Annotated in this window: 46 protein-coding genes and 2 tRNA genes; 8 read left to right on the top strand and 40 right to left on the bottom strand. The window is 47.4% G+C overall.

Annotation, left to right across the window (positions count from 1 at the left end; genetic code table 11):
* Positions 1 to 182: 182 nt before the first annotated feature.
* Positions 183 to 542, bottom strand: coding sequence for a winged helix-turn-helix transcriptional regulator (locus WMO46_RS14070; protein ID WP_349094544.1), 360 nt, complete (start codon positions 540 to 542; stop codon positions 183 to 185).
* Positions 543 to 717: 175 nt separating this feature from the next.
* On the opposite strand from WMO46_RS14070, the gene WMO46_RS14075 reads away from it, so the two are divergent.
* On the top strand, positions 718 to 1,149 hold the full coding sequence (locus tag WMO46_RS14075) for a GlcG/HbpS family heme-binding protein (RefSeq protein WP_288661049.1): 432 nt from the start codon (positions 718 to 720) through the stop codon (positions 1,147 to 1,149).
* 144 nt (positions 1,150 to 1,293) lie between these two features.
* Here WMO46_RS14075 and WMO46_RS14080 read toward each other — a convergent pair whose 3' ends face one another.
* From WMO46_RS14080 to WMO46_RS14215, 28 genes are all read right to left on the bottom strand, one after another.
* A complete protein-coding gene (locus WMO46_RS14080) occupies positions 1,294 to 2,238 on the bottom strand; it encodes a GDP-L-fucose synthase family protein (protein WP_288661050.1) in 945 nt (314 codons plus the stop codon).
* A gap of 7 nt (positions 2,239 to 2,245) precedes the next feature.
* Positions 2,246 to 3,334, bottom strand: coding sequence for a GDP-mannose 4,6-dehydratase (gene gmd / locus WMO46_RS14085; RefSeq protein ID WP_349094545.1), 1,089 nt, complete (start codon positions 3,332 to 3,334; stop codon positions 2,246 to 2,248).
* Positions 3,335 to 3,362: 28 nt separating this feature from the next.
* On the bottom strand, positions 3,363 to 4,145 hold the full coding sequence (locus tag WMO46_RS14090; protein ID WP_349094546.1) for a glycosyltransferase family 2 protein: 783 nt from the start codon (positions 4,143 to 4,145) through the stop codon (positions 3,363 to 3,365).
* 32 nt (positions 4,146 to 4,177) lie between these two features.
* A complete protein-coding gene (locus WMO46_RS14095; protein ID WP_129649920.1) occupies positions 4,178 to 4,735 on the bottom strand; it encodes a putative colanic acid biosynthesis acetyltransferase in 558 nt (185 codons plus the stop codon).
* On the bottom strand, positions 4,728 to 5,804 hold the full coding sequence (locus WMO46_RS14100; protein WP_129649918.1) for an acyltransferase family protein: 1,077 nt from the start codon (positions 5,802 to 5,804) through the stop codon (positions 4,728 to 4,730). The genes WMO46_RS14095 and WMO46_RS14100 overlap by 8 nt, the downstream gene beginning before the upstream one ends.
* Positions 5,805 to 5,842: 38 nt before the next feature.
* Positions 5,843 to 7,000 (bottom strand): glycosyltransferase, encoded by a 1,158-nt coding sequence (locus WMO46_RS14105; protein WP_129649916.1) that lies wholly within the window; start codon positions 6,998 to 7,000, stop codon positions 5,843 to 5,845.
* Between the two features lie 15 nt (positions 7,001 to 7,015).
* Entirely contained in the window at positions 7,016 to 8,191 is a 1,176-nt protein-coding gene (locus WMO46_RS14110; RefSeq protein WP_129649914.1) for a glycosyltransferase, read from the bottom strand.
* Positions 8,192 to 8,349: 158 nt separating this feature from the next.
* On the bottom strand, positions 8,350 to 9,375 hold the full coding sequence (locus WMO46_RS15615) for an acyltransferase family protein (RefSeq protein ID WP_129649912.1): 1,026 nt from the start codon (positions 9,373 to 9,375) through the stop codon (positions 8,350 to 8,352).
* Between the two features lie 14 nt (positions 9,376 to 9,389).
* Complete coding sequence (locus tag WMO46_RS14120; RefSeq protein WP_242493058.1) at positions 9,390 to 10,757, bottom strand: O-antigen polysaccharide polymerase Wzy; 1,368 nt, start codon at positions 10,755 to 10,757, stop codon at positions 9,390 to 9,392.
* 23 nt (positions 10,758 to 10,780) lie between these two features.
* Positions 10,781 to 11,773: a glycosyltransferase family 4 protein gene (locus WMO46_RS14125; RefSeq protein WP_129649908.1), complete on the bottom strand. Its 993-nt coding sequence runs from the start codon at positions 11,771 to 11,773 to the stop codon at positions 10,781 to 10,783.
* Positions 11,770 to 12,795, bottom strand: coding sequence for a glycosyltransferase family 2 protein (locus tag WMO46_RS14130; RefSeq protein ID WP_129649906.1), 1,026 nt, complete (start codon positions 12,793 to 12,795; stop codon positions 11,770 to 11,772). The genes WMO46_RS14125 and WMO46_RS14130 overlap by 4 nt, the downstream gene beginning before the upstream one ends.
* Positions 12,776 to 13,831, bottom strand: a complete 1,056-nt coding sequence (locus tag WMO46_RS14135; RefSeq protein ID WP_349094548.1) for a CgeB family protein — start codon at positions 13,829 to 13,831, stop codon at positions 12,776 to 12,778. Before WMO46_RS14135 ends, WMO46_RS14130 begins: the two co-directional genes overlap by 20 nt.
* A gap of 6 nt (positions 13,832 to 13,837) precedes the next feature.
* A complete protein-coding gene (locus WMO46_RS14140; protein WP_129649904.1) occupies positions 13,838 to 14,800 on the bottom strand; it encodes a glycosyltransferase family A protein in 963 nt (320 codons plus the stop codon).
* 13 nt (positions 14,801 to 14,813) lie between these two features.
* Positions 14,814 to 15,548 (bottom strand): acyltransferase, encoded by a 735-nt coding sequence (locus tag WMO46_RS14145; RefSeq protein WP_129649902.1) that lies wholly within the window; start codon positions 15,546 to 15,548, stop codon positions 14,814 to 14,816.
* Positions 15,549 to 15,618: 70 nt separating this feature from the next.
* The gene (locus tag WMO46_RS14150; protein WP_129649900.1) at positions 15,619 to 16,635 is read right to left on the bottom strand and encodes a glycosyltransferase; all 1,017 of its coding nucleotides are present in this window, start codon (positions 16,633 to 16,635) and stop codon (positions 15,619 to 15,621) included.
* Positions 16,629 to 16,871 (bottom strand): hypothetical protein, encoded by a 243-nt coding sequence (locus WMO46_RS14155; RefSeq protein WP_349094549.1) that lies wholly within the window; start codon positions 16,869 to 16,871, stop codon positions 16,629 to 16,631. The genes WMO46_RS14150 and WMO46_RS14155 overlap by 7 nt, the downstream gene beginning before the upstream one ends.
* Before the next feature lies 1 nt (position 16,872).
* On the bottom strand, positions 16,873 to 18,339 hold the full coding sequence (locus WMO46_RS14160) for a lipopolysaccharide biosynthesis protein (protein ID WP_129649898.1): 1,467 nt from the start codon (positions 18,337 to 18,339) through the stop codon (positions 16,873 to 16,875).
* Positions 18,340 to 19,341, bottom strand: coding sequence for a glycosyltransferase family 2 protein (locus WMO46_RS14165; protein ID WP_129649896.1), 1,002 nt, complete (start codon positions 19,339 to 19,341; stop codon positions 18,340 to 18,342).
* 14 nt (positions 19,342 to 19,355) lie between these two features.
* On the bottom strand, positions 19,356 to 20,603 hold the full coding sequence (locus WMO46_RS14170) for a nucleotide sugar dehydrogenase (protein ID WP_129649894.1): 1,248 nt from the start codon (positions 20,601 to 20,603) through the stop codon (positions 19,356 to 19,358).
* 23 nt (positions 20,604 to 20,626) lie between these two features.
* The gene (locus WMO46_RS14175) at positions 20,627 to 21,334 is read right to left on the bottom strand and encodes a tyrosine-protein phosphatase (protein WP_394345126.1); all 708 of its coding nucleotides are present in this window, start codon (positions 21,332 to 21,334) and stop codon (positions 20,627 to 20,629) included.
* Positions 21,335 to 23,755: a GumC family protein gene (locus WMO46_RS14180; RefSeq protein ID WP_349094550.1), complete on the bottom strand. Its 2,421-nt coding sequence runs from the start codon at positions 23,753 to 23,755 to the stop codon at positions 21,335 to 21,337.
* An 11-nt stretch (positions 23,756 to 23,766) separates the two neighbouring features.
* Entirely contained in the window at positions 23,767 to 24,564 is a 798-nt protein-coding gene (locus WMO46_RS14185) for a polysaccharide biosynthesis/export family protein (protein WP_026076417.1), read from the bottom strand.
* Between the two features lie 40 nt (positions 24,565 to 24,604).
* Complete coding sequence (locus tag WMO46_RS14190; RefSeq protein WP_019150229.1) at positions 24,605 to 25,771, bottom strand: MraY family glycosyltransferase; 1,167 nt, start codon at positions 25,769 to 25,771, stop codon at positions 24,605 to 24,607.
* A gap of 90 nt (positions 25,772 to 25,861) precedes the next feature.
* A complete protein-coding gene (locus WMO46_RS14195; protein WP_394345136.1) occupies positions 25,862 to 26,203 on the bottom strand; it encodes a hypothetical protein in 342 nt (113 codons plus the stop codon).
* Between the two features lie 102 nt (positions 26,204 to 26,305).
* Positions 26,306 to 27,337, bottom strand: a complete 1,032-nt coding sequence (gene nusG, locus WMO46_RS14200; protein WP_276759582.1) for a transcription termination/antitermination protein NusG — start codon at positions 27,335 to 27,337, stop codon at positions 26,306 to 26,308.
* 1,072 nt (positions 27,338 to 28,409) lie between these two features.
* Entirely contained in the window at positions 28,410 to 29,789 is a 1,380-nt protein-coding gene (locus WMO46_RS14205) for a TolC family protein (RefSeq protein WP_349094551.1), read from the bottom strand.
* Positions 29,789 to 32,974: an efflux RND transporter permease subunit gene (locus tag WMO46_RS14210; RefSeq protein WP_349094552.1), complete on the bottom strand. Its 3,186-nt coding sequence runs from the start codon at positions 32,972 to 32,974 to the stop codon at positions 29,789 to 29,791. Before WMO46_RS14210 ends, WMO46_RS14205 begins: the two co-directional genes overlap by 1 nt.
* A complete protein-coding gene (locus tag WMO46_RS14215; protein WP_349094553.1) occupies positions 32,971 to 34,086 on the bottom strand; it encodes an efflux RND transporter periplasmic adaptor subunit in 1,116 nt (371 codons plus the stop codon). The genes WMO46_RS14210 and WMO46_RS14215 overlap by 4 nt, the downstream gene beginning before the upstream one ends.
* 145 nt (positions 34,087 to 34,231) lie before the next feature.
* On the opposite strand from WMO46_RS14215, the gene WMO46_RS14220 reads away from it, so the two are divergent.
* Positions 34,232 to 35,050, top strand: a complete 819-nt coding sequence (locus WMO46_RS14220; RefSeq protein WP_288661976.1) for a helix-turn-helix domain-containing protein — start codon at positions 34,232 to 34,234, stop codon at positions 35,048 to 35,050.
* Between the two features lie 16 nt (positions 35,051 to 35,066).
* On the opposite strand, the gene WMO46_RS14225 is transcribed toward WMO46_RS14220, so the two are convergent.
* From WMO46_RS14225 to WMO46_RS14260, 8 genes are all read right to left on the bottom strand, one after another.
* Positions 35,067 to 36,428: an MATE family efflux transporter gene (locus tag WMO46_RS14225; protein WP_349094554.1), complete on the bottom strand. Its 1,362-nt coding sequence runs from the start codon at positions 36,426 to 36,428 to the stop codon at positions 35,067 to 35,069.
* 1,323 nt (positions 36,429 to 37,751) lie between these two features.
* Positions 37,752 to 38,522, bottom strand: a complete 771-nt coding sequence (locus WMO46_RS14230; protein WP_130065712.1) for a DUF4595 domain-containing protein — start codon at positions 38,520 to 38,522, stop codon at positions 37,752 to 37,754.
* Positions 38,523 to 38,644: 122 nt separating this feature from the next.
* Complete coding sequence (locus WMO46_RS14235) at positions 38,645 to 40,615, bottom strand: PL29 family lyase N-terminal domain-containing protein (RefSeq protein ID WP_130065713.1); 1,971 nt, start codon at positions 40,613 to 40,615, stop codon at positions 38,645 to 38,647.
* Between the two features lie 612 nt (positions 40,616 to 41,227).
* Positions 41,228 to 41,503 carry a hypothetical protein gene (locus tag WMO46_RS14240; RefSeq protein ID WP_141405123.1) on the bottom strand — a complete coding sequence of 92 codons (276 nt, stop codon included), beginning with the start codon at positions 41,501 to 41,503 and terminating at the stop codon, positions 41,228 to 41,230.
* Positions 41,500 to 41,886, bottom strand: coding sequence for a DUF6908 domain-containing protein (locus WMO46_RS14245; protein WP_141405121.1), 387 nt, complete (start codon positions 41,884 to 41,886; stop codon positions 41,500 to 41,502). The genes WMO46_RS14240 and WMO46_RS14245 overlap by 4 nt, the downstream gene beginning before the upstream one ends.
* A gap of 140 nt (positions 41,887 to 42,026) precedes the next feature.
* Positions 42,027 to 42,785: a toll/interleukin-1 receptor domain-containing protein gene (locus tag WMO46_RS14250; protein ID WP_141405119.1), complete on the bottom strand. Its 759-nt coding sequence runs from the start codon at positions 42,783 to 42,785 to the stop codon at positions 42,027 to 42,029.
* 148 nt (positions 42,786 to 42,933) lie between these two features.
* Positions 42,934 to 44,019 (bottom strand): hypothetical protein, encoded by a 1,086-nt coding sequence (locus WMO46_RS14255; RefSeq protein WP_230317626.1) that lies wholly within the window; start codon positions 44,017 to 44,019, stop codon positions 42,934 to 42,936.
* Positions 44,020 to 44,274: 255 nt separating this feature from the next.
* Entirely contained in the window at positions 44,275 to 44,613 is a 339-nt protein-coding gene (locus tag WMO46_RS14260) for a hypothetical protein (protein ID WP_230317625.1), read from the bottom strand.
* A gap of 363 nt (positions 44,614 to 44,976) precedes the next feature.
* On the opposite strand from WMO46_RS14260, the gene WMO46_RS14265 reads away from it, so the two are divergent.
* Positions 44,977 to 45,741, top strand: coding sequence for a hypothetical protein (locus WMO46_RS14265; RefSeq protein ID WP_141405114.1), 765 nt, complete (start codon positions 44,977 to 44,979; stop codon positions 45,739 to 45,741).
* 406 nt (positions 45,742 to 46,147) lie between these two features.
* Positions 46,148 to 46,987: a hypothetical protein gene (locus WMO46_RS14270; protein WP_141405694.1), complete on the top strand. Its 840-nt coding sequence runs from the start codon at positions 46,148 to 46,150 to the stop codon at positions 46,985 to 46,987.
* A gap of 57 nt (positions 46,988 to 47,044) precedes the next feature.
* On the opposite strand, the gene WMO46_RS14275 is transcribed toward WMO46_RS14270, so the two are convergent.
* From WMO46_RS14275 to WMO46_RS14285, 3 genes are all read right to left on the bottom strand, one after another.
* On the bottom strand, positions 47,045 to 48,247 hold the full coding sequence (locus WMO46_RS14275; RefSeq protein ID WP_141405112.1) for a site-specific integrase: 1,203 nt from the start codon (positions 48,245 to 48,247) through the stop codon (positions 47,045 to 47,047).
* Positions 48,248 to 48,428: 181 nt separating this feature from the next.
* Positions 48,429 to 48,501: transfer RNA gene (locus WMO46_RS14280), tRNA-Gly, on the bottom strand.
* A 109-nt stretch (positions 48,502 to 48,610) separates the two neighbouring features.
* Positions 48,611 to 49,213, bottom strand: a complete 603-nt coding sequence (locus tag WMO46_RS14285; RefSeq protein ID WP_129649876.1) for a nitroreductase family protein — start codon at positions 49,211 to 49,213, stop codon at positions 48,611 to 48,613.
* A gap of 98 nt (positions 49,214 to 49,311) precedes the next feature.
* Between WMO46_RS14285 and WMO46_RS14290 the strand changes: the two genes are divergently transcribed.
* From WMO46_RS14290 to WMO46_RS14305, 4 genes are all read left to right on the top strand, one after another.
* Positions 49,312 to 50,298: an acyl-CoA reductase gene (locus WMO46_RS14290; RefSeq protein ID WP_129649874.1), complete on the top strand. Its 987-nt coding sequence runs from the start codon at positions 49,312 to 49,314 to the stop codon at positions 50,296 to 50,298.
* A 46-nt stretch (positions 50,299 to 50,344) separates the two neighbouring features.
* Complete coding sequence (locus WMO46_RS14295) at positions 50,345 to 50,857, top strand: IS1096 element passenger TnpR family protein (protein WP_019150264.1); 513 nt, start codon at positions 50,345 to 50,347, stop codon at positions 50,855 to 50,857.
* Complete coding sequence (gene miaA / locus WMO46_RS14300; protein ID WP_129649872.1) at positions 50,847 to 51,746, top strand: tRNA (adenosine(37)-N6)-dimethylallyltransferase MiaA; 900 nt, start codon at positions 50,847 to 50,849, stop codon at positions 51,744 to 51,746. Before WMO46_RS14295 ends, miaA begins: the two co-directional genes overlap by 11 nt.
* Positions 51,747 to 51,849: 103 nt before the next feature.
* A tRNA-Leu gene (locus WMO46_RS14305) sits at positions 51,850 to 51,935 on the top strand.
* The last annotated feature ends 63 nt before the right edge of the window (positions 51,936 to 51,998 follow it).

The following is a 51,998-nucleotide window of genomic DNA, read 5'->3' on the forward strand; positions in this document are numbered from 1 at the left end:
GCCGACAGTTGGTTTGCGCACCTCGCATTTGATGTCCCCGGAGAAAAAACATCCAACGAATGGCTCGAACCCGTAACCGATGAAGAGTACGATAAGCTAAAATAATCTGCAAATCGGATACGGAGCCTCGGAACAAAGTAAGTTGAGCCTCGCAGCAAATATGTTGCGGGGCTTGCTTATTTCTATTTCGTATTCAGGTTTCCCATCTCATCGAACATCTCCCGGTGTTCGTTGCCCCATGCGTCCATCATGCGGATAATGGGGACGAGCGATTCGCCGAGCGGTGTCAGAAAGTATTCCGTTTTCATCGGAATCGTATCGTATACTACGCGGCGCACGATCCTGACGGATTCCAGTTCGCCGAGCTGCTGCACCAGCACGCGCCTCGTCGCACCCTTTATCGCGTGCTGAAACTCCACGGGGCGGTGGATGCCCTTGGTCATGCAATTAATCAGATAGGGCTTCCATTTCGCGCCCATGACATACTGCGTAATCGTCACGCCGCAGTCGAGATCTATCGGGGGTATCTTATATTCGTACATACGCTGCAAATGTACATAAATCTCGCGATACGGGAAAAGAATCACACTGTGATAAATTTATCACATATTGCAGTCGTATAGTGTCTTATCTAACTTTGTAGCCGATAAGAACTGCGAACGTATGAAACGATTATTAACCGCAGGATTGTTTGCAATCCTCACAACAACGATCTGTATGGCTCGAATCAATGAAAAAGAGATTCTGTCGGACGAACTGTGCGACAAACTGTGCGCCGCAGCGCGCGAGAAGAGTAAGGAATTGGGTATCGACATCAGTTTCGCCGTTGCCGACCGGCACGGTCTGCCGCGTGTCTACCGTCGTTACGGCGATGCGCTGGTATTGAGTATCACGCTCGTGCCGGGCAAAGCGTACACGGCGGCCGTAACGCAATGCAAGACGAAAGATGTGGCTGCCGCAGCCGCCGAGGGTGCTCCGCTGATGGGCATTCAAACCAACGATCCGCGCATTACGCTCGTTGCAGGCGGTTATCCGCTGTTTGTGGATGGAAAGATTGTCGGGGCCATCGGCGTTGGCGGCGGTACGGAAGCGCAGGACTGCGAGATCGCCGAACATGTGGTGAGCGTGTTCGAGAGTTTCGGCGACTGAAAGGTTCGGGACTTTCCGGATAAAATGAAGTAAGCCTCGCAACAAATACGTTGCGGGGCTTTGCTTCCTGCCTTGGGTTGCAAGAACAGGTTGTGTTTCGGCGTTGCGGTTCTCTTCCGAAATGCAGGGACCGTTGGGCGAAGTTTACCGTTCAGCCCGCATGGGGTTTTCCAGAAAATCCCGATATGAAAGCCGGATTCCCTCCTCCAATTCCGTCTTATAAGTCCATCCGAGTGCCGCGGCTTTCGACACATCGAGCAATTTGCGGGGTGTGCCGTTGGGTTTGGAGGGGTCCCAGCGGATTTCACCTTCATAGCCGACCGTTTTCGCCACGAGTTCCGTCAGTTCCCTGATCGAAAGTTCCTTGCCTGTACCGGCATTGACCGTCTCGTTGCCGCTGTAATTGTTCATCAGGAACACGCACAGGTCGGCGAGGTCATCCACATAGAGGAACTCGCGCAGCGGACTTCCGTCGCCCCAGCAGGTCACGAAAGGCAGATGCTGTTCTTTCGCTTCGTGGAAGCGGCGGATCAGCGCAGGAAGCACGTGGCTGTGGGTCGGATGGTAGTTGTCGTTCGGACCGTAGAGATTCGTGGGCATTACGCTGATATAATCCGTGCCGTACTGACGGTTTAGGTATTCGCAGTATTTCAGTCCGGAAATCTTCGCCAGAGCGTAGGCTTCATTGGTCTTTTCCAGCTCGGATGTCAACAAACACTCTTCTTTCATGGGTTGGGGTGCCATACGCGGGTAAATGCACGACGAACCCAGGAATTCCAGCTTCTTGCACCCGTTCTGCCATGCCGAATGGATCACGTTCATCTCCAGGATCATGTTCTCGTACATGAAGTCGGCCAGGGCGCTTTGGTTCGCTTCGATGCCCCCGACTTTCGCGGCGGCCAAAAAGACATATTCCGGCTGTTCTTCGGCGAAGAAACGTTCGACGGCCTCCTGGCGGGTCAGATCGAGTTCCTTGTGCGTGCGGGTGACGATATTGGCATATCCCTGACGCTGCAATTCGCGCACGATGGCCGAACCGACCATGCCCCGGTGTCCGGCCACATATATTTTTGCATTTTTGTCCATCATGACTCCCCTATTTTACGATGCCTTTTTCAAGATACTCGGCAAGGTTCGTTTTTACCTGTTCGCCGGCACGTTCCACGGCCACTTTCGCCACATCCGCTTCGACCATGATACGTACCAATTCCCCGAACGGAGTTTTTGCCGGGTTCCAGCCCAGTTTCGTCTTGGCCTTGGTGGGGTCTCCCCAGAGATTCACCACATCCGTCGGACGGTAGAAATCCGGAGAAACCTCGACCAACACCTTGCCCGTCGCCTTATCGACACCTTTCTCGTTCTCGCCCTCTCCGACAAATTCCAATTCGATACCTACGTATTTGAATGCAAGATAGCAAAATTCACGCACAGAGTGCTGCTCACCGGTGGCGATGACGAAATCTTCCGGTTTGTCGTTCTGGAGAATCAGCCACATACATTCTACATAGTCCTTGGCGTAGCCCCAGTCGCGGAGCGACGACAGATTGCCTAAATACAATTTATCCTGCTTGCCTTGGGCGATGCGTGCAGCGGCGAGGGTGATCTTGCGGGTCACGAATGTTTCTCCACGGCGCTCCGATTCATGGTTGAACAGGATGCCCGAGCAGCAAAACATGTCGTAGGCTTTGCGGTACTCCTTGACGATCCAGTAGCCGTAGAGTTTCGCCACGGCATAAGGCGAATAGGGATGGAACGGGGTGTTTTCATTCTGAGGAACCTCCTCCACCTTGCCGTAGAGTTCCGAGGTCGAAGCCTGATAGATACGGCAGGTTTCAGTGAGACCACATTGGCGCACAGCCTCAAGGATACGCAGCACGCCTGTTGCATCGACATCGGCAGTAAACTCCGGAGCATCAAACGAAACCTGCACATGGCTCTGTGCGGCAAGGTTGTAGATTTCGTTCGGTTTTATTTTCCTAACCACTTGCAGAATGCTCATCGAATCGCCGAGGTCAGCGTAATGGAGGTGGAAGTTCGGATGCCCTTCCAAGTGGGCGATACGCTCGCGGTAATCGGTTGACGAACGGCGGATCGTGCCGTGAACATCATACCCTTTTTGCAAAAGGAGTTCAGCCAAGAACGAGCCGTCCTGTCCGGTGATGCCGGTAATTAATGCTGTTTTCATCAAATGATATTTAAGTGAATATTGAGATTCAATGTTTTTCCTTTCTTGAGATCTTGGTTCCTATGAGCTCGCAAATCTTATAGACATATCTCAATGATTCGAATGCAATATTGCTGTATACTCCATTCTCTTTGAACGCCCGCTGATGATCCTGCAAAATCTGTTTATGGCTGGCGATCCCGCTTGTCGATGCTCCCCCTGTGCGCATGGTTACAAAATCCTTTTTGATATATTTTGTACGAATATGATTCACGAAAATCAGCCGAAGTAGATTCTCGAAATCCGCTCCGATTTTGTAATCGAGACTGAAAGTTCCGAATCGGTCATATACGCTTTTCCTACAATAGAATGACGGATGGGCAGGCATGAACCCGAGCTGCATTAATTTCCGGGAAAAAATCCTTGAAGAATAGTAACGTACGCATTTATTCAAATCATCGTCATTGACATAATGTATATCGCCGTAAACAGCATCTATTTCTGAGTCTGCCATCACTTTCGCCACTTGTTCCAGCACATCCGGAGAGGTATAGAAATCGTCCGAGTTTAAGATACCAATCACATCGCCTGTTGCCATTGCGATACCTTTGTTCATGGCATCGTAAATCCCCTTGTCCCGTTCGCTGATATGACGTAATCTACCTTGATATTCAGGTTCCAATTCATGTACGATTTCCATTGTGTTGTCTGTTGAGCCGCCATCCACGATGATATGCTCTATATTGGAATAGGATTGTGACAACACGCTTCGCATTGTGTGACGCAAAGTCGCACCGCTATTCCATGTAGCGGTGACAATTGATATTTTCATCAGATTAACTTGATTTTGGGCGAAGAGTTTGATTACGATTCAAACATTACCCGTTCTGCGACTTTAACAGCAGGATTCCCTCGATATATAGAGAACGGCATAAGATCTTTAGATGCGACAGAACCGACAGCAAGAACACTATGCGAATGCATTGTTACTCCGGGACAAACAGTGGATTGAGCACCAATCCATGCACCGTCTTCAATAACAATAGGTTTTACCATGAGGTCAAATGTTGGGCGTTTGTAATCATGATTGCCACATAATAACATGGCTCCTTGGCTGATGCATACGTTGCTGCCGATACTTACCATTGCAAGGTTGTCTATCCACACATTTTCACCAATCCATGTGTAATTGCCTATTTCTAGCAGCCACGGGTACTTTATATTGACGTGAGGCTTGATGTTCACACCTGTGCCGACCTTTGCTCCGAATATTCGTAACAAACAAATTTTGATACCTGAAAATGGATTGAGCGGATTGATAAAAAATAGTACGTTAGTAAAATACCAAGCAAGCCGTTTGAAAGTTCCTTTCCCTGGATTATACCATGAATTTTCGTAATGTGATAAGTCCGTTTTACCCATTTATTATGTTATTTGATTTGGATTTTACTCCAAATAGAAGAGATGACATAAATGTACTTGACCGGATTGTAGCACTCATAGCTAAGCAGGCAACAATAATCACTAATGCTAATAATATAGATACTGAAAATTCCAATAAAGGATTTGTATATGTTTTGAAAAAACAACCGACCATTTTCAAATCCCTTGGAATTAATATGTAGTGAAGTAGGTAAATGTCAAGAGTTCGCGTACCTATAAATTGCAAAACACGACCAATTCGTTTTTGTTTGGAAAAATATTCTTGATAATGTCGGAAAACCGCAAAAGTTATAATTATGGATAATATTGCTACGCCAATTCCCATAATAAAACAGATTCGACTATCCCAAACACTGGCACTATTCTGTTTCACGTGCGCCAATAATATGTATAGAATTATTTCCCCCCCCCATATTATTGCGAAAATTTGTTTGATATCAATCAGTTTTAGGAATAAATTGAAATGCTTCTTTGCAAGTACGCCAAGTGTAAAATATATGAAATATTTCCAATTCAATAAACCTATTGTTGCAGTTACCGGGTTATCAATTCCAAGTCCCAATTTTGAATTAATTGGTTGTAGTGATAAAAGAAAAATACTTAGTGAGAAAATGATAAGAGTAGTATCAAGTTTCAATTTTGTTAATTGAGAAAAAATTATTGGAACAAGTATCAACAAAAAAAATTCAAAAAGAGTTATAGTAAACCAATATCCATATTTCCCTTCAGTAGTTATACCATCCCAGAAGTTTCGCTGTAAAATCAACACAAATATTGTATATATGATTAATGTAGAAACCACTTGGACCTTAAACTTCTTCCAAATAAATTGCGAAACTATTTTGGAAGTCCATGTCGTTTCTCTATAGAAAATGAAACCGCTGATGAAAAAAAATAGAGGCATACGCATCAACATAAAGAATTGATTGAAAGATGGGTAGCTCGAGTCTATTCCAAAGCTAAAGAATACTACATGTGCATACACTACGAGTATCATGGTAAATCCCCGCATTGCATCAATGTATTCAATTCGGTTTTTGCTTGACATCTAAATGTTATTTTAATATTATGGAAACGAGTGCGATTTTAATCGTCTATAAAACCTGGTTTGCTTCCGACTCCCGATAACCATTCATACAGCCTTTGCATTTGCCTTGCTACTTGTGGGGCAGTATATTTTTTCTGCACGAGGCAGCGACCTTTTTCTCCCATAGAGAGCAACTCAGAAACAGGCATCTTGATGACTTGCTGCATTACTGTGATAATGTTTTCGGGTGAACGATCTATCCACCAGCCGCAACCAACTGTGTTTAGTTCTTCCCATGGAGTACCAAGGCTTGCCATCACAGGAGTGCCTACCGAGAGAGCTTCTGTGACAATCATGCCGAAGTTCTCGAAGTCGCTTGGCACGAATAGGCATGATAGTTGTGCCAATTGTTCATACTTTTCACGTCCCGAAACAAAGCCGCTAAATGTCACATTCTTCAATCCTAATCGCTCCGTTTCTTTATGTAGGAATTGTTCATAATTGTCATCTCCTTTCCCCATTATTATGAGTTCACAGTCTTGCGGATGAGATAGTTGAGCCATTCCATAAAGAAGGTTCTCAACTTTCTTTCTGGGGTGTAGTCGTCCGAGGAAGCCAAACTTCCTCAATCGACTACACCCCAGAAAGGACGGCTTTGCTGCCGCAATCTCTTTTAGATAACTAGGCAGATTGGCCGGATTTGGAATAACTGCTATAGCTCCGCGATATCCAAATTGTCGTACATGTTCCATTTCAGGTCTACAAGTAACATGTAAGCAATCGGCACAATTAATATCCTTGCGAAAATAAAGCTGTATCAGCGGCCATTTTTTCCAATACGATCGTTTTAATGCTCCAGGATAAAGCATTCCATGCGGCGTGATAATATAAGGTTTACGCTTATGCCTTGCCATAGAGCAAGTGATATGGTTACAATACATCCACAACCCATTGGTATGGTAAAGGTCATACTCATTGTTTTGAAGATAGTAAGAGATACTCTTTGAATATTCGTACGGAGTCATTGCATCGTTGGGCAATGCTTTAATCCAATTTTCACTTTTGCCCATCAATACATCCGATTTGTTTTTCACTTCTAAGGTCAACAAATCAACAGGAAAACCAATACTATACATCGCAGAAATCAAGTCATATGTGCAGGTGGCAATCCCACCATACAGCGCACCAAACCCAGCGATGGTTTGTAATACCTTCATATATCAAATCTGTGTTTATGCTTTTGAACAAGGTCCTTCGACAAAAGGAGCATCTTTCCCTTTTTCCAGACAGTCGATTAGGATCAACAGCCTTTCGGCTGCGATATGGGGATTCCATAGGCCCTGCATCAGGGCGGTAGAGCGATTTCGCATGTCTTGCCATTTACGAGGATTGGCAAGCAGGTACTCCACTTTGTCGCATAAGGAATCCAACGCTACAATATCTGGGCGGTTGAAACTACTTGATTGCTTGGGACTGGTAAATAACAACCCCGTCTGCCCATCATTGATCAAATATGGAGAACTTCCTATTCCATCGCTCGCCACCAACACACAACCATTGGACATGCTTTCATTGGCCACAGCCCCCCAGCCTTCGTTCCTGTCACTTGTGAAAAGGAATATGCTATGTCTTCGCATGTCATCCAATAATTCGTTATTGGGCTTGACTCCAATGAAACGAACGACATCTTCCACCTCTAATTCTTTGGCAAGTCGCCGTGTCTGGATTTCATACTCTCCGTTTCCATACATGTCAAGTATAAAACGATATCCCTTGTTTTTGAGTCGGCGGGCCATCAATATGGGTAGTTCCGGATGTTTCCACATTAAATATCTTGAACACCACATAAGTGGTGTGATATTTAATGTGGAAACATCCGGGAATGCTTCAACGTTAACTTTTTCCACCCGGGTGAAATAACCCCATTTGTAGCAACGTCCATGATAAGTACCTACTTTGTATTGGTCTGCTGCTGCAAATGCACTGCAACAAAGTTTATACAACGGTTTTCTACTCCAACCTCCGAAATGATAGGCGAGTGACATTTTCAAGATAGTTGGTGAGAATAAATTCAAAACACCCCGCTTCAGCCATCGCTCGCTCATGTCGAACGATAGCAGCCCTCGCTTCATTCGTGCCTTTTGAAAAGGCAAAGCACGCACTCCTGAGAACACACAACATTCAGCTGTTTGTGCCAACTTCATAGCTTTGCTGTAATTCTCTTTCGATTGCCAGGCCTGCAATAAATAAGGCCGATCGCTATAATCATGCGAATCTCCTTTTCGATGCTCGGCTTGTAAATTGGCAAGCTCTACAAAGCAATAGCTATGTCTCGTCAATTCCCACAATTCATCAGCTACATTCGCCTGATGGTTATTTAGTATCAGCGAATAAAATACTAATTTCATAGTAAAAGGCTGACATCCATTTATAAATAAATAGTCTGTGATCATAAAGAATGCCGGCATATGGAACCAAAACAAATCAACGTATGGAAGTTGTATTAGAAAGTGTGACGCTTGCCCCCCCCCTGGAATGTGGAATTCAAACTTGCGAATCATATTACTTATCTACCTCCTGATAAGACACGATACAGCAGGGGTGCTTTTGACTGTAATAGTTTCCCAACTATTAAACATGCTGAGATTGTGACTACGGGCGATAGCAGAAAACCTAATGTGCAACCAATGCCGGAATTTATAAGCCGTGGATATATTATTGTCTTTACAATATTCAAAAGAGGAATGTGTGAGCAATATATGAAAAACGTGTAATACATCATTGGATTAACTGAATTGAACGAACATAAATAGCCTCCTCCTTTCCATATCCCGGCAACTCCTGATAGGATGACCAATGCTGCATAAGGCCTATCGCTTGCAAGAGATATATCGAACAGAACAAAACAAGCAATAGCCGTGGAATATGCTATTAGACACAATATTGCCAATTTGGGATTTATGAAATAAAATATCTCTTTTTTATTTAAAGAAAACATTGATCCAATTGTGAACCAAAGCAATCCCCACGATATTATGGGAATAAATTGGAAAACTCCCAATGGCAACAAGCAACCAATTTGCACATATATGGGCAGATATTTAATAAATAGGAATATAAGAGGGCTACACAAGATGACTATAAACAAGTCCCTGACAAACCAAAGATGAAATGCAGCAGGTTCAAGATAAACATACGACAAAAATTTCCACCATTGTCCTTGCTTACAATAAACAAAATAGTCTGTCTTATAGTCAACGAAAAAGCCAATGATGAATATTATCGCAATGTACAACGTGCACCATATTGCGTATGGCAAGACTAGCATGCGTATCCTTTTCTTGATTTTAGAAATGAAGAAATTTGTTGTACCATCAACTATATTAAAATTGGCAAAGAACAAGAAGCCGGATATGATGAAGAATATTGGTACTGCAAAGTCGGCAAATAATGCCACAAACTTTTGTGCAAAATACAATGCAGGCCATCTTTCGCTTTCCAAATAATAGGCGTGCATCCACACAACGAATATAATCGAGCAGAATGACAGGATTTTAATCTTATTACTTAGTTCTGTGGATATATTCATCATATCTATAACAGTTATTAAGCTGTTCTGAGAATAAATCTTTTTATCAACCAACAAACTGCAATAACTTGCAGGATGGCTCCGTATGCCAAAGTGACATTTGCTTCTATCACGATAATTTTAGTGACCACAAAAATGAACAACATAAGATTAGTATCCCCTATTCCGTTATTGAATTTGCCCATCATCCATATAATAAAAATGCCATTGAAAAACGATAAGATTATCATTCCTAAATATCCAAAGTTGGCATAAAATTCGCAAAGCATCGGGAAATTGATACTGGCCCTCCATGAAACATCTTTCACCCCATAATATATGGCCCATTTATCGCCCATATTTTGATTTGGCCGGAATGGGATTAAGAAACGAGGGATAACCATTGTCGGTAACCATGCAATAGTTTCTCCATACACATGTTGGGATGTGCCATTGTTTATGCGATTAATGATAGTGGCTAAATAAGAGACACCTTCAGTACGGTTGTCAACATTATAATCCTGATTGTTTTTATCAATAAGTTCTTGCCAATGCGACATGTTGGCATTGGCATATTCTGTCTCTAAGATTTTCCAACCTATGAGCAGTCGTTCGGTTCCGCTGGAATATAGCCCCTTACTTCGATATGTATGCCGAGAAAGATAAATCGGTAGTAACAATATCGTTACTATAAAAATAGTCTTATATGGTACTTTCTTCCTCTCCACGATATATATTACAATGGGAGCAGCTACTAAGAAAATAGAGTATATGAACAATGTTCCACCTATGTAGTATACGAAATAATATGCTATATAAACAGAGGTCAGTATTAAGTATAAAATCTTTCTACCGCCTCTTAACCAGTAAAGCAGTGCAACCGCGCCGATTGTAGCTGGCAGCATAGTCTCAATAAGTCCTAAAAAACCAAAAGGGATGCTTAAATAGTGGATTATTTTTTGAACTATCTGCAAAGCGAATCCCCCGGCTATCATATATATGAGCAACTTCTCTATCTGATTAACATCAAGATTGTTTTGGGTAAATAAAGATTTGGGGTTAACTCTTTGTAACCCGTACATAATTCCTATATATAATGCCCATATAGATAACGCACTACATAATGCCATCATTGGGAAATCAGTTTCGCTGAAAATACGGTATATTGATTTAATTGGCAATTTCCATGTGTATGGTTGCATAAACATATTCCATGTTTGATACAAAACCAATGTAACCACTACAACGCGAATTTCTGACGTTTGCAGCATTAAAAGAGCCATGCTTGCAACTGGGATAAGACCAATGGCAACGATAAATCGTAAATTAAAATCATAATATCCCGATGGGTGCAAGATTATATATACAACTGATATTAGGATAGAATACATAATATTCTTTCCCATATCTATCTGTTTATCAGAGATTGTCATTGGTCGAGATTGAAGATACTTTTATAAAACTGTTCATACTGTCGTCCAATTATGGTGGGTTGGTATTTTGCGGCGTTTTTATATCCGTCTTCTATCATTTGTTCGCGCAAGCCATCATTATTAATGATTTGTAAAAATCCGCGATGAATGGATTGATGGTCTTCGGGGTTAAATAATAATGCTGCACCACCAGCTACCGTTCTTGTAGGTTCAGTCTGGCTTGTTAAAATTGCGCGTCCCACAGTCTGAGCCTCAATAATTGGCATTCCGAAGCCTTCTGAGCGTGAAACGAAATAGAGAATATCGCAATTCTCATATTTATGAACAACTTCTTCAGTAGAGATATGGTGCGAAATCGAATAGCTTATTCCATACTCTTTCATACGCGCAATGTCGGCATCATTGGGTTGGCCTATTATGTTGAGGTGGCACTTTATTCCTCGCGCACTTTCAACTAACCCTTGTAGATTTTTGTGCCAACCAGTTCCTATCTGAAGTATGACTGGGCAATCCTTATTGAATGATTTAGGGCTTTTATAAACAGGCAATGACAAGGGATTGGGAATTACTTGTATTTTATGAGGCTTGACATGGAGGATTTTTATTAAGTCGTTTTTTGTCAGTTCGCTAACTGCCGTTATTTTCTTGAGGAAAATAGTCGATAGAATGAAACTTGCGAGAACATATAACACGCAGACAATCGTTTTGGGATTGTTTTTGTACATACCTATGTCATGGCAAGTCATGGTGGTTTTTTTCCACGGAAAGAAAAGCCAGAGGTAATTCACATCGCCAGTAATGTGGTAAATATCATAACCTTCTTTGCGAAGTTTCCATATTTCCTGGAATGTTTGCCGCCACGACATCGGCTTGTACCATTTATGAATATCGTGTCCGAATTCCTTCAATGTTTCGGAGACAGTATCGAATACAGCTTCAATGCTGTGTTCATTTTTTTCTTTTTCCCGATAGATATATAGAATTTTCATTTCGCATAAGATTTGAAAGAAAGCATCATATCTAATAGCGGCAGAGGAAAATATAAAAGCATTGGTTTCAATAGTTTAGCGGCTGTGCCATATGGGTTGTATTTTTTGTGTAATTGCCGCATAGCAACACGAAGTTCTTTAAGTATAGATATACGTGTATATTTATTCGGATTTTCACGATATAGGTTTTGTAGTACGTTAGAAAAACCTGCGGTTACAGAATGATAGTTTATTGTATCTATGACAGGAGTGCCTTCCAGACCAAATTTCTGCACCACAGCATTTGCTGCCGGATACAAACATTTGAATATTGCCATCGCTTCACTATAAGGAAGGGGCCTGTGTGTAAGTGTTTCTTGTCCAGCATCGAGTTGATATAGATACAAACAACCTGCATGTGTGTGTATCTCTTCCACCCACAACAAATATTGTAGATAGAACAAATGATCCTCGCTCCATCTGATTTCTGTATTAAATCGGATGTTGTGTTTGTCGCATAACGATTTATTATATAATTTCCCCACAGACTGCCCATAGCTGTATAACCTATCTCTGCAGAATGCTCTTTCCATGAAATTCTCGCCCGCATAAACTGTGTTATCAAAGCGGTATTCCTCTCCGAGTGGATTTCCCTTAAGATCTACACGTTTCAATCCTTGACAGCTTAGCACCGCATTGTGCTTGCAAAGATCTACACGAAAATTTCCCAGATAGGAGGGCAGTAGTTTGTCATCTGCATCAATAAAAGTAAACCAAGGGGTTTTGCAGGCATCTATTCCAGCATTCCGAGCTTTACCTGGGCCACCATTATGTTGATTAATAAGGGTGATGCGGTCATCTCGCTGGGCATACATTTGACATATTTTACCTGATTGATCCGACGAGCCGTCGTTTACCAATATCATGTTCCAATATTCAACGGTTTGGCAAATGACTGATTCAATACACTCAGTAATTAACTTCTCAGCATTATATACCGGAATTATTACAGTAATAAGAGACTTATTGCTTATTGAGGGCATAATCTATGATAGTTCTGATTCTGTCATGATTGGAATAACTCGATTGCACACATCGTTCATGCCCTGCAATTGCAATTTGCCTCCGCTCATCATTGTGCTTCAGATAATATAGGCATTTTTGCAACAGTTCCTCATTAGAGGAGAAATAAACCGCTTCCTTTCCTTCCTCAAACATGTCTATGTGTTCGGTTGTCCGTTCTGCCAGCATAAAACTCCCACAAGCTGGTATTTCTACACTTCGGGTAGTTTGCAAGTCTAGGTTTATCTTTCTCAGGAAGCACAATGATATTTTGCACCCGCAAATCGCCTTGCAATAACTTTCGTCGTACAACTCTCGTCCGGCAAATTCCATGTTCTTATGTTTTTTACAAATATCTTTCCACTCGTTACTTCCCCATACTTTCACTTTTATACCGTGCTTAGCGAGGTACACGATGGAATTGCTGCGCTCTTTCTCCCATGCCCCAATGAAGCCTACATCGCAACTATATTTTTTTTGTTCGTCAGGAGTCAGTATATATGGTTTGTGAAATCCTTTCTGATAAGAGTTTCCGACAAAATACACATCTTTACAACCAAGAGCTTTTAACTCACCCACAGAATAAGACTTTGTAGTTACATATACATCATAATACTTCAATGATGCAAGAAAGTCTTTGGTTTGGTTATGGCGAGCGCACATATAGTCGGGTGAATAGCCTATCAGCTTGGCGTTAGGCGCATTCTGCTTTATGACATTGAAACTATCTTCATGAATGACAAGGCCTTTATCTATCCAAATTATATCGTATTCTTTATTGCGTATCAGTTCTTGTATTTGTTTATTCACCTTATTCAAATCTGGCAATGAAACCGGAAAGCCCCATTGAAATAACTTATTACATAAACGATACAATAAATTAATTGGAGTTGAGGTGGTATCCACATGATCTACCGGCCCAAATGTTTGTAGAATGCGGTCGCGTTGAAGACATGTGTTGCTCTTACCCAATCCCGAAAAACCGCCAACTGATAATATTCGTAATTTAGATTTCATTTATTATTAACGATTTAATATTAGCTGCCTCAGTTTCAAGAAATTTTCAGCCCCAATAAGCTTTGATATAATTTTCGTTCGTTTGGTGCCAGAAGGAAGCATGCGCATATTCATGTTCAGCAATTCTTGTTTAGCTTTTTGGCATAAATCGGGATATTGACCATAATGCAAATACATAAACAGACTGAAATTGTGTGCTAAAGCATTCTTCACTCGCTTGGAATCTTCATGCGCCAAAGCATTCTTTTTATAGAGTTTTAAGCTTTTGAGGTATGACTCTATTTTTGCTTTGGAATTACTCTTGCTCACACTGTCATACTCTCCAGTACGATAGTACAGTCTTGCTTCCGGACAAAAGAGAACCTTAGTGGCAAACATCAACACCCGCGAGAAATATTCCCCGTCTTGATTCTTGCGCAAACTTTCATCCCATTTCCCTGCTTTTAAGGCAAGCGTGCGGCTTAACAGATAGCATGCTGTTTCGAACATTTCGGAACAATTCCATAGGTCAAGCAACATATCGAAACCAAGGTCATAATCTCTATAAACCGTCTGTTTGGGGAAAGTAGCCTCATTTATGTCAATGTGGAATCTATCCCACAGGCACGTTGCTACAGCCGTTTCATCGGATGCTTCCATAAGACGGGCTAATTGTACTTCTATTTTGTTGGTGGAAATTATATTATCGGCATCAAGAAACATCACATATTCGCCTGATGAATGATCAAGCGCATTGTTTCTTGCCTTGCATGCACCGGTATTGGGCTGACTGATGACTCTCACTCGCCTGTCTTTACTTTCGTAATTTTCTCGGGCAATGGCAAGGGAACGGTCTGTCGAACCATCGTCCACAATGATTATTTCTATATTGCTGTATGTCTGTGCAAGGCAACTATCGAGCGTCTCAGCAATGAACCGCTCTGAATTGTAGCATGGGATAAGTATTGATACTTTTGGAGTCGTCGTCATTAATTCTATGGAATTAAATGATTTTCAGCTCTATTCTTTGCACAACAGTTTTGTTGGCGGGAATATGCTTGCCTGCAACTGTGGTGTTGTAGCCAATGATCACGTTTTCACCCAGTATTGTACCTTTCATTATCGATGCTCGCTCACCTATCCATGTGCCGTCGCCTATCACTACTGGGGCTGTGCGAGGTCGCTCGTATTCATAGCCGAAACGCGGGAAGTAGTTACGCGTCAGCCAACGGCGTTCTTCTAGGGTGTAGATGCAATGGGTATTGGTGTCCCAAATACGTAAATTGTAACTAAGTTGGCAGTAACTGCCGATGAGGACTTTTTCGTCGGCGCGGATTTCGCTGCCCGGGTTCACGTTGGTGTATTGTCCCACCTCTATGTTGCCGCCGTATCGTATCCACAACCGCTGGCCTGCCAGCTTAGTGTGGTCTGCCACTCGTAACACGCCGCTATTAACGATATATTCTGGTTTCGTAGCATTGCTGCTGCGTTCAAGGAAACTGTGTGCCCCAATCTCCACTCGGCCACCGTTAGTGACCCATAGTCCGATGCCCTCAATCCGAACCCCCTCGTGCAGTATAAGCACAGAATTCTTATCGACATAGATCATTGAGTTTCGGATGACTACCCCGTCGTTTGAAACGTTCATCTCGCCTTGCACCCTCACGACGGAGCCTTGGAGTCGGTAGCGCCAGTGCGTTTCACGCAACTTGCCAATAATGCGTCGCAGTATATTCATTGTCAGTTCATTGTCAGTTTAGAGTATTAACCGCAAGAAGTGTGACACACATAGTGTGCGTGTGGAGTGTCTATGAAATTTCTTCCACGAAATTATCCCTGAGGCGCCTGGCATCAAACAATTCTTGCCAGCGAGCCTCGGCATTTCTACGCAACTTCAAGTAGGCACTTCGGTCGGTTATAAATTCTGATATTTTAATAATGAAAGTTTCCATTTCGGTGGGCTCACTGAGCAGGATTCCTACATCCTCACTCACCACTTCATGCACACCGCCCACATCCGTGGCTACCACCGGCACGCCGTATGACAGAGCTTCGCATATTGATATTGGCAAACCTTCGCTTGAACTGAGCGATATAAACCAATCGACAGGTTCTTTGAGATATAATTTTTGTACCTCCTCATTTGACAATATCCCTAAGAGGCGTGCTGTAAAATTTGCAGATCTTCTATGATTTATTATTTCTACAACTTTGTCTCTTTCTTCTCCATCACCAGCATGAATCCATTCAAATTCAATTCTCGGAAAGCGGTATGCCAAATGCTGTAAAAATTGAGCCACTTGCGGTACACGTTTCACGGAATGAATGCGTGAGCATGAGAAGAATGTCAATTTCTGAATATTATCGTTTGCATAAGAAGTACCCTTATACAGTTTTGTCGATCCTAAAAAGGATACCTTTATTTTATCAGCGTATTGTGGGTAATGTTGTCTTATATATGTAGCTCCATCGCTACTGCAGGCATAAACTGCGTTAATCTTTGATAGTGTAAGTTCCCGCATATAATGCGAGCGGTAAATCACCCTTTCATCAAAAATGTCGTAGCCGTGTGCGCGGGTTACAATTCGGACATTCTCGCTGTTTGCCAGCATTGCCGCCCCGAGCGTATTGGCATGAAACCAAAATGTGTATATCACATATTCCGGATGTCCGGGCGTGAAGTACTTCTGTTTCAGCCATTGCTTGAATGTATAGGCATTGTGGTAGAACGATAACAACGAATATAGTTTTAACCTTGAAGATATTGCCTTTTTATCTTTGAGTATGGCCTTTATTACCTGAGGATGAAACAAGTATTTCAGCAAAGGAAGTATGCTAGAATACCCCCCCCCTTCGAATTTAACATATATTCATATTCAAGTTCAAGCAGATATTTCGCGTTTCCATCGAACCGATTGAGATGCTTTTCTTCCACATGGTCGGGGATTACGGTGACACACTCGAAAGCATCACACAAAGCATCCAATTCGGGCTTGATAAAACATCCTTCGGTGTATCCACTGTAAGGGAAACTATTTGTAACAATCAGTAAGTGTGCCATTTTATTGTCTTTTTTTGATTCTCTTGTCGATTATTTGGAGAATTAGAGCTTTGCATGTGCCATAACCCTCATTGTGCATGGCGATGTTGAGGCTCAAGTAAATTGCCGAATAATAGATGCCTTTGAGTAAAATATTGATTATATGGTAATCGGTTTGAAACCTGATAAAATGCCAGATAATCAGAGGGAGCAAAAATGGAAAAACGTATCTTATAATTGAGTCAATCTGAGATTTTATAGGCAACCCGATGCAACTCCTTGTGGTGAATAACGTTACGATTAGTTTCAAAATCCCTATTATAGAGATGGCCCATACATAGGCCGTCAGTCCGTAGTATAGCCCGAATGGAATGGCAAATATCAGCATGCTGCTTCGCAGGATGCTACTCCATAGGTACATATTCATGCGGTTAGCCACAGTCATTACAGTATCGAAAACTACAGGGAGACACATAGATATGGAGAATAATCCCAATATCTGGAAGATTTCAATAGCGCCTTCCCACTGACTTCCATAGAGCAGTATAATTAGGTCGTCAGCACACAAATACATCAATCCTGCAAAAAGGAATGTTAGAAATGAGATGACATTCAGCAGTTTCAGCACACTGTAACACAAGGCTTCGTTGTCGTTTTGCAATTTACTCAGTGCAGGCAGCATCACACTACGGATGGATGAAAAGGAATAATCTATAACCAAATAGTTAAGCGACTGTGCCCTGTTAAACAGTCCCAAAGAAGCCGCCGAATATATTTTCCCGATTATAAATGTGTCCATTTGCTTGAAAACGCGATTTATGAGAGTTGAAAGCGTTACTTTCCATCCGAATGATACCATATCACCCACATTTCGGGGTTTGAAGATAAATTTGGGACGCCAAGTGGAGATTAGCCAAATGGTCCCAGAGTAGAGCATCCACCCTGAAAGATTGGAAAACACTAATGCCCAAACGCCAAATCCACACAATGCCAGAACAATGCCCAGAATTCCCGATGCTATGCTGGATATTAGTTTTGCCTTGAATGGGGCACGGAAATTGAGTGACCGTTGGAATATAGCTGTTTGCAGTGTTCCGAGAGAACTTATAAAAAACGACCATGATGTGACACGAACTACGTTCTCCAATTTGGGCATCTCGTAAAACCATGCAAAAACAGGGGCGCATGAAAACACCAGTAGAGTGCAAATGCCTCCAATGGCGATATTGAGCCAAAACACGGTGGAAATTTCCACCTCTGTGATTTTATCTTTACGGATAATGGCACTGCTGAATCCGAAATCAACAAAAAAGTCCAATATGGCATTTAGTACCATCGCCATGCTCACTAAACCAAAATCAGCTGGAGTAAGAAGCCGAGCCAAGATGAGCGTAACTATAAAATTCCGTAATTGATTGGTTAACAAATTAAGGAAATTCCAAGCGCTGCTTTTCAGCCCTTTTTTTTTGAGTTCAGATATATTTTCCATTTATTGTCTATTGTTTCCCTTGACGTATTTAAGGAATACGATATAGGCAAGGAACATGAGTGTGCTGTTGCGGTGTTTATAAATTAATTGCTGCTTACGAGAGAGTGGTACTATGTCGTTGAGTGTTGCGTCAGTTTTATTCATAAACCGTATCACAAGTTTGTTGTATTTGATTTTTAGGGATAATCTGGTATCTATCATAGCAACGCGTTGCCAATATAGGATAAGGTTTTTTAATGCTTTTTGTCGGAATAGTGTCTTGATTGCCTTAGACTCGTTGGTGGGAAAAGTAATGAACAGATCGACAATCTTTAATCCTTCTTTCAGTTCTTTCGGGCTGAAAGTATTCATAATGGAATTAACACGTTTGCGATAGAAATAAAGTGGTAGAGTTGAATATACAGCCTTACTTATGCGGTTATGCACAGCGGCATAATAATAGTTCTCCTCATAGATTCTCCCCTCCGGGAATGAAAATTCATCAAACAACTCTCGTTTGAACAACTTAGACCATAGCGATGTCTGTAATTCATGAGTAGCAAAGCGTCGTAGGAAGTCAGTTGCATCACCCGTGGTAACCGGTTCTCCAAACCATATGGGAGGGGGTAAAATGTCCTTATTGAACTTGTAATCTGATACGCTTTGACATTCAACAAAATCCGCATCCTCTCTGGTGAGAACTTGATGTAGATATTCAATAAATTGAGGATGCAGAACATCATCACTATCACACCATGCTATATACTTGCCGGTTGCGTGTTTAAGACCTGTGTTCCTTGCTTTGCAAATGCCGCCATTTTTTTCATGTCTGAAATACTTGATGCGGTTGTCTATTTGTTGGAACTCTGCAATGATACGACTACTGCCATCGTTTGATGCGTCATCGACCACAACAATTTCGAGTTCTTTATAGGATTGACAGATTATACTATTCAAGCATTCAGTCAAATACTGTTCTGTATTGTGAACTGGAACAATAATAGAGATAATAGGAAATGCCATGAAAATAAATGGTACTAATCGCGGCGGAATATATCGCGGGTATATACTTTCTTTTGCACATCATCCAAGCAGGCATCATAGCGGTTGGCGATAATGGCTTGACATTGTTTTTTGAAGGCATTCAAATCATTCACGACCTTACTGCCGAAAAATGTACTTCCATCTTCCAATGTCGGCTCATAAATAACTACTTCTGCTCCCTTGGCTTTAATACGCTTCATCACCCCCTGAATGGATGACTGGCGGAAGTTGTCGCTGCTCGACTTCATTGTCAGCCGATAGACTCCTATTACACATCTCTTTTCAGCGGAGGCGTCGTAGTCGCCTTTGTTGAAATAGTCGTAGTAGCCGGCTTTATTTAATATCCTGTCGGCAATAAAGTCTTTGCGAGTACGGTTGCTTTCTACAATGGCCTGTATCAAGTTTTCTGGAACATCTGCATAGTTGGCAAGCAATTGTTTGGTGTCTTTGGGAAGACAATAACCACCATAACCGAACGACGGATTGTTGTAATGTGTGCCGATACGGGGGTCAAGACTCACGCCATTGATGATGGCCTGCGTGTCGAGTCCTTTCATTTCGGCGTAGGTGTCCAGCTCATTGAAGTAGCTCACACGCAAGGCCAAGTAGGTGTTGGCAAAAAGTTTCACAGCCTCGGCTTCGGTCAAACCCATAAAAAGTGTATCAATATTTTCTTTTATCGCCCCTTCCTGCAACAGGGCAGCAAAGGTCTGTGCCGCGTCGTTTAGACGGGCATCATCTTTCGGTCTGCCTACGATGATGCGGCTGGGATAGAGATTATCATACAGAGCTTTGCTCTCTCGCAGGAATTCCGGTGAGAAGATAACATTTTCCGTATCAAGTTTCTTTCGTATACTTTCAGTATATCCTACCGGAATGGTACTTTTGATAACCATGATGGCGTGAGGATTAACGCTCTTTACCAACTCGATGACTTCTTCTACATGTGAGGTGTCGAAATAGTTCTTTACCGGATCATAATTGGTCGGAGCGGCAATAACCACAAAGTCTGCATCCCGGTAAGCAGCCGCACCGTCGAGGGTAGCTGTCAGGTTCAGAGGCATTTCTGCCAGGTATTTCTCTATATATTCATCCTGTATAGGAGATTTTCGCTGGTTGATAAGTTCCACTTTTTCGGGAACGACATCCACGGCTGTTACCTGATGGTGCTGTGCTAAAAGAGTGGCAATGCTCATCCCGACATAGCCTGTCCCGGCTACAGCGATTTTATAGTTTTTCATTTAACGACGATATTGATTATATTTTACTGGAATGTCGGAATGATTATTTTTCGGCTGATTATCAGATTGTGAAATGTTTCCGCATGATGAATGTCACTTCCTCGATAGGCTATCATGTTATTTTTCAGTAACCACTCGGCTTTTCGCTGTACGCTTCTCCCGTATGTACCGATCAGCGAAAACAAATTCAGTTGAAATTCGATACCGAGTTTTTTCAGCGTTTGGTAATCTTCTTTCTCCATATAGCCATAGCGTTCGGGGTGTGCGAGAACCGGATGGTAGCCTTTGGCCTTGATCCGCTCCAATATGCCGTACAAGTCCATCGGCGGACTGAAACAACTGGTTTCCACCAGCAGATGGTCGCCGTTTTCACCCAATGGCAGCAGGTCGTTCTTTTCCAGCCTCTCCTCGAAAAGACCGTCGAGCATGTTTTCAGCTGCGAGGTGCAGTTCGACACTCCCCGAATAAGAGGCTTGCAGTTCCGCGAACCGCTCCCGCAGATGAGCGGTGGTATTGGGAATGTCCTCCATGATGTGCGGCGTGAGCCATACGGATCTTACTCCCAGCTTTTCGTACAGGCGCAGAATCTCCAAAGACTCCCCCATCGTCCGCACGCCGTCGTCCACACCCGGCAGAATGTGCGAGTGCCAGTCGGTGAATCCGCTGAAAATACCGCTGTCCTGCAATGAAACGCGCTTTCTGAACGGCCAGAGATTCATGGTTTCAATCATTTAACGACCAGCCATTTCCCCCCCCCTCGGCTTCTCGTCGGAGCCATAGTGGTATCCTGAGCCGTAACCGTAGTGATAACCATAGCGATAGCCGTATCCGTAGCGGCCGCCGCTTTCTTCGGTGCCGTTCAGGATCATGGACATATTCTTGTACTTTTTCTCGTCGTAGATCTTTTCCAGTTCAACGAGCATGCTCCGTTCGAGCAGCCCGGCGCGGATCACGAAGATAGTCCGGTCGGCCAGTTTCTCGATGATCTGCGTATCGGCGACCAGTTCGATCGGCGGACAGTCGATCAGCACGTAGTCGTATTGCTCCCTTGCGGCGTCGATCGCTTGTTTCAGCCGCTCGTCGAACAGCAGTTCGGTCGGATTGGGCGGTATGGTGCCCACGGGCAGGATGTCCAGATGCTTATGGCTCTTGTCGGTCACGATGATGTCGGCAAGACGCTCCACGCGCCCGCTCAGATAGTCGCTCAGTCCCGGTTTGGGCGAACCGACATAGGCCGAGCTGGAGCCGTGGCGCAGATCGCCGTCGATAACCAGCACTTTCTTGCCCTTGATGGCAAGGCTCACGGCGATGTTCATCGTCAGGAACGATTTGCCGCTGCCCGGATTGAACGAGGTCATGACGATGACATTCGACTTCCGGTCTTTGCCGGTCATGAATTCCAGATTGGTGCGCAGCACCCGAAAAGCCTCGTTGATGATGTCGCGGCATCCCTCCCGGACCACGACGGCTTTCACATCGGCCGTTTTGTCCCGGAACAAACCCTTTTTTCGGCGCGCGAAGAGCGGAATTTCGCCGATGAACGGCACGGCCACGCCTTCCAGGTCCTTGCGTCCCCGGATTTTCGTGTTCATATTCTCCCTCAGGAAGATGACGACCACAGGGATAAGCAGTCCCAATGCGATCGCCGCCAGCAGGATGTTTTTCCGTACCGGGGATGTCGGCAGCATACTGCCTCCCGGCGGGGTGACGATGCGGGTGTTGTAGGCCGTGAATGCCTGCGACAATTCGTTTTCCTCGCGTTTTTGAAGCAGGAACAGATACAGTGCTTCCTTTACCTTCTGCTGGCGTTCCACCGAAAGCAGGTATTTCGCCTGGGTGGGATTGGCCGCGATACGGGATGTCGTCTGCTGTTCGCTCTGCTGCAAACTTTCGATCTGTGCATTCAACGTCACGATCTGATTGTCGATGGACTGGACTATGGCATGCCGCATGGCGGTCAGCGCCTGATCCATATCCACGACCAGCGGGTTTTGCGTGCTGCTGTTGGCGACCAGACTGTTGCGCTGCAACAGCTGTTTGTTGTATTCTGCGATCTGCGATTCGATGTTGGCGCTCTCGATGCCCGAGTTGGCCGGCAGCAGCTGGTTCCTGTTGGCGTCGTTAGTCAGGTAGTTCCGGATGTACCGCGTCATGTAGAGCTGGTTGTTCAGCGTGAGTATCAGGGCGTTCGTCTGGTTGCTCTGCGCCATGTACATGCTGGAGGCCGCCTGCACGTCCGGCAGCAGATGTTCGCTCTTGTACGACGATATGTCCTCGTCCACGTTTCCGAGCTCCCGCTCGATCACCCTCAGACGCTCGTTGATGAACATCGAGGTGCTGACGGCGATCTGGTTTTTATCCTTCACCCAGTTTTCGTTGTAAACGGAGATCAGCGTGTTGAGAATGTCTTCGGCGCGCTGGATGGAATGATCCCGGAATGTGAGGTTGACGATCGATGTCTTTTCGCTGCTCAGAGCTACGGACAGGTTCGAGGAGTACTGCCCCACCGTTCCGTGCAGGCTGCTGCGAACGACATACAGCGTATACGGCTCTTGGCTTTTGTAGTGGGGCGTGGTCTCTATTTTCAGGATTCCCAGGGGTGTCGTTACCGTGTCGGACAACCTCCCGGAGATTTCGTCGTCGAACTCATTGCCGTTGCGGGTGAAATCGGACAGCCGGACGGTGCTGTCCGGCAGTATGCGTAAGGTGAAGCCGGCGGATTCGTTTTCGGACAGATCGTTTATCGAGACGCTGACCGGCAGGGTCGGACCATAGGCGACCCGCCGGTGGAACCGGCCGGGAACGGTGTAGTTCATATCCAGATGCAGGCGTTTCACGACCTCGGTCATCACGGCCGGAGACTGGAGCGCCACCAGTTCGTTGTTTACGTTGGTGCTCGACTGGAACAGCCCGAATTCCGAGAAGGATTCCAAGTCCGAAGAGACCGATTTGCCCTTCGAATCGTCTTTGATCAGGACCGATGCCGTCCGGGTATAAACCGCAGGGGTTCGCAGCAGGTAGAAGACGGCGATGCCTACCGTCACCGCCAATGACAGCACGAACCATTTCCATTTGGCCAGGCACAGATATAGCAAATCCTGTATTCGGATGAAATCATCGGCCTGCGTCGGTCTTTTTTGATTGATGGACATATTCTATTTTCTTATTTCACGATTAATACGGTGATGGTTGTCAGCAGCGAGGCCAGCGACATCCAGAAAGACGCGGAACGGACGTTGTTCCCGTTCACGGTGGCCTGCCGCGCCCGTACGGAATTGGGTTCGACGTATACGATGTCGTTCTGTTGCAGGTAGTAGACCGGAGATGCGTAGAGGTCGTGCCCCGAATTCAGGTTGACTTTGTAAAGCACCTTTTTCCCGTTCTCGTCGCGCTGGACCAGCACGTTGTCCCGTTTGCCGTAGACTGTGAGGTCCCCGGCCATGCTGATGGCATCCAGCAGCGTCAGCCGGTCCTTGTCGATGCTGAAACGTCCGGGGTGGACGACCTCGCCTAAAACCGAGACGGTCAGGTTCATGAACTCGACTGTTACGACAGGGTCTTTGACCAGGTCCTGCGAGATCAGCTCGTGCTTGATGTGGGCGGCGATCTCTTCGCGGGTCATGCCGGCCACATGGACCGGACCCAATACCGGAAAGTCGATGTCGCCCTCCTTGTTTACCGTATATCCGGATATGCCCTGGCTATTCGAAGACGAGGCGGACGAGACCGTGCCGATCTGCCGGGATACGATGGGGAGATTGAACAGATTGGCCAGCAGCGGATCTTTGCTGTTGACCAATATGGAGATCTTGTCTTCCGGCCGCACCCGGATCTCCGTGGCGCTCGACACTTCCTCCGCCGTCCCCGGCTGTATATCCTGGAAATAAGCGATTTTCGGTGTGGCACATGAACTGAGCAGCGCAGCTGCGACCGACACCCGTAGGATGTTTGTGATTCTCATATTTGCGATTGAATGATTTGTTTCCATTACGATGGCGGCGTCAAATCCGGTCGATCGTCTTTTGCAGCCAGATGAACCCTCGGGTGCGGCTGATATGGATTCCGTACCCTATCCGGCGGATTTTGCGCAGCAATTCCGTATTGCGGTCCAGATGCCATTGCATGAAATGATACAGTCCGAATGTGGCCAGCAGACTCATTCCTGCGACGGCATACAGCTGTACGTCGATCGGGGCGCCCGACACGGCCAGCAACCACCAGCACAGGACCACAGACACGTTCAGGGACAGAATCGCCAGAGTCGTCGCCATATGCGAGGCGCCCAATTCGATGAACATGTGATGCAGGTGCGTCTTATCGGGATGAAAGGGCGACGTGCCTTTCAAAATGCGGGTTGACATGACGCGCAGCGTATCGAACACGGGAATGCACAGGACGGCGAGCGCAAAAGGGATCAGCCCGATGCTCTCCCCTACGTAAGCGGCGCAGAGCGAGCCGCTTTGCAATATTTCGATGACGAAAATCGACATGATGATGCCCATCACCAGCGTGCCGCCGTCGCCGATGAACATCTTCGATGTTTTGCCGAAGACGTTGTGGAAAAAGAAAGGGATCAGCGCCCCGACCGACACCACGGCCAGAAGCGTCATTTTCATATCGCCCGACAGATAGAACAGCGTGCCGAACATCATGCAGGCCAGGATGCAGAATCCCGAAGAGAGTCCGTTCACGCCGTCGATCAGGTTGATGGCGTTGATGATCCCCACGGACGCGACGACGGTCAGCGGAACGGCTATCCATCGGGGAATTCGGCCGATGCCCCATAATCCGTGAAAATCGTCGATGCAGTAGCCTCCCGCATGGATCAGCAACAGTACGACGAGGATTTCGATCAGGAACCGCAGGGCTGGGGAGAGGTTCAGAATGTCGTCCATCGTCCCGGTGTAGAGCATCGCCATCATGGCCATGATGACGATCAGCAGTCCCGAGCTGTTCACGGCGCTTTCGACGCTTCCGATGCCGATCACGATGCCGAAGAAGACGGCGACGCCTCCCAGAACCGGAACCGGAGTGCGCTGCAATTTGCGCGCGTCCGGATTGTCCACGATGTTTTTCAGCAGGGCGATCTTGACCAGACGGGGATGAATCCAGCTGACGACCAGCAGCGAGAGGAAGAAGGAGACTAAAAGGCTGTAAAGCGGCGACATATGTTTGAAATGATCTTGTGGAATGGCGGTCTGTTCACCGGATTCGGACGGAACGGTCGAATCCGTATGTTCGTATGAAGGTGCGGATGCCTATGTCAGTTCTTCCACTTCTGTCCGGTGCCATTCCCGGTAATGTTCGAACGAGAGCTTTTCCGCCGTCAGCACCCGGCGGTCCGGTTCGGCGGCCTTCAGGATATGGCGGCGGGAGTAGGCGCATAGTTCGGTATCCGTGATTGAGGCCATCACGACGGGGAATGGATAGGTGACGAAGCGGATGATCGACGTATCGCTTCGGGGAAATAACCGGCACAACTGATAGGCCGAGTGTTCGAAAGCCACCCAATAGCTCTCGAAACCATAGAGATAGGCATATCGTTCATTGTCTTTTTCCCGGGCCATGATTTCGGCCTGATGGGCTGAAAGAAAAGCCATCAGGCGTAATCCCGGCGCTTCTGCGTCCCGAACAGGCTGCTGACTGTCCGGAATTCCGGCGATTTCGGTGCTTTTCATAGATCGGATTCTGTTGCGGGGGTGTCAGTGCCCCAGCCAGCGGTCATAGTCTTCCAGCCGCCGGATGAGTTGTTGTTTGCTCTTTTTGGGATTCTCCTCCTGCCGCCATTTGTCGATGATCTCGTGTGCCTGGGCGTGGTAAAGGCAACTGTTCGTGCATCCGTAGAGCGTGGTGAGAAGAAGTGCCCGGGATTGCTCCGCCTTGACGAGGGGCAGCATCGCTCGGAGAGTTCCGATCAGTTTTTCGGATTCCTGCCGGTTCCCCGTTATCGTGTAGGCCGGCAGCAGCATTGCGTAGAGTTTGCTGCGCATGATGTCGGAATCCATGCGCAGGCTGCCGTATTGTTGCACTGTTTCGGCGGCCAGCTTGCGGTCGGCTTCGGTTACTCCGTCTCCCGGGCGGTGGAAACGCCCTAATGCCTCGTGCAGTTTTAAGAGCTGCCGATCGTTTCCCAGACGGGTATAGACGTGTTTGCCGTCGTCGTTCAGGGCGATGACCTCATATTGGCCGGGTTGTACGCGCAGCAGCGGGACCCACATGTAGTTCTCCACGCAAACCATAATATCCCGCTTCCCGGCGCCGGGCTGGATGATGACGCTGGCTTCGGCTCCTTTGAACCGCCCTTCGGTGATGCGTATCCGGTCGCCTTTGATAAGTTGCTCCGGTTGCGGCGTGTAGACGGGGATCACGTTGGAATAGGAATCGGCTACCCATTGCAGGTTCGTCATCGCCTCCTCGGAGAGATAGGGATGGTATTCGCATTTCCCGTCCTTGATGCGAGGCAGGAAATTGTATAGGGGCAGCCATTGTTTCATCCGGTATATTTCGTGCTCCGAAGCGTGGATGAATACGTAGTTATACAACAACGGGCGACGGGTCTCGACAAACCTGCCGTCTCTCTTTTTCACCTCCACATACGAAGGTGCGAAATATTCGAATGATGGCTCTCCGTTTCTGCGGCGGCGTTCGAGCTCCTCTTGCAGCCCCTTGGCCGGACCTTTGTGGCATGAAGGGAGCACCAGCACGTACCATCTGACGACGTGCGTATCCCTCATGCGTTCCGGATATGCCAGAGCGGCGGAAACGGATTGGGATTTTCCGAAGGGGCGAGAATCGATTTGTATCGGCTGCACCGGTGAGCCACTCTTTCCCATAGGCAATTCAAAGCCATATCGGCGCTGTTGTCGAATGCACTGATATACAGTAGATTGTAATCAAAAAGCGAGAGAATTCCGAAAATATCATCTATTCTCTACTGTGTTTCTAAAATAAACAAGGTCAAATTCGTGTTCCCATCATTTGACCCTGCCTCGCAATTAAAAATCCCCTTGATTTTAAGGAGAAAAACGTAATTTCACTTTATGGTTTCTTCCTAAGAGACCATAAATCGTGATTATCTGTTGTATAGACCGGAATAATTATTATTCGTTGTCAACAATTCCGCTTTTTTTCTAAAACGGATCGCCTGATTCATTGAGGATGATTCTGTCCGATCCAATAATATATATTATGATGCAAGTGTTTAATTTACAAATCGTTTTTCGGAGGGGGGGGGATTTTGGCGCATAAAAAATACCGAATTTTATTTGGCCCTTTGGACAATAATCTGTACTTTTGTACAACAAATATGGTCTCTTAGGAAGAAACCATCCAGTCGGAAAAAAGTTGGCCATTGTTCTCGGCAGATTCTCTTGCAGATATTGTTTTCGGATATCCACGTAATCTTATCGAGAGGACAGGACTGAATTAAACGAACGGTATTGGTACAACGCATTTTTGTATAAGGATGCAGCCAGTTATGGCCATGAACAGGAATGGCGGTTTATGTGCACCTGTAAAAAGGCTCAAGATTCAAAGTTTATGGAAATCACTTCGGGAAACAGGATGAAAGCAATCTATTATGGCCCATATATCGCCGCAGATACAAAAGAACATTTGAGTATATGGGCTAAGCGACATAAAATTAAGGAATACAATGTCGCATTGGATGATAACAGCCGAAGTTTTGAATTAAGTATAAAACCGATATAAACAAGAGGCGCAAATGCGCCTCTTGTTTATGTTCGTTCACAGATTTGGCTGATAATAGTTCTTCTCCAGCACCTCGTTGATTTTGATAGAGGAAATTTATCTTAATTTATTAGATAATCTATTTTCTCCGCCTAACGCATGGTAGAGCGAGACGATGCCCTGCAATTCGGAGAGGCGGTCGGAGATGGCGGAGAGCCGGGCCGAAAGCAAGGTTTGTTGTGCCGTCAGCACTTCGAGATAGGTCGTCGAACCGTGCCGCATCAGCAGCTGCGTACTTTCGACCGCCCGTTCGAGCGAACGGAGCTGTTCGCGGCGGGTGTCCGTTTTGGCGCGTGCGGTCTGTACCTGCGTCAAGGCGTTGTTCACCTCCGTACCGGCGTTGAGCAGGGCTTGCTGGAACGCAAGGCGCGCCTCCTCCTGCTGCGCCTTGGCAATCTTCACGCGGGCGCGGTTCTGTCCTGCATTGAAAATCGGTTGCAGCAGCGAACCTGCCGCCGAGAGCAACAGTTTTCCCGGATTGGCGACGATAGCCCCCGCGCTGTTCGTCCAGCCTGCTGATCCGCTCAGCGTCAGCGACGGATAGAGCGCGGTCCGGGCCTCGGCCGTCGCATAGTATGCCTGCACGAGCGTCTGCTCGCTCTGGCGAATATCCGGACGGCGGGCCAAGAGTTGCAGCGGAACGCCGACGGCCAGTTTCGCCGGAACCGACTGCACCTCCAGCCTGCTGCGTTCGATCGTATGCGGCGTGTCGCCCAGCAAAAGCGTCAGCGAAATTTCCGTTTGCCGGATCGAGTTGCGCAGATCGTGCAGCGATGTTTCGGCGGCATAGAGCGTCGCTTCGGTCTGGGCGACGGCGGCTTCATTGGCATTGCCGGCCGCTTTCAACGCCCGCATGACGTGCACCTGTTCCCGGTAACGCTCCACGGCTTGCTCCGTGACGGCCACCTGCGCGTCGAGGCTCAGCAACCGATAGTAGTAGTCGGCCACATTGGCTATCAGTTGCGTCTGCACCGCATCGCGGTAGGCTTCGCTTTGCAGCAGAGCCGCACGCGAACGCCGTTTGGCGTTGGTCAGGCGGCTGAAAATATCGACCTCCCAGCTCGTCGTGACGGGAACGTTATACGTCCATGCGGCTTTCGCACCGTCGAAGCTGCTCGCACCGCCCGTCGGAGCGAAGTTGAACGACGGCAGATAGGCCAGCCGCGCCGCTTTCAATGTCGCTTCGGCCTCCGTGATGCGCAGCTGCGCCACCTGCAAATCGGTGTTGTGAACCAGCGCCGTGTCGATCAAACGTTGCAGCAGTCGGTCGGTGAACAGCTCGCGCCATCCGATGTCGGCAATGGATGCAGTGTCGGCTGTCGCATACTCTGCGCCGTAGAGGTCGTCGGTCCGCACTTCGGGGCGGGTGTAGGGTTTGTAGATGCCGCAGGCCGTGAACAGCGATGCGGCGATTCCGATGAATATGATCTTTTTCATTACTTCTCCTCTTTCCGGTTTTGCAAATCCTCCATTTCGGCCCGTATCGACCACTCGCCGGCCCGCTCGAACTGCATGGGGCGAATCTTCTCCTGCAACCACTGGAAAGCGACGAACAGCACGGGCACGATGAACAGCAGGGCGAGCGTTCCTACGAGCATACCTCCGACGGCTCCCGAACCGAGCGTGCGGTTGCCGTTGGCGCCGACGCCCGTCGATACCATCAGCGGCAGCAGACCGAAGATCATCGTCAGGGCGGTCATCAGAATCGGGCGCAGACGCACTTTCGCAGCCCCGACTGCGGCCTGGATGAGCGACATGCCTGCCTCGCGGCGTTTGACGGCGTATTCGGTGATAAGAATCGCCGTTTTAGCCAGCAGACCGATCAGCATGATGATACCCGTCTGCATGTAGATGTTGTTCTCCAGTCCCATCAGCTGCGCGAAAAGGAACGAGCCGAACAGCCCGAACGGCAGCGACAGCACGACGGCCAGCGGGATAAGGAAACTTTCGTACAGCGCGCTCAGAATCAGGTAGACCAGCACGAAGCAGATGGCGAAAATCACGACCGTGTTGCTCGTCGAGGTGCTTTCCTCGCGCGTGATGCCGCCGAACTCGTAGCTGTATCCTTTGGGCAGCGCTGCGGCCGCCGTCTCGCCGATGGCGCGGATGGCATCGCCCGAAGAATAGCCGTCGGCTGCCGCGCCGTTCACGGCGATCGAGCCGTAGAGGTTGAAACGGTTGAGCGACTGGGGGCCGTAGGTCTTGGTCAGCCGCGCGAACTGCCCGACCGGGGCCATTTCGCCGTTGGATGTGCGGACGTAGATGTGGTTCAGCGACTCGGGCGTCACGCGGTACGACGGGTCGGCCTGGATCATCACGCGGTAGAGTTTCGAGAAACGGTTGAAGTTCGAGACGTATTGTCCTCCGTAATAGCCCGATATGGTTGCCAGCACGTCCGATGGCGAGATGCCCGACCGCTCGCACCGCGCGGCATCGATGTCGAGCGTATATTGCGGGTAGCCCGACGAGAACGACGAGTAAGCCGCTCCGATCTCGGGACGTGCCGAGAGTGCCTCGATGAACCCGCGCGTGGCTTCGTCCAGCTCGGAGACCGGACGGCTCGCCTTGTCCTGCACGTGCAGCTCGAAGCCGTTCACCATGCCGTAGCCCGTAATCATGGGCGGTGCGGCGGCGAAAATCTGCGCATCGGGAATCTTGGCCGAGAGCGCGTTGATGCGGTCGATGACCGACTGCACGTCGTCGCCCTCGCCGGAGCGTTCCGACCAGTCGCGGAGCGAAAGGATGATCATGCCCGCGCTCGCACCCGAACCGCTGAACGAATAACCGCTCACGGTGGCGTAGTGCTCGACCTGCGGCATCTGCTGAATCTCCTTTTCGAGCTGCGACAGCACGCGGGTCGTGGCGTAGAGCGACGTGCCGGGCTTGGTGGTGACGCTGACCATGACCGATCCGGTGTCCTCGTCGGGAACCAGTCCCGTCTGCGTGTTCTTCATCAGGACGACGAGCAGCACGACGGCCGCTGCGAGCATTCCCCACGCCACGAAGCGGTGGCGCACGAACCAGATGACGCCGCGCACGTAGCGCTGCATCATGACCGAAAAGGCGGCGTTGAATGCCTTGCGGAACCGCGCGGCGAAGTTCTCGCGCACGTTGCCCTCCTCGTCCACATAGGGTTGCAGCATCAGGGCGCACAGCGCGGGCGAGAGTGTCAGGGCATTGACGGCCGAAAGACCGACGGCAACGGCCATCGTGATGCCGAACTGCGTGTAGAACACACCCGACGTGCCGCCCATCATCGAAACGGGAATGAAGACGGCCATGAAAACGAGCGTCGAGGTGATGATCGCGCCCGTGATGCCCTGCATGGCGTCGTTCGTGGCCATGTAGGCCGATTTGTAGCCCACGTCGAAACGCGCCTGCACGGCCTCGACCACCACGATGGCGTTATCGACCACCGTACCGATGGCCAGCACGAGGGCGAACAATGTTAAGAGGTTGATCGAGAATCCCAGCAGCGACATGACGGCGAACGTGCCGACCAGCGAGACGACGATGGCGATGGTCGGAATGAGCGTCGAACGGATGTCCTGCAAGAAGACATAGACCACCAGCACGACCAGCAGAATCGCTTCGACGAGCGTCCACAGGACGTTCTCCATCGAGGCGTAGAGGAAACGGTTGACGCTCAGCAGGTCGGCGAACGCCAGCCCGTCGGGCAGCTCTTCGGTCAGCTCGGCAATGAGGGCGTCGATGTTCTCCACCACCTCCGTGGCGTTCGATCCCGCGCTCTGGTACGCCTCGCCGATACAGCCGGCATGTCCGTCCGTGAGGGCCCGATAGGTGTATGCCTCGTCGCCCATCTCCACGCGGGCGATGTCCTTCAGACGCAGAATATCGCCGTTCGGCAGCGAGCGGATGACGATCTGCTCGAACTGCTCGGGTGTCGAAAGACGGCCGCTCCATTTGATCGTATATTCGTAGGCGTTCGCGTGGTTCTCGCCGAATGCGCCCGTCGCCGATTCGAGGTTCTGCTTTTCGAGGGCGGCAGTCACGTCGGAGGGTATCAGCTTGTACTGCGCCATGACATCGGGTTTGAGCCAGATGCGCATCGAGTAGTTCGACGCCAGCACGTTGAACTCCCCCACTCCCGCGATACGCTTCATGCGCGGCTCGACGTTGATCTTCATGTAGTTGTTGATGAACTGCATGTCGTACGTGTCATCGGGGCTGTACAAAGCCACCACCTTCAGCAGCGACTTCTGCTGTTTGAGCGTCTGCACGCCGATTTTCGTCACCTCGGCGGGCAGCAGACCCTGTGCCTTCGACACGCGGTTCTGCACGTTCACGGCGGCCATGTCGGCATCGACGCCCTGACGGAAATAGACGTTTACCGTCACCTCGCCCGTGTTGGAGGCTTCGGAGTGGATGTACGACATATTCTCGACCCCGTTGATCGCCTCTTCGAGCGGCACGATGACGGCCTTCTGCACCGTCTCGGCATTGGCTCCGGGATAGGAGGTCGTCACCTGCACCGTCGGCGGCGCGATGTCGGGATACTGTTCGACCGAAAGGGTCGTCAGGGCGATAATGCCCAACAGGACGATCGTCACGGAGATGACGATCGAGAAGACCGGACGGTCTATGAAAAATCGCAGATTCATACCTCACCTCCCGCGTTATCGGTTATCGTGATTTCGTCTCCGTCGTTGAGCAGGCCCACGCCCGTCGTGACGATCCGGTCGCCTGCCGAGAGACCTTTCGTCACGGTGTAGTTCACCCCGTCGTGTATCGGGCTGACCTCCACGCGCGTGGCGACGGCCCGGCCGTCGATGACGCGATAGACGAAGATTTTGTCCTGCAATTCATAGGTCGCCTCCTGCGGAATCGAAATGGCATTTTCCAACTGCTGCGGAATCACCACGTTGCCCGTGCCGCCGCTGAACAGCACGCGGTTCGGGTTGGGGAATACGGCGCGCAGCGATCCGCTGCCCGTTTCGGGGTTCAGCACGCCGCTGATGCTTTCGATGCGCCCCTCCTCGGCATAAATGCTCCCGTCGTTCAGCCGCAGCCGTACGGCGGGCATCTCTTCGAGCGTCCGGTCGAGCGAACCGTAGCGCATGACCAGCTCCTGCAACCGGTTTTCGGACATCGAGAAGTAGACGTACATCTCCGAATTGTCGGCCACGGTCGTGAGGGGCTGTGCCGCTGTCGGGCCGACCAGTGCGCCCACCCGGTAGGGAATTGTGCCGACCACGCCGTCGGCCGGACTCTTCACCTCCGTATAGGAGAGGCTGTTGCGGGCGTTGGTCTCCTCGGCCCGCGCCTGCTCGAGCGAGGCTTCGGCAACGGCCAGCGCGTTGCGGGCGGTCGAGAGGTCGAACTCCGAAACGACATTCCGCCGGAACAGTTCCTGCTTGCTTTCGTAAGTGATTCGCGCCGTTTCGACCTGCGCTTCGGCGGCGTGGACATTGGCCACGGCCGTGCGCAGGGCCGCTTCGTAGGGCACCCGGTCGATGATGAAGAGCGATTGCCCGCGTTGCACTTTCTCTCCCTCTTTGACGCAGACGCGCTGAATCGTTCCCGATACCTGCGGATAAATTTCAATGTCCTGCCGTCCGCGCACCGAGGCGGAGTAGGATTCGGTAAGCGTTACGTTCGTCGGTTCGACCGTCAGCACCGAATAGCCGACCTGCTGCTGCGGAGCGGCGGCCTCCCGGCACGATCCCATACACGCGGCCAATAAGAGTGCCGCACCCGATAGTTTCTGTTTCATGGTTGCTTTTTGTTTTTCCGGGGCAAAATTACGGTTTCCCCGACGTTCGGACGGCATACAAATCCAAACAACAAGGAGACTTTTGGAAACAACATCGGGTCGTTTCGACGAATTGTGCTATCTTTGTACGTGAAAAATAAAAACTATGGAGCGAAACCGGGAGGCGGAGTATAGAATCGGAGTGTCGGATTTGAGCGGGTCGCTCGGCTCCGCGATTCGGACAAAAGGGTGCTTGCTGCTCTTTTGCCTGCAAGGCCGGGCGATCGTTTCGGCCAATCTCGAACGACGGGTGTTCCGTCGCGGCGACATTGCGGTCATCTTTCCCGACACGCTGTTCGTCGTACACGGGACCGGCGGCGATTTTCGGGTGCGGCTGATCGAAATCTCCTCCGCGCTCACCGATGAAGTCATCCTGCCTCTCTCATCGGTATTTTTCGAACGCATCTACAACCAGCCGATATTGCCGACCACCGGGGAGGAACGGATATTGTCGGAGACGTGGAATGCCCATATCGACCATTGCGCGCAATGTTCGGCCGCGAAGTCGGCTCGTATGATGATACGGAATCAGCTGCAAAATCTGTTTCTCGCAATGGAGGTCAAGCTGGTTTTCGATGCCCCGCCCGGGAATATCGAATCCATCCCCTCTTCGCGCCGCCTTTTCAACTGCTTCTGCAAACTGGTGACGGAGAACTGCTATTCGCAGCACGAGGTGAAATTCTATGCCGACAAGCTCTGCATCACACCCTACTACCTTTCGAAGATAACCGCCCGAATCACGGAGGCGACGCCCAAGCAGCTCATCGACTGGCAGATCGTGATGGAAATCAAGCATCTGCTCACCACGACGGACATGACGATCAAGGAGATCGCCAACATGTTCCACTTCGATTCGACCTCCTATCTGGGGCGCTATTTCCGCCGCCATACGGGCATGACACCCAGCGAGTTTCGGAAACGGTAAGAGGTATATTAGTATATTATTTTTTCACTTTGCTTCGTCTTTTTGGGTAGAGGTAAAACACGGCGATACAGATCGTAGTTGTAGCCTCCGAAAGCGCCAAGGCCAACCAGATGCCTTCAATACCTAATACTTTGGGTAGTAGCACAAAACTCGGAACGAGGAAGAGCATACCGCGCAGCAAGGCAAAAGCGGTGGCCGGGCGAATGCGCTCTATGCTTTGATAGTATCCTACGGCGGTCAGATTCAGAGTGAAGAAGACAAACGCAGTTGAGAAAAGCGGGAACCCGTTGATGGCGATTCGTGCCGCAGGAACCGTAGGGTCTATAAACAGACCGACCAAATATTGCGGACAGTATGTAAAAAGCAGTGTAACCACCGTCCCGCATGCTATGGCAGTGAGCAAGGCGATGCGCTCTGTCACCGCTACACGATTATGCAGTCCGGCGCCGAAGTTATAACTGATAATAGGTTGTGCGGATTGGGCGATGGCATTACCTACCATGAAAACAAAGGGGGTATAGTAGCATGTGATGCCGAATGCGCCCACGCCATCATCGCCCAGATAGCGCATGAATACCTGATTGCCAATGAACATCAATATGGCCATAGTACTTTCTCCCAGTAGTGCCGATGAACCGATGCGGCACTGGTAACCGATGTTGCGCAGCGACAGACGCAAACTTTTTCGGCTCCATTTGGGCATGACAGGCCGCAAATGTCTGGCATGAAAAAGCAAGTATCCCATACTGATGCACCCGCCGATAAACAGACTTATTGTCGTAGCCGCCGCAGCACCCATCACCCCTAATCCCAATGGGAACACGAACAGCCAGTCCAATACGATATTGACAGCTGCCGGAATAATGTTGCACCACATCGCCAATCGAGGCGCACCGTCCAGCCGAATAACAAAAAGCGCAATGGAAACCCATATCTGGAACAGCAGCGAAGGCACGAACCACCGCAAATAGTCTTTTACAAATGGCAACAGATGCTCTGACGAACCGAGCAGACGGCCCGTAGCATCGGGAAACAACAGGATGATGATCGATGGCACCGACGTTACCAGCGTGGCAAACAGCAAGGCTTGCGTTACATTCATTCTCGCTATTTTTTCCTTGCCACGCGATATGTGTATGGACGCGACCACGGAGCATCCGGCACCGACCATCAGTCCCACACCCGTGAAGAACATCAATAGAGGAATACAGATGTTGATGGCGGCAATGCCGTCGCTTCCGACACCATGTCCTACGAAAATACCGTCGATAGCCGTTACTGCCGACATACAAAGCATTCCCAGCAATGTGGGAATGAAATATCGGTTAAATAACTTGAACACATTTGCATTTCCTAAATCAATGGCATCTCTTTTCATATTCCATAATTTTAATATTCCTGCACGACAAAAAATGCCGGATAAGTGATTGGTTTTACCCAGTCATCTTATCCGGCATTTTATAACTTTGCCCTCCGATGAGGATTACAAAACTCCTTTTTTGTTTTTACGTTGCAAAAGTAGGATGTTTCCCATAAATAATCAAATGTTGGATTCTCTTTTTATCTTGACTTATCCGCATGTTGTGTGCAAATTGTGTGTAAATAAAAAATCAACGAAGTGCGAACAATCGCACTTCGTTGATTTTCAGAGCGGAAAACGGGACTCGGACCCGCGACCTCAACCTTGGCAAGGTTGCGCTCTCAAGCCCCCAAAACGCTGCGCGTTTTGGGGTAACCAACTGAGCTATTTCACGTTACGCACTCTGCCGAGTGCTCCACTCGCATCCTAAAATCGGTCTGTAACACACTCTGTATCACATTTTGAGGCTTGCAAATTGTTTGTAATTTACAGATTTTTAGTTTGTTAAGAGAAAATCTTTCTGTCGTGATACATAAATCTTTTAACTTGTATTCCCCATAAGCATTTATTGAATTAAATATTAAGTAATTATATCGGTTAATTCGTTGAATTTACAAGGGAACCGACCCCAACCTCGGTGCAAAAAAAGAGAAAAATTTTCCCCTCACGCCGCTTTCCCGTTTTTATCAGTTTTCAGTAGCTTTGATTTCTATAAATAAAAAATCCCCGACCGTATGGCCGAGAATTATCTTTATATAAATTGCTCTAAATACTTTTCATTAAACCCAGCTAACGGGAATTTGAAATCTCTTTGCCCGCCCTCTGTCGTCATGTAGTTGAAAATAACCGTATCATTTTTTATATGTAATTCGAATAGGTTTACTTGGTCATTTCTTCATTCAAGGATATTAGGCATTAGGAGCAATATTTCTGCGTTGGAATCTGTCAATGCACATTTTATCTGTGCCGTTATATGTCCCCGTTTCTGAAAGGTTAGTGTCACGGGTGTATTTTTATCCGTATCGTCAGGCAGGATATACATAAAATCGCTGGGTGTAAATTCATCGGGATTGCGTGATACGGCCAAGCACATCCCGTAAAAGCTATCATAGGCAACGACTTTTCAAATCATCATGCGTTGTTCATCGCCGCCTTGTTTTCATTCTGTTTTTGGTGTTTTGTTCATTTTAGCTAAAATTTATGTTGTTAAATAAATCTTTGATTATGATATAAATATACGAAAAAATTGTGAGATATGCAAGTAAAAAAGAAAGGACAAACTTGTGCAGAGGGTCTAAATATTAACCCTATTGCACAAGTCTGTCCCTTTGGCCATTTTGTTTAGTAAATCAGTTCATAAGAAACCGACCCGCAATCTATTCTTGCAACAGTGCCATCGTCATTTAATGTGTAAACGCCAAAATCATCGCTTTCCGATTCTGACTCACCTGAATAGATGATATCGGCCTTATTAGGCAATTTAGCACTTTGCCTGCCATAGAATCCCAACAAATCAAGTGGTTCAAGTACGTCTATATATCCTCCATCAATATAGAATAAGTCAATATTAATGGGTGTGGCTGTTTGGGAATAAGAGTATTTTACCGTCGTTATGTCAGTGCCATCTTCATTGTAATCGGTGCATTTAGCTTCTACAAGGTTTCCGTCTCTCCATGTACATTCGCTCACTCTTACCCGAGATTCATTATAACTATAACGTTGCTCAACACGTTGCAAGTAGCCGTTTTTGTATTCCATTCTATAATAATATGTCTCGTCCTTGTCAAAATCATTTTCTGTAACTTCTGTTACATAACCATCTGAATTCAATTTACATGTATAAGTTCTGTCGCTACCTTTTACAGTTAACGAATTTCCATTGTAGGTAAATTCATAAGAATCATTTCTCAAACCGTCTATTTTTTTAACACGATTCTCGGAATCATAGGTTATAGTGGTTGTCCATGATTCGTCCCATTCAGCACGAAAGACTATCTGTTTAACCCATTTTTCGGGAGTAGGCGCTTTCCCGCCATTGTCATCATCATCGGAACAAGCCGAGAAAGAAACTGCCGCAAACATAGCGGCCACGATAAGAAACAACTTTTTCATAAATGCTTTAAGTGTTATAAATGATTGTTTTATGAAGAATAAATTGAGTATGGACTATAAATATTAACCCTTTTGCACAAGTCTGTCCCTTGGTAGATTATATGAGATTAATGTTGTGATTTTTATTTGAAATCATACCCAACAATATTATCTCCCAAATCTTTCCAGTATAGGGCTTTTTTATAATCATCAACTGCTGACATGGGAACATAATACTGGCATTTTCCTGAAAAATACCAATCGTTACCAAAAACATTAGGGCCTTCTAATGAAGGGGGTATAAGAGATTTGCAATAAACATTTTCTATGTTACGATTGCGAAATGCGTAGTTCCCAATGGATTTAATGCTTGCAGGCAATGTAACACATGCAGTCAGAATTTTCATAGTATTTGTTTGGGTTCCTCCATAAAATGCATATGAACCAATAGTCTCTACACAATCACCTAATGTAATAAAACGAAGTGAAGTGCACCCATAAAATGCGTTATCTTCAATTTCTGTAATATTGCGGCCAAAAGTAGCAAACTGCAAATTGGAACAATTGTAAAATGCATTTTGTTTAATACTCTTTACATTGTCGGGAATAATGATAGTATACAATTGGGAACACTCCTTAAATGCTTCTTTTACAATTGATTCAAGGCTCGTAAAATATCGCAATTCATTGAATGATGAAATCTCGCTATTTGTAAAGTGTCCATAAGGAATAGAGGTTGCGATTGCAGCTTCATGATATGATATTTCGCCATCATAATTTTTATCCCACAAATTGCGCCTACTTATATCACTGCTACTTAACCAACAAGATAAGCATAAGTACTTTGTTATAGGATCAGCAAATTGAATAAATTGGGTTGTTGCATTATTAGAAATCGGCATTGTAATTGTTGTCCCATCTGCCAATTCAAAGTAAACATTATTTTCGTCTTGCGTAATTTTGATGCTATCACCGTCTTTACCATCTGCTCCATCTTCACCCGTGGCTTTACCTAACTGCGTCCAATTCGTTCCATTGTCATAGGAAATCCACCAATAGCCCTCTCGAATTTCGAGTTTGGGAGTAACTCCGTCTGTTCCATCCGAACCGTCACTGCCATCTGTCCCCTGTGCCTTGATTTTCTGTCCGTCCACAATGATAAATTCACCGTCCAGCGTCCAATAATAGATGCCATCCCCGTCTTTCTTCACACCGATAACGGGCGTGTTTCCATCGACACCATCCGCACCGTCTTTGCCGTTGTAAATTACAATCGGATTACTCTTGGCAAACTTAATCGTATAGCCTACCACCTTGCCGTTCTCGGTCAGCGGGTCTACACTCGTGATATAATCGTTGTTTTGGAGTGCTGTTACAATCGTCTGCAATGCAGAGAGGTTGGTGTTCGTTTCGTTGCAAAGACGCTGTAAGGCTTCAAAAGCAGACCATGTAGGCAGTTTGATTTGCGTACCGTCAGCCAATGTAAAGATTACATAGTCGGTGCTGGTTTTATAATCCACGCCTGAAAACATGGAATCCCCACCAACACCATCTTCTCCATCTTTGCCGTCCTCGCCAGTCGCTTTACCTAACTGCGTCCAATTTGTTCCGTTATCGTAGGAAATAAACCAATAATCGTTTTCGATTTTGAATTGCGGGGTTGTGCCGTTTATTCCATTTGTACCGTTTTTGCCCTCGGCTTGGATTTTCTCACCATCGACCACGATATATTCCCCATTCAATGTCCAATAATAAACGCCATCCGCATCTTGTTTGACACCGATAGTTGGAGTTGTGCCATCTTCACCGTCCTGCCCGTCTTTACCGTGATAGATGGTAATAGGATTGCTTTTGCTGAACGTAATCGTATAACCGATTTCTTTGCCGTCTTTCATAAGAGGTGTAGCCCCCGTAACATAGTCGTTATTCTGTAATGCTGTTACGATGGTCTGCAACGATGAAATGTTGGTGTTCATCTGCTTGCAGAGTTCCTCTAATTTTGCGACACGGTTTTCCAATCCGTGAACGCTGTTCCAAATGTCATCATCATCGTATTTGCACGATGTGAGCGCAACCACCGCAAATAATGCGGCAAAGGTCAATAGTTTTTTCATAATGATAATATTTAAGTAAAACAAGTGACGCACGTTTTACCGTATCAACTCCTACTGCGGTGGGTTATATGCAAAAAGAAAGTGTGGAGTTGTTCGTTATCTGTACCGAGGTTCTGACAAAACCCAAAGACGAATAAGAAACAATACCCCACACCGAATAGAATATATCAGATGATATATGCCTATATGCGGTGATGAGCGTTGTCGTTATCCTCGTCTTTGTAGAAACTGTCAGATTTCGGTACAAGGATTAGCGAAACACTTTCACTAAACTAATATGTTACCGCCCGTATGGGTCGATGCCACAAAATTAGAAAATGTTTCTCAATACGCAACACTCGTGGGGTATTGTAGATTCAAATTTCGGATTAAAGTTTCAGAAAATCAAGATTGACATTCTAAAAAGTTCTTCATTGGTTGGGATATTCCATATATAAGAAATAAGCCGACATATTCCCTCTAATCGGGAATTGCAAATCATTCCAACCCTCAATTATCGACTTTATGCCAGCATGAAAACGAAAATTAGGGGTAGTAAAATCTTGTAGAGATTACAATACCCCTAATTTCTGTAATTTATACGTTCCAATAAATAGAACCACGGTTGTAGTTTTACTCTCCTGCAATTTTCCGTATCACGCTGTCCATACAGATAGACTGTCCGCTGGCTAATCGTCCCCACCAACAGCAACCGTATTCCTCGATAATAACCTCTCCCTCTCGTTTCAGTCGTTCGGCCAGCCACGAATCAATCAGCCACCATTCCATGACATCACCCACAAAGGGATAGATATATTCTTCGGGTAATAAGTGCCTGTTGAGCATTTCATCCACGACTGCGGTTTGGTTCGTCAGTACGCAGTTCTCCACCAATAGCTGTGCCGTCATTGGATTCCCTGTTGTGCGGCTATGTTACGAAGCCATTGATTAGCAAAGGTTGTGTGGCTGGCCTGTAAGCGCGGGTTCAACGCTATTCCATCTTCCGACCATCTGACGCTGTTTTCCTCGATACCGCAATAGTCGTTGCGATAGTAGTACGGAATGAATTGCCGAGTTTCATTGTGCAGGGCAAAGAGCATTTCGGGGTCGCGCATGGCATCGCCGTTCTGCTGTCCGTAATGAGCCAGCGAAAAAAAGTCGTACTTGTCGATGCGGCCGATTAGTTCGATATAGACGGGCATATAAGTACCGTCCGAATTGTCGATTTTGGTTGTTTGTAAAGCTAACATGCTACGGAAAATCTCCGCCGCTCTCCTGTCAAGTGTTTTCATATCTGAAAAGGTTTTACATTCGACAATAGGGAGGGGGCTTTAGTATAGAGTAACTGTATGTGCAGGGGATATAAAAAATACTCCAACCTGTTTAAGGCTGGAGTAATTGGATGATTGAGAATTAATAAATACTCTTAATATTATTTTTTATCTTCTTGATTATCTACTTCATTAGATTTAATACCTTCATTATTTGAATTAAAGAAATCTTTGAAAGTCTTATTATGGGTCATGTAGTTTCTAAATTTTATCACTTCGGAAGGAGACCAATATCTATTTATTATATCATCATAAGTTGATATATAATTATCTAAATAACCTACCTGAGACCTCTTATCAATAGCACGAACAGTAGTCAGAATCTCTGTTAATAGTTCTTCATTACTTCTCTTTTTAACATGTTCTTCTGGCTTAAATTGTTGAGATATTTCTTTATATTTTTCTGAAAATTGCTCCCAATATGTTTCAAAGACGCTTTTAAGAACCTTTTCTTGCAATTTGTTTTCTAAAAGAGCATTATTTATTGTTTGTACTAATTTCCACATACTCTCTTTATCACACGCAATAGTGTGATTGAATTGAGCAAGAGGATTGCCTATATCTGTATTTTTTAAATCAATTAAAAGAGTACAAACCCTGTTTTCTTCAATACCTTTTGCTAAGGCTCCTGCTTCAAATAGAATCCACGGTTCAGTTTTATTTTCAGGTGTGAGACAAAGTATACCGAACTGGGAGTCTGCCAAAGTTTTTGATATCTCAGTATACCATAATGCACCTCGGTCAACATCATGTGAAGATATCCACGGTTTAGCTGCTTGTATTACACATTGAATCCAGTCCTTAAAGAGTTCTGCGATTTTCTGACTTCTTTCTCCTGACCAACTAATAAATATTTTCATATGGGTTAATTTATATGTAACAATAATAACCCAAAAATAGTAAATATTTTATTATGATGTATTATTTCACAATCATCCTCTTTCTAATGATGGTAATGCAGGCTGTTGTCCTGCCGTTGATTTTGGGCGCTGTTTCCTTTATTTCGTATCATTTGGCAAGGTCTGCGGCCTTTGCCGTCTTTTGAATCCCCAAATCGTCGTATATCCGTTGCAGTTCCGTTTTGGCCTTGCTCTTGGGAATGAGTGTCTGTTTGGGAAACACCGTATCTATCATCTTCACGATTTTATACTCGCTCGGCAGTCGCATTTGTTTCGTCAACTCCCGACGGATATTTCCGACATGATATTTCAATGCCTGCACTTTGTCTGTTCCCAATTCGTCGTATGCCTGCTTCACCAACGGATATTTAACAGCAATTCGGGCGCATAGTTCCTCGTGATTGTCCAGCGAGAAAAACGGTCGTGTCGTTTTCAGACGGTGGTATTCATCGAACAGTTCTTTGAATGTAACCCGTGCATTGGCCTTGTTCTCCATCTTCTCTATAATCTCGCTGAACGTATGGCGGGTTATCGTGTAGCCATTCCTTTGCAGTTCATTCGTAAGGTTTACATAGGTTCTGTAAATATGGCGGCAGATTTTGAAATTGACTATATCCATATTAGCGAAATTCTTATCCACGATAAGGCGGTTATCTTCTATCCTTACATATTGTTCGTTGATGTATTTGATTTTCGACAAGGTCTTTTCCCGTGCCGTATCGCTCAATGAATTTATCTCGTCGGCATATTGAACGGCTTCCTGCAAGGTTTTCTTGGTGGCCGCAACAAATTCATCGAGGGTAACATCTCGGCTGTACTTGGTCGTGGAATAGACGTGTATAATCTCGCCCTTGTATTTGGAATCCCGCAAGCGTCCGCAAATCTGTGTGAACAAGGTTGAAATATCCAACAGCGTGTGGGACTTGTTGCCGTCGCTGACAATGAATGTAACGCCGTTCTCGTCATAAAGGTCGCAACCCTCAAAGCAGGTCGAGGTGTAAAAGTTTATCTTCCTTACGGGGTCGGACGGCTGGCCGATGGGATAATCTTTGCCTAACTTGCGTTGATTATTCTCTCCATTGTCCCCGCTAACCGAACAGACCACTTTAACCTGTTCGGGAGTGAGTTTCGCAAGGTCGATTACCTTTGCGATAAACTCCACGCTGTTGACGAAGATATGCAGGTTGTGTTCCAATCGGCTGTCTAACACCTTGCGGCACTCCTTAACGATATAGTGGGCAGGTTTGGAAGTCTGACGGGAGCGGATATTGACCTCGATCAGATGCGGTCAGTTGATTTCGCAGATGGGCAGGTGCTTCAACTCCTCTAAAACATACTCCCGTTCGATAGGGGTTGCGGTCATGTAAGTTGCCCTCTCGAATTTGGCGGCTTCTGCCAGCAGGTTTTTAATGGCAGTATGACGGAACGAATAGGAGTTGAACAGTACATGTCATTCGTCCACCAATAGGAACAGTTCTTTGTAAGGGTCAAGACCTGCGGATTGCAACGCCTTAATGGTTCGCGGCAGGGAATCATAGGTAACGGCAATCTTTAAGGGAGAATGGCTCTGTGCATAGTCGATGATGTCCTGCTCGCCGATACCCTCGTAAACGCCCAGCACGGAAACAGCGTCCTTGCGGTAAATGGTCTTGTTCTTTACCAATGCCACATAAGGCATGGCGATAAGGGTAGGAATGGAGTTACGGATAGCTAACTCGGTAGCACCGCATCCTGTCTGCTTCTTGTTAAATAAACAGTTTACGGGAATCTCCGTCAGAAAGTCTGACAAGTAAGTTGCCCCAGCGGGCGCGTCGATAATTCAATTTTGATTTGTATTCATATTTGTAAATGGGTTGTTATTCATAATATCTCTTTATCTGAAATCTTCCATATTTTTTAATCTTGAAACTATACTTATAAAGGGAATATCCATTTCGTACTCAAAAAATGTGGAAATAGAGTGCAAAGACAAGGACAGCAATTAATGCCGTCCTTATCTGCCCGTAAACTTATTTTTCTATGGAAGCAAAAAGAATTTCCCTATCTCGGATTTGCTTTTACAAATATAGTAAAAATCTTTAATAAATGCAAGTTTAAGTGCAGACGATTCAGCGGAAATTTTTTATCTTTGCTTTAACCGAATACAACCGCTATGAACCCGCTTTACGATTATGTTTTCGAGATTGCCAACCGAATGTATCCCACTTGGGATACTGATATAAACGACGAGCAGTATCAGACCGATTCTTTCCGCGGATGGGATTTCGTGCATCAGTTGGAGGACGAACGGCTGGAATTTTCTATTACCAAAGAGCGGTATTTAGAAAATGCTCCGATTATCCGTTCCCTGCGGGCTATGGGTCTCGACACCGAGAAATTTTGGATGGCGATGCTCTTTGTCTATGATGTGGTACGGGAACGGACGGAAAATGTACAGCAGGTTCCGACCTCGGTATTCGAGGAGTTTCGGGCTTTCGCCAGATACCTGCAAGAAAATCCCGATGCCAAAGTGCGTGCATGGCAAGGGCGCGAGCACGGCGTAACCCTTGAATCCTACCTTGCAAAACGGGCGTTGGGCAAGTTGCTCGCTGACAACGTGGCAGAACTCTATGCCAATCTGTCAAATGTCCGTTCGTTCGGGGTGGACGGATTTTCGGTGAATCTCAAGAGTTGTTACAAGATTACGCTTGCCATCAAATGTTTTTTGCCGCTCTTGGAACAATTCAAAGAGGAAGATAACCGCAGTACGAATCCCAGCAAGGTTTCCTATAACAGGATGCTGTTGATTTCGCGCATCGTCTATTTCTTCGGCTATACGGATAATCCGAAATTCCTTGATAGTGACGAAGGTATCAAGGGAATCTGGACATCCTACAAGGACAGGGAGTGGACGACGATCGGCAAGAATTTTAGATAAATCCATTTTACATATCCAATGATAAGGGACGGCACGAGCCGTCCTTTTTTATTCCGCCAATAAGGGATAGTAAAAATCATGCACTTTTTTACTATCCGACAACTATTTCTGCCATAGTGAGTTATGTATGGTTTTCGTAGGATTTACAGTAGAAACGCAAACACAGGTTCTTTGACATACACTCCGCTTCTCGGTAGGGAGAGGGAATCCGAACCGAAAGGCCGCAGGTCGAATCGCACGGCAGGACGATGACGGGAGTTTGCCCAAGCCATCACCCGACTGCCGCAAGAGCTGGCAAGAGCTCACCAGTCAGACCTAACGCCGAGAAAATGAAACACAGACATTTTTTAACAATATTACTAATTAAAACCTCGCGGGTGGTATGAGGTCAACCCGCACAATTAAAATGAAAAAAATGAGTGTAATTTCAGTCATTGTAAACCGTAGTTTCGCCTTTGTAAAAGGCAACCGCCCGACCAACTCCAAAGCGGTGACGGCAAAAATGAAGTCCATCGAGGAGTACGGGCTGTTGTCGCCGATTACGGTTGTGGACGGTGAACAGGTAATTACGTCTGGCGGACATTTGGTAGACCTGAACGGCAAGGATATTCCCGACAGCCAGTCGGTGAACTATTACGCCGTGCTGGACGGTCAACACCGATTGATTGCCTATATCAAATTAGGTCTGAATCTGAACGACCTCGTGATTACCGAGCCGCTGAATGTAGATATGTCGATTGCGGCATTGATTGCCGAAATGAATATCTGCACGACCACATGGAAAGGAACGGACTATATGGCCGCACCTGCCATGACGCTCTCCAAGACGAACGACGTTTTTGAGTTTGCCGTACAACTCCGCAGCAAGGGTTTCCCGCTGGCAACCATATCGCAATGGTGTACGGGGACAAATTCACTAAAACCCAAAGATTTGGTGAACTGCGTGAAAAGCGGGGAACTGCCTAAAATCCTGCAATCCGAAACATGGTATCAGCGGAGTATCAGATGGTATGAGGCCGCACAGGAAAAGTTTTCAGATTCGTTCCTGTCGAAAAAGTATCTGATTGCCTATATCGTCATGCAGTATAACAACGCCGCAGACCCCGTGGCCTACTGCCGTCAGATAGAGCAGGCATTGAAAAAACTCACGCCTGCACAGGCGGCGGAAATCATGGAAGCCCGCAAGATAGGGTTAAAATCCCGTGAACAGATGGTCGTTGAACTGCTGGAACAATACCTCGGATAGGACGGAGGTAAAGAAAAAGGAGGTCGGTTCGCTTATGGGGCGCCGACCTCCCGATTCCTACAATAAGTGTTGCATAGCCGCGTCGATTTGAGAGTTCTCAAAGCTATCCAAGTAGATTTGGGTCGTCGATAAATCAGAATGGCCGAGCGATTCGGAAATGAGGGCTACGCTAACGCCTGACCGTTTTAAGACTGTGGCGTAAGTATGACGGGCTACATAAGTCGTTAATGGCGTATGCAGTCCGATTTCCTCGCTCAATTCGTGCAGGCGTTTGTTGACGTGCTTCAACGTTTTCTTAACACGTTCCAAGATTTGCTTTTCGGTTGTGTGTACGTTGCGGTCAAGGATTGGGAAGATGTAATCTTCCTCCACTTGGTCGGTGTGGTACTTGTCGATGATCTCCTGTGCCTGTTCCGTCAGACAACAGTTCATCATCTTGCCTGTCTTGCGTCTTGCATAGTAGATTCTGCCATTATCAATATCTCCATAAGTCAGCAGGGCAATATCTTTGAAATTGATTCCAGCCATGAAATACGAGAACAGGAAAATATCTTTGGCAAGTTGGGTGTAAAAGTCCCTTTCCGATAAATCCAACTCAATCAGTTTGTGGATGTCCTCTTTCGTTATGGCCCGTTTACGGGTGTTCGTCCACAAGCTACCCACCTTGAATTGCTGAAAGGGATTCGATTTAGGAATGAACACACCCTCTGAAACCGCCTTATTATAGACCGCTTTCAGTACGCTGAACTTGGTAGCAAGGCTGTTGCTTACATTGCCGCGCTGACGCAGGAAGATTTCAAACTCCCTTAAATAAGTCAAATCCAACTCCTCAAAGCGCATATTGACAGAGCGGAATTGCGACATAAGGGCAAGCGTTACCTTGTGCTTGCTGGCTGAACCATACTTTTCGACCTTTTCCAATCGGTCGATGATTTGCTTGAAATAATCTCCAACGGTGCAGTTGATTCGTTTGCCGTTCTGTTCAAAGAGTGTATCGAACGTAACGGGGATTTCCAGCACCTCCAACTTCTTAATCTTCTTTTCGTATTCACGGATTTTGGAGGTGATTTGAAACCGTATCTCTGCTCCGTCGGGGCAGTCTGCCGTCGGTTGCTGTTTCTCAAAATCCCAATGCTCCAAAGCTACCGATATACCCAAGCCAACGAATTTACGACGGCGGTCATGGGTGAAAACAAGGGCAAGAGGGGCTAAACGGTTTCTGTTGATAGCGTCTTTGCGACATACGATGTTGATTGTCATAATCTTTACGGATTACGCAAGCAACAAAATACAAAGTATGTGTTACATGATTTTATGTATCACACTCTGTATCACAAACGGTGATTTTAGGGCGTTTTGTGTTACACATCGGACATCTGTAACACGCGGCAGAAAAAGAAAAATCGAGTGACAATCCATTGATTATCACTCGTTTGTCATGAGCGGAAAACGGGACTCGGACCCGCGACCTCAACCTTGGCAAGGTTGCGCTCTACCAACTGAGCTATTTCCGCATGGCATGTTTCGTAATTGCGAATGCAAAGGTAGCTAAAAAATCCGAATCTCCAAATTTTTCAATTCCATTTTGCAAATTCTTTACGATCTGCCCTTCTCTCCTATCCGTTATTTGAAGACGCGCAGGCGGTCATCCAACGGCTCGAAACTCTTCTCCTGAGGTTCGCCGGCCGGAATGCCGAACGGCATCTGGGCTATTAGCCGCCATTGTCCCGGCAATCCCCAATGTTCGCGGACCTCGTTGTCGATCAGCGGATTGTAATGCTGGAGCGAGGCTCCGAATCCGGCGTCTTCGAGCATCGTCCATACCGCCAGCTGGTGCATTGCCGAGGTATGCTCGGACCAGACGGGGAAGTTGTCGGCGTAAAGCGGGAATTGTTTCTGAAGTCCTTTCACGATTTCCGTATCTTCGAAATAGAGCACCGTACCGTAGCCCGATGCAAAACTGCCGTCGATTTTTTTCTCCGTGGCAGCGAACGCCTTTTCCGGGACGATGGCTTGCAGCGTTCGCTTCACCAACTCCCAGAATGCCTTGTGGTGTTCGTGCAGCAGCAGCACGAGGCGTGCCGACTGCGAGTTGAATGCCGAGGGAACGTGTTTCACGGCAAAACGCACGATTTCTTCGATCTGTGCGTCGTCGATCGGGGATCGGGGTGTCAGTTCGTAATAGCTGCGGCGGTGGCGCAGGGCCTCTTTCAGATTTCTTTCCATAGTCGTCGTTGTATTTGGTGTCGAATGCTTTCTTACAAAAATAGCACAACTTCGGGAAAAACGTGCGGAATCCGAAGCGAAATAGTATCTTTGTGTTCATGAAGAACGTAATTGATCTCTTTTCCGAACTGGGGGCGCGTCTGCGCGGATTCGGCGACGACAATGCGACGCAGGCCGTTATGGAGGCTGCCTGCCGCGCTAACGGATGGTTTACGCCGGCCGATGTCCGCCGTGCCGTCGGGGCGATCGCCCGGGATATGCTGAGCCGTGAAAAGCTCGAAGCCTGGTTGGGGAACTACCCTGACGTGCCGGTCGCCGTGCCGCGCCGCGTGTTGGTGGTCATGGCCGGGAACATTCCGCTCGTCGGTTTTTTCGACCTGTTGTGTACGGTCGTCAGCGGTCACCGCTGTCTGTTGAAACCCTCGGCCAAAGATACCGTGCTGATGGAGTATGTCGTTGGCCAGCTCCGGGACATCGACGCATCGGTGCCTGTGGAATTTTACGACGGAGTGTCGCCCGTCGATGCGGTGATCGCCACGGGCAGCGACAATGCCAACCGCTATTTCCGCACCCGCTATGCCGGGATTCCCTCGCTGCTGCGGGGAAGCCGTCAGTCGGCTGCCGTGCTTTCGGGCGATGAAACGCCGGAGCAGCTGGCCGGATTGGCCGACGATATTTGGGCCTACTCCGGGTTGGGATGCCGCAGCGTGTCGCTGTTGTTCCTGCCCGAAGGATGTGAACCGACGCTTCAGATGCCGGATGTAAGCGACAAATACAAAAATAATTACCGTCAGACACGGGCCTTGCTCACGATGCAGGGGCGGCCGTTCCGCGATCTGGGGGCTGCCGTGGCCGTCGAACAGCGGGATTTCCCGGCGGCTCTGAGTCAGATCTCCTACACGTATTACAAGACGCCGGACGAGGTCGCCGGATGGCTTGCGATGCACGACGACGAATTGCAGTGCGTCGTCACCGAATGTCTCCCCCACAGCCGCCGCGCCGCTTTCGGATGCGCCCAGTCGCCCGCCCTGACCGATTATCCCGACGACCGGGATGTAATAGCGTGGCTGGCGGCGCTGAATTGAGAAAAAGTATTATATTTGCTGTACGGATAAAAAATAGATTACTGCGATGTCGATGGTTTTCCGATTCCGGATGTTGAGCGATGAGAACGACAATTTCGTGCGCGATTACGAGGTGCTGTACGATACGACGCTGCTCGATTTCCACAATTTCATCCTCCGATCGCTCGAATACGAGGATTGCATGGCTTCGTTCTTTACGGCCGACGACCGCTGGGAGAAACAGCGCGAATTTACCTTTATGGATATGGACGACGGCAGCGAGAACGCTCCGGTGGCGATGGAAAAGGTGACTTTGGGGCAGATCATTCACGACCGCCGCGACCGTCTGATCTATCTGTTCGACCTGTTCGGCGACCGGGCTTATTACTTGGAGCTGACCGGAGCTTACGAAGCCGACAAGGAAGCCTCCTACCCGCGTGAGATTTACGCCCAGGCCGAAGCTCCCGACCAATACGACCCTTCGAAGAACCGTGTGGACGATGAGGGTTCGATCTTCGGCGAGATGATGAGCGATTTCAACGATTTCGAGGGCGACGACAACTACGACGATGCCTATTAAACGACTGCTGGTCGTGGTCGGTCCGACGGGTTCGGGCAAGACGGACCTGAGTATCCGTCTGGCGCTCCATTATGGCGCACCGATTCTTTCGACCGATTCGCGTCAGGTCTACCGGGGGATGCCGATCGGTACGGCGCAGCCTTCTGTCGATCATCTTCAAGCTGTTGAACATCATTTTATTGCCTCTCACGATCTGACGGACAACTTGAACTGCGGGGAGTATGAGGTGCAGGCCCTTGCGCGACTCGAAGAACTCTTTGCAGACCATGATTGGGTCGTTGCCGTCGGCGGATCGGGACTCTATGTGCGGGCTCTGTGCGAAGGCATGGACGACCTGCCGCAGGCCGACGAACCGCTGCGGAGGGAGCTGGAGCACCGGCTGGCGGAGGAGGGGCTCGGGGCGCTTGCCGAAGAACTCCGGGAACTGGACCCGGAGTATTGCCGGACCGCCGATCTCAATAATCCGGCGCGGGTGATGCGTGCGCTGGAGGTCTGTCTTCAGACCCATATGCCCTACTCCCGGCAGCGTACCGGGGAGCGCCGTCCGCGGCCGTTCGAAATCGTGAAGATCGGCATTGATCTGCCGCGCGACGTGCTTTACGACCGCATCAACCGCCGCGTGGATCGGATGTTGGCCGACGGGCTGGAAGCCGAGGCCCGGGCGTTGTATCCCTATCGGGAATTGAATGCGCTGAAAACGGTCGGTTACCGCGAATTTTTCGATTATTTCGACGGGCGCATCGGGTACGACGAGGCCGTGGAGCTGATCAAGCGCAATTCGCGGCGTTATGCCAAGCGACAGCTCACGTGGTTCCGCCGTGACTCGGAGATCCGTTGGTTCGCACCCGACGACGATGCGGCGATAATCGCCTATGTCGGTTCGAAATAGGGAAAACGAGGAATTTCGGCCTGCCGCGGCGTTATGTTGCGGATGTTTTGGCAAATCGCAAATATTTTCGTACTTTTGCGTTCGTCTTTCGCTGAAAGACTGCGCCCGGATGGTGGAATCGGTAGACACGCCGGACTTAAAATCCTGTGGCCAGCAATGGCCGTGCCGGTTCGATCCCGGCTCCGGGTACAGGAAAAACTGCCTAATTCATTGATTTCAATGAATTAGGCAGTTTGTAATAGAGGGATTTTC

The organism is Alistipes intestinihominis (genome assembly GCF_040095975.1).
In the GTDB taxonomy this organism is placed as follows: domain Bacteria; phylum Bacteroidota; class Bacteroidia; order Bacteroidales; family Rikenellaceae; genus Alistipes; species Alistipes senegalensis.

What these genes read in the sequence shown, in the direction of transcription:
- WMO46_RS14070 (WP_349094544.1), bottom strand. Translation starts at nt 542, where the DNA reads ATGTACGAATATAAGATACCCCCGATAGATCTCGACTGCGGCGTGACG.
- WMO46_RS14075 (WP_288661049.1), top strand. Translation starts at nt 718, where the DNA reads ATGGCTCGAATCAATGAAAAAGAGATTCTGTCGGACGAACTGTGCGAC.
- WMO46_RS14080 (WP_288661050.1), bottom strand. Translation starts at nt 2,238, where the DNA reads ATGATGGACAAAAATGCAAAAATATATGTGGCCGGACACCGGGGCATG.
- gmd (WP_349094545.1), bottom strand. Translation starts at nt 3,334, where the DNA reads ATGAAAACAGCATTAATTACCGGCATCACCGGACAGGACGGCTCGTTC.
- WMO46_RS14090 (WP_349094546.1), bottom strand. Translation starts at nt 4,145, where the DNA reads ATGAAAATATCAATTGTCACCGCTACATGGAATAGCGGTGCGACTTTG.
- WMO46_RS14095 (WP_129649920.1), bottom strand. Translation starts at nt 4,735, where the DNA reads ATGGGTAAAACGGACTTATCACATTACGAAAATTCATGGTATAATCCA.
- WMO46_RS14100 (WP_129649918.1), bottom strand. Translation starts at nt 5,804, where the DNA reads ATGTCAAGCAAAAACCGAATTGAATACATTGATGCAATGCGGGGATTT.
- WMO46_RS14105 (WP_129649916.1), bottom strand. Translation starts at nt 7,000, where the DNA reads ATGAAGGTATTACAAACCATCGCTGGGTTTGGTGCGCTGTATGGTGGG.
- WMO46_RS14110 (WP_129649914.1), bottom strand. Translation starts at nt 8,191, where the DNA reads ATGAAATTAGTATTTTATTCGCTGATACTAAATAACCATCAGGCGAAT.
- WMO46_RS15615 (WP_129649912.1), bottom strand. Translation starts at nt 9,375, where the DNA reads ATGATGAATATATCCACAGAACTAAGTAATAAGATTAAAATCCTGTCA.
- WMO46_RS14120 (WP_242493058.1), bottom strand. Translation starts at nt 10,757, where the DNA reads ATGGGAAAGAATATTATGTATTCTATCCTAATATCAGTTGTATATATA.
- WMO46_RS14125 (WP_129649908.1), bottom strand. Translation starts at nt 11,773, where the DNA reads ATGAAAATTCTATATATCTATCGGGAAAAAGAAAAAAATGAACACAGC.
- WMO46_RS14130 (WP_129649906.1), bottom strand. Translation starts at nt 12,795, where the DNA reads ATGCCCTCAATAAGCAATAAGTCTCTTATTACTGTAATAATTCCGGTA.
- WMO46_RS14135 (WP_349094548.1), bottom strand. Translation starts at nt 13,831, where the DNA reads ATGAAATCTAAATTACGAATATTATCAGTTGGCGGTTTTTCGGGATTG.
- WMO46_RS14140 (WP_129649904.1), bottom strand. Translation starts at nt 14,800, where the DNA reads ATGACGACGACTCCAAAAGTATCAATACTTATCCCATGCTACAATTCA.
- WMO46_RS14145 (WP_129649902.1), bottom strand. Translation starts at nt 15,548, where the DNA reads ATGAATATACTGCGACGCATTATTGGCAAGTTGCGTGAAACGCACTGG.
- WMO46_RS14155 (WP_349094549.1), bottom strand. Translation starts at nt 16,871, where the DNA reads ATGGCACACTTACTGATTGTTACAAATAGTTTCCCTTACAGTGGATAC.
- WMO46_RS14160 (WP_129649898.1), bottom strand. Translation starts at nt 18,339, where the DNA reads ATGGAAAATATATCTGAACTCAAAAAAAAAGGGCTGAAAAGCAGCGCT.
- WMO46_RS14165 (WP_129649896.1), bottom strand. Translation starts at nt 19,341, where the DNA reads ATGGCATTTCCTATTATCTCTATTATTGTTCCAGTTCACAATACAGAA.
- WMO46_RS14170 (WP_129649894.1), bottom strand. Translation starts at nt 20,603, where the DNA reads ATGAAAAACTATAAAATCGCTGTAGCCGGGACAGGCTATGTCGGGATG.
- WMO46_RS14175 (WP_394345126.1), bottom strand. Translation starts at nt 21,334, where the DNA reads ATGATTGAAACCATGAATCTCTGGCCGTTCAGAAAGCGCGTTTCATTG.
- WMO46_RS14180 (WP_349094550.1), bottom strand. Translation starts at nt 23,755, where the DNA reads ATGTCCATCAATCAAAAAAGACCGACGCAGGCCGATGATTTCATCCGA.
- WMO46_RS14185 (WP_026076417.1), bottom strand. Translation starts at nt 24,564, where the DNA reads ATGAGAATCACAAACATCCTACGGGTGTCGGTCGCAGCTGCGCTGCTC.
- WMO46_RS14190 (WP_019150229.1), bottom strand. Translation starts at nt 25,771, where the DNA reads ATGTCGCCGCTTTACAGCCTTTTAGTCTCCTTCTTCCTCTCGCTGCTG.
- WMO46_RS14195 (WP_394345136.1), bottom strand. Translation starts at nt 26,203, where the DNA reads ATGGCTTTTCTTTCAGCCCATCAGGCCGAAATCATGGCCCGGGAAAAA.
- nusG (WP_276759582.1), bottom strand. Translation starts at nt 27,337, where the DNA reads ATGAGGGATACGCACGTCGTCAGATGGTACGTGCTGGTGCTCCCTTCA.
- WMO46_RS14205 (WP_349094551.1), bottom strand. Translation starts at nt 29,789, where the DNA reads ATGAAAAAGATCATATTCATCGGAATCGCCGCATCGCTGTTCACGGCC.
- WMO46_RS14210 (WP_349094552.1), bottom strand. Translation starts at nt 32,974, where the DNA reads ATGAATCTGCGATTTTTCATAGACCGTCCGGTCTTCTCGATCGTCATC.
- WMO46_RS14215 (WP_349094553.1), bottom strand. Translation starts at nt 34,086, where the DNA reads ATGAAACAGAAACTATCGGGTGCGGCACTCTTATTGGCCGCGTGTATG.
- WMO46_RS14220 (WP_288661976.1), top strand. Translation starts at nt 34,232, where the DNA reads ATGGAGCGAAACCGGGAGGCGGAGTATAGAATCGGAGTGTCGGATTTG.
- WMO46_RS14225 (WP_349094554.1), bottom strand. Translation starts at nt 36,428, where the DNA reads ATGAAAAGAGATGCCATTGATTTAGGAAATGCAAATGTGTTCAAGTTA.
- WMO46_RS14230 (WP_130065712.1), bottom strand. Translation starts at nt 38,522, where the DNA reads ATGAAAAAGTTGTTTCTTATCGTGGCCGCTATGTTTGCGGCAGTTTCT.
- WMO46_RS14235 (WP_130065713.1), bottom strand. Translation starts at nt 40,615, where the DNA reads ATGAAAAAACTATTGACCTTTGCCGCATTATTTGCGGTGGTTGCGCTC.
- WMO46_RS14240 (WP_141405123.1), bottom strand. Translation starts at nt 41,503, where the DNA reads ATGACGGCACAGCTATTGGTGGAGAACTGCGTACTGACGAACCAAACC.
- WMO46_RS14245 (WP_141405121.1), bottom strand. Translation starts at nt 41,886, where the DNA reads ATGAAAACACTTGACAGGAGAGCGGCGGAGATTTTCCGTAGCATGTTA.
- WMO46_RS14250 (WP_141405119.1), bottom strand. Translation starts at nt 42,785, where the DNA reads ATGAAAATATTTATTAGTTGGTCAGGAGAAAGAAGTCAGAAAATCGCA.
- WMO46_RS14265 (WP_141405114.1), top strand. Translation starts at nt 44,977, where the DNA reads ATGAACCCGCTTTACGATTATGTTTTCGAGATTGCCAACCGAATGTAT.
- WMO46_RS14270 (WP_141405694.1), top strand. Translation starts at nt 46,148, where the DNA reads ATGAAAAAAATGAGTGTAATTTCAGTCATTGTAAACCGTAGTTTCGCC.
- WMO46_RS14275 (WP_141405112.1), bottom strand. Translation starts at nt 48,247, where the DNA reads ATGACAATCAACATCGTATGTCGCAAAGACGCTATCAACAGAAACCGT.
- WMO46_RS14285 (WP_129649876.1), bottom strand. Translation starts at nt 49,213, where the DNA reads ATGGAAAGAAATCTGAAAGAGGCCCTGCGCCACCGCCGCAGCTATTAC.
- WMO46_RS14290 (WP_129649874.1), top strand. Translation starts at nt 49,312, where the DNA reads ATGAAGAACGTAATTGATCTCTTTTCCGAACTGGGGGCGCGTCTGCGC.
- WMO46_RS14295 (WP_019150264.1), top strand. Translation starts at nt 50,345, where the DNA reads ATGTCGATGGTTTTCCGATTCCGGATGTTGAGCGATGAGAACGACAAT.
- miaA (WP_129649872.1), top strand. Translation starts at nt 50,847, where the DNA reads ATGCCTATTAAACGACTGCTGGTCGTGGTCGGTCCGACGGGTTCGGGC.